Origin of the sequence: Pseudomonas sp. 21615526 (genome assembly GCF_013386245.1) — a bacterium.
GTDB lineage: Bacteria > Pseudomonadota > Gammaproteobacteria > Pseudomonadales > Pseudomonadaceae > Aquipseudomonas.
Window position 1 is genome coordinate 69,542 of sequence record NZ_JACAOM010000020.1, and the last position, 40,374, is coordinate 109,915.

38 protein-coding genes are annotated in these 40,374 nt (G+C 62.0%); 21 read left to right on the plus strand and 17 right to left on the minus strand.

The genetic code is table 11. From position 1 onward, the window contains the following. From hutU to HX786_RS08225, 4 genes are all read left to right on the plus strand, one after another. A partial coding sequence (gene hutU / locus HX786_RS31860; protein WP_256735214.1) for a urocanate hydratase occupies positions 1–690 on the plus strand: 690 nt, incomplete at its 5' end. Between the two features lie 100 nt (positions 691–790). Beyond that, the gene (locus tag HX786_RS08215) at positions 791–1,513 is read left to right on the plus strand and encodes an ABC transporter permease (RefSeq protein ID WP_003220032.1); all 723 of its coding nucleotides are present in this window, start codon (positions 791–793) and stop codon (positions 1,511–1,513) included. 16 nt (positions 1,514–1,529) lie between these two features. Further along, the gene (locus tag HX786_RS08220) at positions 1,530–2,267 is read left to right on the plus strand and encodes an ABC transporter permease (protein WP_003220033.1); all 738 of its coding nucleotides are present in this window, start codon (positions 1,530–1,532) and stop codon (positions 2,265–2,267) included. Positions 2,268–2,284: 17 nt separating this feature from the next. Beyond that, positions 2,285–3,076 (plus strand): ABC transporter ATP-binding protein, encoded by a 792-nt coding sequence (locus tag HX786_RS08225; protein ID WP_003220035.1) that lies wholly within the window; start codon positions 2,285–2,287, stop codon positions 3,074–3,076. Positions 3,077–3,349: 273 nt separating this feature from the next. Here the strand turns inward: HX786_RS08225 and HX786_RS08230 are convergent, their stop codons facing one another. The 3 genes from HX786_RS08230 to hutH form a co-directional block, all read right to left on the minus strand. Beyond that, positions 3,350–4,114 carry a transporter substrate-binding domain-containing protein gene (locus tag HX786_RS08230; protein WP_003212408.1) on the minus strand — a complete coding sequence of 255 codons (765 nt, stop codon included), beginning with the start codon at positions 4,112–4,114 and terminating at the stop codon, positions 3,350–3,352. 354 nt (positions 4,115–4,468) lie between these two features. Beyond that, positions 4,469–4,978, minus strand: coding sequence for a prolyl-tRNA synthetase associated domain-containing protein (locus tag HX786_RS08235; protein WP_178911926.1), 510 nt, complete (start codon positions 4,976–4,978; stop codon positions 4,469–4,471). 92 nt (positions 4,979–5,070) lie between these two features. Beyond that, complete coding sequence (gene hutH, locus HX786_RS08240; protein ID WP_023658981.1) at positions 5,071–6,612, minus strand: histidine ammonia-lyase; 1,542 nt, start codon at positions 6,610–6,612, stop codon at positions 5,071–5,073. A 136-nt stretch (positions 6,613–6,748) separates the two neighbouring features. Here hutH and HX786_RS08245 point away from each other — a divergent pair, with 136 nt between their 5' ends. The 3 genes from HX786_RS08245 to HX786_RS08255 all read left to right on the plus strand — a co-directional run bounded on the left by HX786_RS08245 (position 6,749) and on the right by HX786_RS08255 (position 10,801). Further along, positions 6,749–7,687 (plus strand): LysR substrate-binding domain-containing protein, encoded by a 939-nt coding sequence (locus HX786_RS08245; RefSeq protein ID WP_003212414.1) that lies wholly within the window; start codon positions 6,749–6,751, stop codon positions 7,685–7,687. 117 nt (positions 7,688–7,804) lie between these two features. Then, positions 7,805–9,844, plus strand: a complete 2,040-nt coding sequence (locus tag HX786_RS08250) for an NADPH-dependent 2,4-dienoyl-CoA reductase (RefSeq protein ID WP_003212416.1) — start codon at positions 7,805–7,807, stop codon at positions 9,842–9,844. 57 nt (positions 9,845–9,901) lie between these two features. Continuing rightward, complete coding sequence (locus HX786_RS08255; protein ID WP_087694657.1) at positions 9,902–10,801, plus strand: 1-aminocyclopropane-1-carboxylate deaminase/D-cysteine desulfhydrase; 900 nt, start codon at positions 9,902–9,904, stop codon at positions 10,799–10,801. A gap of 117 nt (positions 10,802–10,918) precedes the next feature. On the opposite strand, the gene HX786_RS08260 is transcribed toward HX786_RS08255, so the two are convergent. From HX786_RS08260 to HX786_RS08270, 3 genes are all read right to left on the minus strand, one after another. Continuing rightward, positions 10,919–11,479, minus strand: coding sequence for a cytochrome b (locus HX786_RS08260; RefSeq protein ID WP_087694658.1), 561 nt, complete (start codon positions 11,477–11,479; stop codon positions 10,919–10,921). Positions 11,480–11,602: 123 nt separating this feature from the next. Further along, positions 11,603–12,430 (minus strand): phosphonoacetaldehyde hydrolase, encoded by an 828-nt coding sequence (gene phnX / locus HX786_RS08265; protein WP_003212423.1) that lies wholly within the window; start codon positions 12,428–12,430, stop codon positions 11,603–11,605. A 27-nt stretch (positions 12,431–12,457) separates the two neighbouring features. Beyond that, positions 12,458–13,567 carry a 2-aminoethylphosphonate--pyruvate transaminase gene (locus HX786_RS08270; RefSeq protein ID WP_134327002.1) on the minus strand — a complete coding sequence of 370 codons (1,110 nt, stop codon included), beginning with the start codon at positions 13,565–13,567 and terminating at the stop codon, positions 12,458–12,460. Between the two features lie 112 nt (positions 13,568–13,679). On the opposite strand from HX786_RS08270, the gene HX786_RS08275 reads away from it, so the two are divergent. Continuing rightward, positions 13,680–14,537, plus strand: coding sequence for a LysR substrate-binding domain-containing protein (locus HX786_RS08275; RefSeq protein ID WP_178911927.1), 858 nt, complete (start codon positions 13,680–13,682; stop codon positions 14,535–14,537). A gap of 125 nt (positions 14,538–14,662) precedes the next feature. On the opposite strand, the gene HX786_RS08280 is transcribed toward HX786_RS08275, so the two are convergent. Next, positions 14,663–15,535, minus strand: a complete 873-nt coding sequence (locus HX786_RS08280; protein WP_003212428.1) for a LysR substrate-binding domain-containing protein — start codon at positions 15,533–15,535, stop codon at positions 14,663–14,665. A gap of 266 nt (positions 15,536–15,801) precedes the next feature. Here HX786_RS08280 and HX786_RS08285 point away from each other — a divergent pair, with 266 nt between their 5' ends. Together HX786_RS08285 and HX786_RS08290 are read left to right on the plus strand one after the other, a co-directional pair. Then, the gene (locus HX786_RS08285; RefSeq protein ID WP_008431477.1) at positions 15,802–17,115 is read left to right on the plus strand and encodes an MFS transporter; all 1,314 of its coding nucleotides are present in this window, start codon (positions 15,802–15,804) and stop codon (positions 17,113–17,115) included. A 109-nt stretch (positions 17,116–17,224) separates the two neighbouring features. Then, positions 17,225–17,932 carry a YebC/PmpR family DNA-binding transcriptional regulator gene (locus tag HX786_RS08290; RefSeq protein WP_102369528.1) on the plus strand — a complete coding sequence of 236 codons (708 nt, stop codon included), beginning with the start codon at positions 17,225–17,227 and terminating at the stop codon, positions 17,930–17,932. A gap of 123 nt (positions 17,933–18,055) precedes the next feature. Here the strand turns inward: HX786_RS08290 and HX786_RS08295 are convergent, their stop codons facing one another. Both HX786_RS08295 and zapE read right to left on the minus strand, forming a co-directional pair. Continuing rightward, entirely contained in the window at positions 18,056–19,378 is a 1,323-nt protein-coding gene (locus tag HX786_RS08295; RefSeq protein ID WP_178911928.1) for a leucine-rich repeat-containing protein kinase family protein, read from the minus strand. A gap of 10 nt (positions 19,379–19,388) precedes the next feature. Next, positions 19,389–20,504: a cell division protein ZapE gene (zapE, locus tag HX786_RS08300; protein WP_177037125.1), complete on the minus strand. Its 1,116-nt coding sequence runs from the start codon at positions 20,502–20,504 to the stop codon at positions 19,389–19,391. A gap of 229 nt (positions 20,505–20,733) precedes the next feature. Between zapE and HX786_RS08305 the strand changes: the two genes are divergently transcribed. From HX786_RS08305 to HX786_RS08335, 7 genes are read left to right on the plus strand one after another with little or no spacing between them, the layout of a single operon-like run. Next, complete coding sequence (locus tag HX786_RS08305; protein WP_177056027.1) at positions 20,734–21,225, plus strand: spore coat U domain-containing protein; 492 nt, start codon at positions 20,734–20,736, stop codon at positions 21,223–21,225. Then, entirely contained in the window at positions 21,219–21,761 is a 543-nt protein-coding gene (locus HX786_RS08310) for a spore coat protein U domain-containing protein (protein WP_003212440.1), read from the plus strand. Before HX786_RS08305 ends, HX786_RS08310 begins: the two co-directional genes overlap by 7 nt. An 18-nt stretch (positions 21,762–21,779) precedes the next feature. Continuing rightward, positions 21,780–22,316, plus strand: a complete 537-nt coding sequence (locus HX786_RS08315) for a spore coat protein U domain-containing protein (protein ID WP_032898768.1) — start codon at positions 21,780–21,782, stop codon at positions 22,314–22,316. A gap of 4 nt (positions 22,317–22,320) precedes the next feature. Beyond that, positions 22,321–22,821, plus strand: coding sequence for a spore coat U domain-containing protein (locus HX786_RS08320; protein WP_008431486.1), 501 nt, complete (start codon positions 22,321–22,323; stop codon positions 22,819–22,821). A 26-nt stretch (positions 22,822–22,847) separates the two neighbouring features. Then, on the plus strand, positions 22,848–23,633 hold the full coding sequence (locus HX786_RS08325; RefSeq protein ID WP_003212447.1) for a molecular chaperone: 786 nt from the start codon (positions 22,848–22,850) through the stop codon (positions 23,631–23,633). 41 nt (positions 23,634–23,674) lie between these two features. Beyond that, complete coding sequence (locus tag HX786_RS08330) at positions 23,675–26,068, plus strand: fimbria/pilus outer membrane usher protein (protein ID WP_178911930.1); 2,394 nt, start codon at positions 23,675–23,677, stop codon at positions 26,066–26,068. Positions 26,069–26,105: 37 nt separating this feature from the next. After that, entirely contained in the window at positions 26,106–27,068 is a 963-nt protein-coding gene (locus HX786_RS08335) for a spore coat U domain-containing protein (protein WP_008431490.1), read from the plus strand. Here HX786_RS08335 and HX786_RS08340 read toward each other — a convergent pair. Next, positions 27,065–27,817, minus strand: a complete 753-nt coding sequence (locus HX786_RS08340) for an anti-sigma factor (RefSeq protein WP_177021352.1) — start codon at positions 27,815–27,817, stop codon at positions 27,065–27,067. The two genes, HX786_RS08335 and HX786_RS08340, sit on opposite strands and share 4 nt — an antisense overlap. Further along, positions 27,814–28,320, minus strand: a complete 507-nt coding sequence (locus HX786_RS08345; RefSeq protein ID WP_178911931.1) for an RNA polymerase sigma factor — start codon at positions 28,318–28,320, stop codon at positions 27,814–27,816. The genes HX786_RS08340 and HX786_RS08345 overlap by 4 nt, the downstream gene beginning before the upstream one ends. 171 nt (positions 28,321–28,491) lie before the next feature. Between HX786_RS08345 and HX786_RS08350 the strand changes: the two genes are divergently transcribed. Together HX786_RS08350 and HX786_RS08355 are read left to right on the plus strand one after the other, a co-directional pair. Continuing rightward, positions 28,492–29,574 (plus strand): catalase family peroxidase, encoded by a 1,083-nt coding sequence (locus HX786_RS08350; protein ID WP_008431493.1) that lies wholly within the window; start codon positions 28,492–28,494, stop codon positions 29,572–29,574. Further along, positions 29,571–30,110, plus strand: coding sequence for a cytochrome b (locus HX786_RS08355; RefSeq protein WP_003212459.1), 540 nt, complete (start codon positions 29,571–29,573; stop codon positions 30,108–30,110). The genes HX786_RS08350 and HX786_RS08355 overlap by 4 nt, the downstream gene beginning before the upstream one ends. Positions 30,111–30,165: 55 nt before the next feature. Here the strand turns inward: HX786_RS08355 and HX786_RS08360 are convergent, their stop codons facing one another. Further along, positions 30,166–31,317, minus strand: coding sequence for a M14-type cytosolic carboxypeptidase (locus HX786_RS08360; protein ID WP_008431496.1), 1,152 nt, complete (start codon positions 31,315–31,317; stop codon positions 30,166–30,168). 467 nt (positions 31,318–31,784) lie between these two features. Beyond that, complete coding sequence (locus HX786_RS08365; RefSeq protein WP_102369523.1) at positions 31,785–32,147, minus strand: DUF6124 family protein; 363 nt, start codon at positions 32,145–32,147, stop codon at positions 31,785–31,787. A 129-nt stretch (positions 32,148–32,276) separates the two neighbouring features. On the opposite strand from HX786_RS08365, the gene HX786_RS08370 reads away from it, so the two are divergent. Next, positions 32,277–32,924: a LexA family transcriptional regulator gene (locus HX786_RS08370; protein ID WP_177021354.1), complete on the plus strand. Its 648-nt coding sequence runs from the start codon at positions 32,277–32,279 to the stop codon at positions 32,922–32,924. On the opposite strand, the gene HX786_RS08375 is transcribed toward HX786_RS08370, so the two are convergent. Genes HX786_RS08375 through HX786_RS08390 form a run of 4 tightly spaced genes read right to left on the minus strand, consistent with a single transcriptional unit; the run spans position 32,921 to position 38,462 of the window. Next, positions 32,921–34,858, minus strand: a complete 1,938-nt coding sequence (locus tag HX786_RS08375; protein ID WP_177067991.1) for an acetyl/propionyl/methylcrotonyl-CoA carboxylase subunit alpha — start codon at positions 34,856–34,858, stop codon at positions 32,921–32,923. The two genes, HX786_RS08370 and HX786_RS08375, sit on opposite strands and share 4 nt — an antisense overlap. Continuing rightward, positions 34,855–35,661 (minus strand): gamma-carboxygeranoyl-CoA hydratase, encoded by an 807-nt coding sequence (locus tag HX786_RS08380; RefSeq protein ID WP_177069077.1) that lies wholly within the window; start codon positions 35,659–35,661, stop codon positions 34,855–34,857. Before HX786_RS08380 ends, HX786_RS08375 begins: the two co-directional genes overlap by 4 nt. Positions 35,662–35,676: 15 nt before the next feature. After that, the gene (locus tag HX786_RS08385; protein WP_177069076.1) at positions 35,677–37,284 is read right to left on the minus strand and encodes a carboxyl transferase domain-containing protein; all 1,608 of its coding nucleotides are present in this window, start codon (positions 37,282–37,284) and stop codon (positions 35,677–35,679) included. 14 nt (positions 37,285–37,298) lie between these two features. After that, complete coding sequence (locus HX786_RS08390) at positions 37,299–38,462, minus strand: isovaleryl-CoA dehydrogenase (protein WP_003212472.1); 1,164 nt, start codon at positions 38,460–38,462, stop codon at positions 37,299–37,301. Positions 38,463–38,607: 145 nt separating this feature from the next. On the opposite strand from HX786_RS08390, the gene HX786_RS08395 reads away from it, so the two are divergent. Beyond that, complete coding sequence (locus HX786_RS08395; protein ID WP_178911932.1) at positions 38,608–40,239, plus strand: AMP-binding protein; 1,632 nt, start codon at positions 38,608–38,610, stop codon at positions 40,237–40,239. Positions 40,240–40,374: the final 135 nt, after the last annotated feature.

A 40,374-nucleotide genomic window follows, 5' to 3' on the forward strand; every position in this document is an offset into this window, starting at 1 on the left:
CGTCAGATGGCGCAAGAAGTGGGCGTGGAAAACGCCTTCGACTTCCCGGGTTTCGTCCCGGCCTACATCCGTCCGCTGTTCTGCCGTGGCATCGGCCCGTTCCGTTGGGCTGCGCTGTCGGGCGACCCGCAAGACATCTACAAGACCGACGCCAAAGTCAAAGAGCTGATCCCGGACGACGCGCACCTGCACAACTGGCTGGACATGGCCCGCGAGCGCATCAGCTTCCAGGGCCTGCCGGCGCGTATCTGCTGGGTTGGCCTGGGCCAGCGCGCCAAGCTCGGCCTGGCATTCAACGAAATGGTGCGCAGCGGCGAGCTGTCGGCACCCATCGTGATCGGCCGCGACCACCTGGACTCCGGCTCGGTGGCCAGCCCCAACCGTGAAACCGAATCGATGCAGGACGGTTCCGACGCCGTGTCCGACTGGCCACTGCTCAACGCCTTGCTCAACACCGCCAGCGGCGCGACCTGGGTTTCGTTGCACCACGGCGGCGGCGTCGGCATGGGCTTCTCCCAGCACTCGGGCATGGTGATTGTCTGCGACGGTACCGACGAAGCCGCCGAGCGTATCGCGCGCGTGCTGCACAACGACCCGGCGACCGGCGTGATGCGTCATGCGGATGCGGGCTACCAGATCGCGATTGATTGCGCCAAGGAGCAGGGTTTGAACCTGCCGATGGTCAAGTAAACCAGGCAGGCAGTTGCACCCTTTGCTTCATGGACGTCGGGCAGGTTGAGACGGATTTCAAGGTTCCGGTGCTTTATGTGTTTTCGGTAGGAGTGACTTGATGAGTCTCATGCAGATGCTCAGTTTTGGCGACACGGGTTGGGGGATGGCCTTGCTCAAGGCCGCCCTCATGACCGTGTTGTTGACCCTTGCGGCGCTGGTGGTCGGTGCGCTGGTCGGCAGCCTGGTGGCCATGGCCAAGCTTTCCAAAAAGCGTGCCTTGCGATACCTGGGGGATGCCTATTCCATCCTGTTCCGGGGGATTCCGGAGCTGTTGGTGATCTACCTGTTCTATTTCGGCGGTGCCAGTGTGGTGACGGCCGTCAATCACTGGTTTGGCGGTGAAGGCTATGTCGATGTCCCGCCGTTCATGGTGGGGGCCATCGCCGTCGGATTGATCTCGGCGTCGTATCAGGCTGAGGTCTATCGCGGTGCCTTTATCGCGGTGGCCAAGGGTGAGCTTGAGGCAGCACTGGCGATCGGCATGAACCGCGCAACGCGGATTCGCCGGGTGCTGATCCCGCAGATCTGGCGGTACGCGCTGCCTGGCCTGGGCAACGTCTGGCAAATGAGCCTGAAAGACTCCGCGCTGATTTCGGTGATTGGCCTGGTGGAACTGATGCGCGCCAGCCAGGTGGCGGCGGGTTCCACGCGCCAGTACTTCACGTTCTACATCGTCGGCGGCGTGTGCTACCTGATTCTGACCGGGCTTTCGGGCCGTCTTTTCAATATTGCCGAAGCGCGCGTACAGCGTACGCAGCGGCGCAATCCTGCACAGTCGTGAGAAGGGACCGTTTGCCATGATCGATTTCGCCTTTCTTGCCGACACCATGCTCAAGTTGCTGGGTGCCTTGCCCATCACCCTGGCCTTGTTTTTTTCGTCCCTGACCCTGGGGTTGCTGCTGTCGCTGGGCGTGGTGTCCATGCGCGTCAGCCGTTGGCCATTCCTCAGCTACCCGGCGCGTTTCTACATCATGCTGTTTCGCGGCACGCCGCTGATGATCCAGATGTTCCTGATCTATTACGGCCTGGGGCAGTTCCCGGCGATTCGCGACAGCTTCCTGTGGGTGGTGTTGAGGTCGCCTTATGGCTGCGCCGTGGTCTCCCTGGCGCTGTGCACCGCCGGCTACACCGCTGAAATCATTCGCGGTGGCCTGCTGAGCGTGCCTCAAGGGCAGATCGAAGCGGGGCAGGCGGTAGGCATGGGGCGTTGGACCCTGCTGTGGCGAGTGATCGGCCCGGTCACCTTGCGCCAGGCGCTTCCGGCCTATTCCACCGAGGCCATCTTGCTGGTCAAGTCCACCGCGCTGGCCAGCCTGGTCACCGTGTGGGACGTCACCGGCGTGGCGCAACAAATCATCCAGCGTACCTACCGCACCATGGAAGTGTTCATTTGTGCGGCGTTGATCTATCTGATCCTGAACTTCCTGGTGGTGCGTGTGGTGGCCTGGATTGAACATCGTCTGTCGCCCCATCTGCGTGAGCGGCCGAAAGACGTGCCGGTCAAGCAAACCCCCGAACCTATTTCTCATTCCTGATTGCAGCGGAGCTTGTCATGAGTACTCAGATTCAGAGCGCCCTTACGGTTAACAACATTCACAAGGCTTTCGGTTCGGCACAGGTTCTCAAGGGGATTTCGCTGGAGGCTCACAAAGGTGACGTGATTTCCATCCTCGGTGCCAGCGGTTCGGGCAAGAGCACTTTCCTGCGTTGTATCAACCTGCTGGAAACCCCGGACGAGGGCAGTATTGTGCTCGACGGCGAAACCATCGAGCTCAAGCGCCAGCGCAACGGTCGGTTGTTGCCTGGCAGCACGCGGCAGGTGGAGACCATGCGCAGCAAGCTGGGCATGGTGTTCCAGAGTTTTAACCTGTGGTCGCATATGACGGTTTTGCAAAATGTCATCGAGGGGCCGATGCGGGTGCTCAAGCGTTCGAAGGCCGAGTGTGTGGAGGAAGCTGAGCAACTGCTGCACAAGGTGGGGCTTTATGATCGCCGTGATTATTACCCGGCGCATTTGTCGGGTGGGCAGCAGCAGCGGGTGGCGATTGCCCGGGCGTTGGCGATGAACCCGCAAGTAATGTTGTTTGATGAGCCGACGTCGGCGCTGGACCCGGAGTTGGTGGGGGAGGTGTTGCGGGTGATGCGGTCGCTGGCCGAGGAAGGGCGGACCATGTTGGTGGTGACCCATGAGATGGGGTTTGCGCGGCATGTGTCCAATCGGGTGGTGTTTATGGCCAATGGGTTGATTGATGCCCAGGGCACCCCGGCGGAGTTGTTTGAGGGGTTGCCGACTGAGCGGTTTCGGCAGTTTGTATCGAGTCATACGCAGCGTAGTGCGGAGTAGTGGAGTGTTAAAAGCAAAGGCAAGATCCAGAGCGAAGGCAGAGCTGCTTTTCTGTAGGAGCTGGCTTGCCGGCGATGCAGACACCTCGGTGTATCAGGTACACCCAGTTGATGCCATCGCCGGCAAGCCAGCTCCTACAGTGGACCGTGCCCGCTTTTGATTTTTGCTTGTGCCTTTGCTTCACAACACTCAAGCCGGCCGGNNTGTAAGAGCGGAACCAATACAAGCCATCACCCAAATAACGGATATGCCCCCACCCCAACCAGGAACGCCTCAGGACTTAGGCGTCAAATCCACCTTGAACCATTTTTCGCTGAGTTTCTTAACAGTCCCATCAGCAATCGCTTCTTTCAAAGCCGCATCAAACTTGGCCTTCAACTCCGGATCGCTCTTGCGAAAACCCAGGCCCTCGCCATCACCCCAGATAGGGCCCTTGATCTGCGGCCCGGTATACGCCAGCCCCTTGTTCTCAGGCTTGGACATGATCGAATCAAGGAACGTAACGTCATCAAAAATCGCGTCAATACGGCCCGATTGCAGATCAAGAATCGCATCGGCCGACGTGTTGTACTCACGAATCGTTGCCACGTCCTTGAAGTTCTCATCAATGAACTTGGTGTAAATGATGCCTGAAGCGATCCCGATGGTTTTACCCTTCAGCGCCTGACGCAACGGCTCGATCGCATCGTGAATCGCCTTCGGATCAGCACTCAGCGTAATCGCATTCGCCGCCCCGGTTTTACCCGGCAGCAACGCCGCATCCTGCGCGACAAAGTTGGCCGGCGTCTGCGCGTAGGGAATCGAAAAATCCATGACCTGCTTACGGTCGTCAGTGATAACGATCGCATCCATCAACACATCAAACTTCCCTGCGTTGAGACTGGCAATCATGCCATCCCAGTTCTGCACGGTGATCTTGCACTGCAGCTTCATCTTGGCGCACAGGTAGTCCATCAGCTCAGGCTCGAAACCACTGATCTTCCCGCCTGGCAATGTCAGGTTCCAGGGCTCGTACGCGCCCTCGGTCGCGATGTTCACGGACGTCCAGTCCTTTGCCTGCAGTCCGGAAGCACTTGCCATCACTAGGGTCGCTACAGCAACAGAGCCTAACCAATTCGATTTTTTAGCGGTCATTTCTATTTCCTACCAATGTTTTGATGTGGGCTTAGGACTTTTTTCTCGAACGCATACAGGTTTGGGGACTGGCCGATTCGCTCTCCAGTCTGCACATGACTCCACATGTACATACATGTCATTGCAAAATATTTGCCAGCTTTTAAAAATAAATAACCTGTTGATTTTCAAGGAAATTAAACATGGTTAGAAAATGTGCGCGGTTTTTTCGCCCTGTTTTGGGTCGATAGGTAGCGTTTTGCACCCACCCGTGCGCTGTCAGGTGTCAGGCGTGGGGGCAGGGTTCGCGGTGAGTATTGGCGTGAATCCCAGGTGCTCAAGCAGTCGCGCCATATCGCGGACTGCGATCGACAGGGTCGCGGTATTCACCAGCGGATGGCAGAGAATCCTGTCGCCGTTCCACACCTCTTCGGCGATCACAACCTGGGTGGCGCGCTGCACGTCATTGCACAACCCCAGCAATGACACCGCTCCCGGCTCCACGCCCAGGGTTTCCATCAGGCGGCGCGGCGAGGCGAATCTCACGCCCTTGAGGCCGAGGGTTTGCGAGAGTGTACGCAGGTCCAGGCGCTGCTCGCTCTTGAGCACCACCAGGGTGGGATTCAAGCCTTTGGCATCGCACAGGAAGATGTTCTTGACCGCCTGCCCGCTGATTCCGATGTCCAGTTTGTCGGCTTCTTCGCAGGTGCGCACGGCGCTGTGTTCCACGTATTCATAGGCAATGGAGCAGGTGTCGAGCAGGTGTAGAACGTCTTTGGGTTGAAGCATTGGCAAGGTCCCCGGGTATCGCTTTGTCTGCGCCAAAAATGGCAAAGGCCCGCCGTCCGAAAAGGAGGGCAGGCCGTTTGACGGCGTGGTTGTCAGTTCAGGTGATGGGCCACCAGGTCGTTGATTTTCCCGCTGCGCACCTGGTCAATCACACTGGCCATGTCAGCGTAAAACGCGCGGTCGTTATCCGCCACCGGCACTTCACTGCGCACCAGGTCATAGACCGCCTTGGTCGCGGTCGATGCCTTGTTCACATCGTGGAAATCCAGGGCCTGGCACGCGACCAGCACTTCGATGGCCACCACCGACTGGAGTTTTTGCGAGACTTTGTAGGCCTTGATCACCGCGTTGTAGGCCAGGCTGACCGGGTCTTCCTGGTTGCCGCAGGTCGAGACGCTGTCGATCGACGACGGCATCGACAGGGTTTTCATCTCGGCGTACAGCCCGGCGGCGGTGTACTGGACGATCATGTAACCGCTGTTCAGGCCCGGGTTGCGCACCAGGAAGGCCGGCATTTCGCTGAAGTGCGAGTTGATCATGCGGTCGGTCCGGCGCTCGGAAATTTTCGCCAGGTTGGTCAGCGCCACACACAGTGTGTCGGCTGCAATCCCGATGTAGGTGCCGTCGAAGTTGGCGCCGGAAATCGCGATACCGTCACCGTCGTCCAGCGGGAAAATCACCGGGTTGTCGCCCGAAGAATTGATTTCGCGCTCGATGGTTTCCCGCGCGTAGTTGATGAACTGCCGGGAAGCACCATGCACTTGGGGGATGGCACGCAGGCTGTAGACGTCCTGCAGGCGGTAATCGATGTTGTCTGCGATGAGCTGGCTGTCGTGCAGGATAGCCTTGATGTTGGCGGCGGTTGCGGCCTGTGCGGGGTGAGCCTTGATCGAGTGGTAGCGCGGGTCGAACGCGCGGATGGTGCCCTTGAGCGCCTCCAGCGACATGGCCGCCGCCACGTCCGCCAGGTCCGCAGCCTGCATGGCGTTGTACAGCGCCAGTGTGGCGATGGCGGTCACCGACGTGGTGCCGTTCAACATCGCCAGGCCTTCCTTGCACTGCAGGTCGGTCGGTTGCAGGCCGACCTGTTGCAGGGCGGTTGCGCCATCCACCAGTGCACCGCCCTTGACGCTGGCGCGGCCTTCGCCGAGCAGCACCAGGGCCAGGTGGCCTTCTACCGCGAGGTAACCCACCGAGCCTTCGCCCGGCGCAAAGGGCACCACGTCGTGGTTGAGCAGGCCGGCGATCAGTTCCAGCAGTTCCAGGCGCACCCCGGAGTAGCCTTTGCCCAGGCTGATCAACACCATCAACTGGATCGCCCGCACCTGTTCACGCACCAGCGGTTCGCCGACGGAAACAGCGTGGGAACGCACGATGTTGACTTGCAGTTCCTTGGCGTTTTCCGGCGAGATCACATGCCGCACGTTGTCGCCAAAACCGGTGGTCACGCCGTACACCAAACGGTTTTCATCGAGGAATCGCTCGATCAACCCACGGGACTTTTTAACCCGGTTCTTGTAACTGTCGGCAAACGAAACAGTGGCCGAATAGCGGGCGATCGCCACGAACTCTTCGATGCTGGGTTCTCTGTCGCCTAACACGACATGGGTAATTTGTTCAGGCAGGGTTTTCATCAGCGACTCCAGCAGGGCGTAACGCAATGGGGTGGGAAGTGGTTTCACTCTACGGGTTGCACTAGCTGAAGAAAATATGAGGTTTTCTGTTATTTTTAGTAGAAAATCTAAACTGCTGAAGTCGCGAGATTCCCCCATGAGCCGTTTACCGCCGTTGCGCGCGTTGCAAGTGTTTGAAGTGGTGGGCCACTGCGCCGGTATGTCCCAGGCGGCGATTCGCCTGGGGATCTCGGTGGGCGCTGTCAGCCAGCAAATGAAACTGCTCGAAGATGCCCTGGGCATGAAGCTGACGCTCAAGGACGGCCAGCGCCTGCGCTTGAACAGCGTCGGCGAACGCCTGCACGCCCGCTGCACCGCGGCGTTCGAAGAACTCAGGCTGGCGGTGGCCGAGGCCGAGCGGGCGAAGAATCCCAACAACCTGTATATCAGTTGCCTGCCTTCGCTGATGACCAAATGGCTGTCGCCGCTGATCGACGAGTGGGGGCAGGACGAAACCGACCTGGACATCTACCTCGACAGCACCCTCGATGATGCATCGGGGGAGGAAAGTGCCGACTTTCGCATCGGTTATGGCGAGCACCCCGAGCATGCCGGGCATAGCGTGCCGCTGTTCCGCGATTGTGTGGTGCCCACTTGTTCACCGCAGTTGCTGGAACGGGTTGCGTGCGCGCGGGACTTGCTCGATTACCGCCTGATCGGCATCGACTCGCGGCCCAAATTCGATTCGCCGCCTTCGTGGACCCAATGGTTCAGCGAGCTGGAAGGGCAAACCGGCCAGCCCATCGTGATCCGCCGCAATTACTCATCATCGATTACCGCGATCCAGGCGGCCATCGACCGGCAAGGCATCGTGCTGGCGCAGTTCTCAATGATCGCCGGGGACCTGCGCGCCGGTCGGCTGGTGATTCCCTGGCGGTTCGCCGTGCCGCTGGCGGCGCCGTACTACCTGAGTTGGCACCCCAATACCCTGCACAAACAGCAGTGCCGTGGGTTTCAACGCTGGATGATTGGGCAGGGGCAGAAACAGGAGAAAATTACCGCTGCCATGCTTTCTGCTGCGCACTTTGATCATTAAGTTGTCACTTACGGTCATTGAGCGCCAGCCGGCGGACTCTTAGTCTGTGGGACATAAACCGATGGAGTGCCATTCGAGCGCTCCACGTCCCGTGATGATCCGTTGTGGAGCTGTACCATGACCGCTGCTGCCTACCCGCACTTGCTGGCCCCGTTGGACCTGGGTTTTACCACCCTGCGCAACCGTACCCTGATGGGCTCGATGCACACCGGCCTTGAAGAGAAACCCGGTGGCTTCGAGCGCATGGCGGCCTATTTTGCCGAACGTGCCCGTGGCGGCGTGGGCCTGATGGTCACCGGCGGCATTGGCCCCAACGATGAAGGCGGGGTGTATGGCGGTGCGGCCAAGCTGACCACCGACGAAGAAGCGCAGAAGCACAAGATCGTCACCCGGGCGGTGCACGAGGCGGGCGGCAAGATCTGCATGCAGATCCTCCACGCCGGGCGTTATGCCTACAGCCCGAAGCAGGTGGCACCGAGCGCAATCCAGGCGCCGATCAACCCGTTCAAGCCCAAAGAGCTGGACGAAGAAGGCATCGAAAAACAGATCAATGATTTCGTCACCTGCTCGGTGCTGGCCCAGGTCGCCGAGTACGACGGCGTGGAAATCATGGGTTCGGAAGGCTACTTCATCAACCAGTTCCTCGCCGCCCACACCAACCACCGCACCGACCGTTGGGGTGGCAGCTACGAAAACCGCATGCGCCTGCCGGTGGAAATCGTGCGCCGGGTGCGCGAAGCCGTAGGCCCGAATTTCATCATCATCTTCCGCCTGTCGATGCTCGACCTGGTGGAAGGCGGCAGCACCTGGGAAGAGATCGTGCAGTTGGCCAAGGCCATCGAGCAGGCCGGTGCAACCATCATCAACACCGGCATCGGCTGGCACGAAGCGCGGATCCCGACCATCGCCACCAAGGTGCCGCGTGGCGCGTTCAGCAAGGTCACCGCGAAGTTGCGCGGTGCGGTGCAGATTCCATTGATCACCACCAACCGGATCAACACCCCGGAAATCGCCGAGCAGATTTTGGCCGAAGGCGATGCCGACATGGTCTCGATGGCTCGCCCATTCCTCGCCGACCCGGACTTCGTCAACAAGGCTGCCGAAGGCCGCGCCGATGAGATCAACACCTGCATCGGCTGCAACCAGGCCTGCCTGGACCACACCTTCGGCGGCAAGCTGACCACCTGCCTGGTCAACCCGCGTGCGTGCTACGAGACCGAGCTCAACTACCTGCCGGTCAAGCAGATCAAGAAAATCGCCGTGGTCGGTGCCGGTCCTGCGGGCCTGGCGGCCGCCACCGTCGCCGCCGAGCGTGGGCATCAGGTGACGCTGTTCGATTCGGCCAGCGAGATCGGCGGCCAGTTCAACATCGCCAAGCGTGTGCCGGGCAAGGAAGAGTTCTTCGAGACCCTGCGCTACTTCAAGCGCAAGTTGCAGACCACTCACGTCGAACTGTGCCTGAACACCCGGGTCGACGTTGAGCAGCTTGTTGCGGGCGGTTATGACGAGATCATCCTCGCGACCGGCATCGCGCCGCGTATTCCGGCGATTCCCGGTGTGGAAAACGCCAAGGTATTAAGCTACCTCGACGTGATCCTGGAGCGTAAGCCGGTGGGCCATCGCGTGGCGGTGATCGGTGCCGGCGGTATCGGTTTTGACGTCTCGGAATTCCTCGTGCACCAGGGCGTGTCCACCAGCCTGGACCGCGAGGCGTTCTGGAAAGAGTGGGGCATCGACACCCACCTGGAAGCCCGCGGCGGTGTGGCCGGGATCAAGCCCGAGCGCCATGCGCCGGCGCGTGAAGTGTTCCTGTTGCAGCGCAAGACCTCCAAGGTCGGTGACGGCCTGGGCAAGACCACCGGCTGGATCCACCGCACCGGCTTGAAGAACAAGCAGGTGCAGATGCTCAACAGCGTCGAGTACCTGAAGATCGACGATGAGGGCCTGCACATCCGCATCGGCGCCGAGGGTGAACCGAAGGTGCTGGCGGTGGACAACATCGTGATCTGCGCCGGGCAGGACCCGCTGCGGGAATTGCAGGATGGCCTGGTGGCGGCCGGGCAGAACGTGCACCTGATCGGCGGCGCGGACGTGGCGGCCGAGCTGGATGCCAAGCGCGCCATCAACCAGGGTTCGCGCCTGGCGGCCGAGCTGTAAGCACGTAAAAGGGGCGGTGGTAGACTACCGCCCCTTTTCTTGTGCAGAACCGCCCTCATGGGTCCTTTCGACTGGCTTCCCCACGCGCCCCTTGAACCCCTGAAGCTGGACTGGATGGGGCCGGTGGAAGTCGCCGTACTGCGCCTGGATCGCATCGACCCGCTGATCAGCGGCAACAAGTGGTTCAAGCTCACCGAGCACCTGGCGCAAGGCCGGGCGGCGGGCGCCAGGGGGATCATCAGCCTGGGCGGCGCTTACTCCAATCACCTGCATGCACTGGCGGCGGCCGGGAAACGCTTCGGCTTTCCTACCGTTGGCTTGCTGCGTGGCCATCCACAAGACACGCCCACGGTGCTCGACCTCAAGGCCTTCGGCATGCAACTGCATTGGCTGGGGTATGGCGGCTATCGCGCGCGCAACGAGCCGGACTTCTGGCTGCCCTGGCGCGAGCAGTATCCGCACCTGCACCCGGTACCTGAAGGCGGCGGGGGCCTGGCGGGCGCGTTGGGTTGCGGGGTTTTGGTGAATCAGGCGCAGGCGCAATTAAACGGCCTGGGCTGGACGGACTATCACGGTTGGTGGCTGGCGGCAGGCACCGGTACTACATTGGCGGGATTGGTGCTGGCGGAGGCGGGCGCGCATCCGGTATATGGCGCCCTGGCGGTGCCCGACGACCACGGGGTGGCGCAACAGGTGCAGGCGCTTGTGCAGCAGGGTTATGAATTGCTGGAGGCCAGCCGGGGCGGCTTTGCCAAGGTTGATCCGGAGTTGCTGGCCTTTATCGACGCTACCGAGCAAGCCTGTGGCCTGGCGCTGGAGCCGCTGTATACCGGCAAAGCGTTATTGGCGTTGAAACAACAGATTGAAGCCGGGAGATTTTCCCCCGGCACCCGCCTGATCTTCGTCCACACCGGTGGCCTGCAGGGCCGCCGGGGTTTCCCTGTTGCACCCGGTTAATGTAGGAGCTGGCTTGCCTGCGATGCAGACACCGCGGTGTATCAGTGGCACCGAGGTGATGCTACCGCAGGCAAGCCAGCTCCCCCACAAGCCAGCTGCCACATTCAATCCGTGGGCTTACTGAAGGTTCCCTCTCTTGCCGGGCATCATTCTCAATGCAGTGTTGTCTCGCAGCACATAGTGATGGGCCAATCCGGCCAACGCATGCAGCCCGATCAGCCAGTAGCCGATCTTGCCGAACAGCACGTGCCAGTTTTCAATTTCCTTGGCCAACGCTTTGTTCTCGGCAATCAGCGGCGGCAACTCGATGCCGTAGAACATCACCGAATGCCCCTCGGCGCTGACGATCAGCCAGCCGGCGATGGGCATGCCGATCATCAAGGCGTACAGCGCCATGTGCATCAGGGTGGCGAGGAGGGTTTGCCATTGCGGCGGGGCAGGGACGATCTTCGGTGCAACGCCCAGGCTGCGGGCGAACAACCGTAGCCACACCAGCACAAACACCGTCAGGCCGAACATGAAGTGCATTTCCACGATCAACGTACGTGCGCCGCTGCCTTTGGGAAACTGCCCGCGTAACTCAATGCAGGCGTAGACCACCGCCAGCAGCACCACCATCAGCCAGTGCAACGCAATCGACATGGTGCTGTAACGCGTATCGGAATTTTTCCAGGGCATCGCTTTCTTCCTCACTCATCAGGGCAAACCTCCGTTCTTTCGCGACGGAGTCCTTTCAATGTAAGCCTGTTTTACGAGGTTTGCCCGTGAGAGGAGGGTGTATAGGCGATCTTTTGATCTCGATCAGTTGCCCTGCGGCATTTCACCCCGTGCCAGGCGCTGGTTGATGTCGGCGATCACCGCAGGCAGGTCGGTGATGGTGTCGATCATGTAGTGTGGGCGCGAGCCTTCGAACATGGCCTGGATACGCGTGCGTTCGCTGGCGAGTGTGCCGGCGTCGAGGGCGCGGAACTGCTCGTAGGTCAGGCCCAGGGCGTTGCCCGAGCAGGTCAGCGCCACGGTCCACATCCCGGCGCGACGGCCTTCGAGGATGCCCGGCACGGTGTCGTCGATCTTCACGCAGGCCGCTACGTCATCGATCCCGAGGGCGATCACGTTGGCCAGGGCCTGGGCCGGCCATGGTCGGCCGTTGGGTACTTCGTCGGTGGCGACCACGTGGTCGGCGATATAGCCATTGGTGGCAGCCAGTTCGACCACCTTGTCCATCACCTGCTTGGGGTAGCCGGAGCACGAACCGATCTTGATCCCTTGCTGGCGCAGGTTGGCGATAGTGTCCAGGGCACCGGGGATCAATGCCGAGTGCTCGGCGATCTTCTCGATCTGCAGCGGCATGAAGCGCTGGTAGATGGCGGTCACATCATCGTCAGTCGGTGTGCGGCCGAAGGCTTTGCGGTAACGCTCGGCCACCTGCGGCTGGTCGCACAGGGTGCGGATGTGGTCCCACTTGCCCATGCCCATCGGGCCACGGGCTTCCTCGATGGAGACCTGCACGTCGAACTCGGCGAAGGCTTCGACAAAAATCTGCGTGGGCGCGAACGAGCCGAAATCGACCACGGTGCCGGCCCAGTCGAGGATCGCGGCCTGAAGCTGGGTTGGGTTTGCGTAGTTCATGGTTCAGATCCTGTGAGTAGTGGGCAGTCAGATGTCGAGCACGTTCATTTCTTGCAGCACCTCGGCTACCGCCGCGACCGCGGCTTGCATCTCGGCCTGGTTCACATGGCCGATGCAGCCTACGCGGAAGGTTTCCACCTGGGTCAATTTGCCGGGATAAAGGATGAAGCCCTTGGCCTTGACCCGTTCGTAGAACTCCTTGAACTGGTAGCGCGGATCTTTCGGCGCGTGGAAGGTAACGATGATCGGCGCCTGGATCGCGGCGGGCAGGAAGCTGCGCAGGCCCAGTTCGGCCATGCCGTCCAGCAATGCCTGGCAGTTGTCGGCGTAGCGCTGGTGCCGGGCGGGCAGGCCGCCTTCTTCGTTGTATTGCAGCAGCGCTTCGTGCAGCGCCGCCACCACGTGGGTCGGCGGTGTGAAGCGCCATTGGCCGGTCTTGGCCATGTAGCTGTGCTGGTCGAAAAGGTCCATCGCCAGGGAGTGGCAGTTGCCTTGGGCTGCAGCCAGCGCCTGCTTTTCAGCGAACACAAAACCCATCCCCGGTACGCCTTCCAGGCACTTGCCGGAGGCGGCGATCAGCGCGTCGAACGGCACCTCGCGGGCGTCGATCGGCAGCGCGCCGAAGGAGCTCATGGCGTCGATAATCAGGCGCTTGCCGTGGCGGGCGATGACCTGGGCGATCTCGGGCAACGGGTTGAGAATCCCGGTGCTGGTTTCGCAATGGATCAGTGCGACGTGGGTGATGCCCCTGTCGGCGTGCAACAGGCGGTCGACGTCGGCGGCGGTGGTGGGTTCGTCCTCGGCAGTTTCAAAGGTACTGAACTCGCGGCCGAGCACTTCGCAAATCTTCGCCAGGCGCTTGCCGTAGGCGCCGTTGATCAGCACCAGCACCTTGCCGTCCCGTGGCACGAGGGTGCCGATGGCCGCTTCCACGGCAAAGGTGCCGCTGCCTTGCAATGGCACGCAATGGTGGCTGGCGGTGCCGTTGACGATCACCAGCAGTTGCTCGCAAAGACTGGCGGTCAGTTGATTGAAGCGGTCATCCCATGAACCCCAGTCGACCATCATGGCCTGGCGGGTGCGGGCCGAGGTGGTCAAGGGCCCCGGGGTCAGCAGGATCGGCGCGGCAGTGCTCATTCGTGTGTCCTCGCAAAACATTGGGATGAAGTTACGGCGCCTAAATTGCAGTTTGGCTTGTCATCAATCAAATTGTTTGTTGTTATGCGAGCTATCAGTGAGGCCGATAGCTATGAACCTGTTTCAACTGCGTGCGTTTGATTCGGTGGCCCGCGAGGGCAGTTTTACCCGGGCGGCCGAGCGCCTGTTTATCAGCCAGCCGGCGGTGACCGGGCATATCAAGGCGCTGGAGGAGCACTACCAGATCGCGCTGCTGCGGCGTACCGCGCGGCGGGTGGAGTTGACCGAGGAGGGCACCAAACTCGCGGCGATCACCCGTGCGATCTTCGGCCTGGTGGAAGAGGCGCAGACGTTGCTGGAGGCCAACCGGCAATTACTTACCGGGCGCCTGGAAGTGGCGGCGGATGGGCCGCACATGGTCATGCCGATGCTGGCCAGCCTACGGCAGCGGTATCCGGGGATTACTGTCAATTTGCGCCTGGGCAATGCGCAGGAAACCCTCGCGGCGCTGTTGTCGGAGCGCGCCGATGTGGCGGTGTTGACCGAGGTGGAGCCGCGCAAGGGCCTGCACTTGCAGCCGTTAATCGAGTCACGGATTTGCGCGTTGGTGCCGGCCGGCCATCCGTGGCTGGCGGAGCCTGCGGGGATTCGGCTGGAGCAATTGGATCAGGTGATCATGGTGTTGCGTGAACCCAGCTCGATTACGCGGCGGACCTTTGACGATGCCTGCGCCCAGGCCGGCGTGCAGCCCCGGGTGTTGCTGGAACTGGACAGCCGTGAGGCGGTGACGGAAGCGGTGGCGGCCGAGTTGGGGGTTGGGGTGGTGTCGTCGATGGAAGTCAGCCGGGATCCGCGGGTGCACGCGATTCCGATCCAGGGCGAGGGGCTGGTGAACCGGCATGTGATCGGGTGCATGGAGCGGCGCCGGGAGTTGCGGTTGATTCAGGCGTTTTTCGAGTTGGCGCCTTAGAGGGTGTTGGCTTGAGATCTAGTTGGCCCCTTCGCGAGCAAGCCCGCTCCCACATTCGACCGCGTTCCATCGGTAGAACTCGGTCAACTGTGGGAGCGGGCTTGCTCGCGAAGGGGCCCTCAACTTCACCGCAAACTTTCCCGCACAATCTCCAGAAACGTCGCCACCACCCGCCGCGAACTCTGCTCCTTCAAGCACACCAGTGTTTCCTTCATCCGCTGCGTACAGTCACGGATCGGCATCGCATACACCCGCGAATCTGCGCCAAACTCCGCAGCCGACACCACGCCCACGCCAATCCCCACCACCACCGCCTCCCGCGCGGCTTCGCGGCCTTCCACCTGGATCGCCGGGCGAATGCGCAGCCCGGCCTGGTGCATTTCCTGCTCCAGGGTCTGGCGGGTCACCGAGCCGATTTCCCGCAACACCAGCGGCGTATCGTCCAGGTCCGCCAGGCAGATCGACTCGCGGCCCGCCCACGGGTGGTTGCGGGCGACAAACGCGAGCAATTGGTCATCGGGCAGCGGCAGTGACAGCAGCCGCTCGTCGTCCACATCGCGCCCCAGCAGCGCGAGGTCGGCCTGGTAGTTGTACAGGCGAAACAGTGATTCATCGGTGTTGCCGGTTTCGATCTTCACGCTGATGCCCGGGTACAACTGGCAGAAGCGCGCAATCTGCGGCAGCACATGCACCGGGGCGTCCACCGCGAGTGTCAGGGTGCCGGTTTGCAAGGCGCGGGAATCCTGCAACAGCTCTTCGGCTTCCGCCGCGACGGCAAACAGACGCTGGGTGATGCTCAACAGGCGCTCGCCGAGGTCGGTCAAGCGCACCGAACGTTTGTTGCGATGAAACAGCAGCACGCCGAAACGTTCCTCAAGCTTGCGCACCTGATCGGAAATGGCCGGCTGGCTGAGGAACAAGCGTTCGGCGGCGTGGGTAAAACTGCCGTGTACGGCCACCGCATGGAAGGCTTTGAGTTGCGCGTGAGACACCGACATCGCGAATCCTCTTACAAGCTCAGCTTATATTTGAAATACGATAAATCGATTTTACCTATTAGTCAGCCATTGCTTTGATAGCCCCAGTCGCCGTAGGTCGAGTCCTACACCTTCGGCGGCCATGGGTCTTCTGCGTGCTCACCAGCGGGACTCATCTGACCAATACCGCGCCCCTCCAAGCGCCGGTACTGCAGTGCTCAACAATAAAAATACAGGCGTTTGCTTTTCATTCTGCCGGCACACTCACACCTGAGGTCAGAACCACCATGAATACTCCCTTGAGTCACATCAAGCGTTGGCGCGTGCAGATTTTCGCCATCACCTGGCTGGCGTACGCGGCCTTCTATTTCACCCGCAAGGCTTTTTCGGTGGCCAAGCTGGGGATCGTCGACGACCCGAGTTTCCCGCTGGACAAGATGATGATGGCCAACCTGGATGGCATCTACCTGGCGGCCTACGCCGTTGGCCAATTCACCTGGGGCATGCTCGCCGACCGTTTCGGGCCGCGTGTGGTGGTACTCGGCGGGTTGCTGATTTCAGCCGCCGCCGCCCTGGTGATGGGCACGTTTGCCACGTTACCGATCTTTGTCACGTGCATGTTGATCCAGGGCCTGGCCCAGTCCACCGGCTGGTCCGGGCTGTGCAAGAACCTTGGCAGTTTCTTCCCGGCGCAGCAGCGTGGCCGGGTGCTGGGTTTATGGAGCTCGTGCTACGCCTTTGGTGGCCTGGTGGCGTCGCCGTTTGCCGGATGGTGGGCGTATACGCTGATCGGCACCTGGCATGCGGCATTTATCTCCAGTGCGGCTGTGGTCTTCGTGGTCGCGGTGCTGTTTTTCATTTTCCAGCGCAACACGCCACAGGATGTGGGGTTACCGGCAGTGGAGCCGGAACCGGAACAGACTGCCGCCGAGAAGAACGCCAGTGTGCTGGAGCCGCTGCGGGCCATCTTGCGCAACCGTACTGTGTTGACCCTGGGGCTGGCGTACTTCCTGTTGAAACCGGCGCGTTACGCGATCCTGTTGTGGGGGCCGGTGATTGTGTATGAGCAGATGCCGTCGGTGGGCAAGGTCGGCGCGGCGATTGTGCCGACGGCGTTCGAGCTGGCGGGGTTGCTGGGGCCGATCATGATCGGCATGGCGTCCGACAAACTGTTCGGCGCCCGGCGCATGCCGGCCTGTGTCCTCAGCCTGCTGGCACTGACCGTGGCCCTGGCGTTGTTCATGGGCGCCTTGCACACCGGCAGTGTGGCGCTGGTGATGGCGCTGCTGTTTGTGATGGGCCTGACCCTGTACGGGCCGGACTCGATGATCAGCAGCACCGCCGCCATCGACTTCGGCACCGCCAAGGCCGGCGCGACGGCGGCGGGGTTCGTCAACGGCTGCGGTTCGGTGGGTGCAGTCCTGGGCGGCTTGTTGCCGGGCTACTTCGACACCGTCACGGTGTTTATCGTGTTTGCCGGCGCCGCGTTGTTTTCCTCGCTGGTGTTGATGCCCTACTGGAACGCCAGGCCGGCGGTGCTGGCGCAGGTGGGCGACTTCGTGCCCGACCGTGAGCGCGCCATCAATCCCTTGCGGACCTGAGGGGCATGGCCGGTTTTTTGGTGGATTAGAGTGTTTCAGCGCTATAAACTCTGCCCCCAAAGCGCCGGCCAGTAGACGTTTCGGCGCGATGGACAGAAGAGAGTGAGTCATGGGCGCACAGTGGAAAGTCAAACATAAAGAAGCGGCATCCAATGCCAAGGGCAAGATCTTCGGCAAGCTGGTGAAAGAGATCACCATTGCCGCCCGCAACGGTGCCGACACTGCTACCAACGCACATTTGCGCCTGGTGGTGGAGCAGGCCAAAAAGGCCTCGATGCCCAAGGAAACCCTGGAACGCGCGATCAAGAAAGGCGCCGGTCTGCTCGGTGAGACCGTGCAATACCACCGCGTAACCTACGAAGGTTTTGCCCCGCACCAGGTGCCGCTGATCGTTGAATGCGTGACCGACAACATCAACCGCACCGTGGCGGAAATCCGCGTGGCGTTCCGCAAGGGCCAACTTGGCGCTTCCGGCTCCGTGGCCTGGGACTTCAACCATGTGGGCCTGATCGAAGCCTCGCCGGACAGCCCGGAAGCCGATCCGGAAATGGCCGCGATTGAGGCCGGTGCCCAGGATTTCGAGGCAGGCGAAGAAGAGGGCACGACCTTGTTCATCACCGAGACCACTGACCTGGACGCCGTGCAGAAAGCCTTGCCGGAGCAGGGTTTCACCGTGCTGTCGGCCAAGCTCGGCTACATCGCGAAGAACCCGGTGAGCGGTTTGAGCGATGAGCAGATGGCTGAAGTCGAAGCCTTCCTGGAAGGCCTGGACAACCATGATGACGTGCAGGACATGTTCGTCGGGTTGGCGGGTTAATTCTGATTTGATGTGAACCCGGTCCAAATGTGGGAGCGGGCTTGCTCGCGAATACGATGTACCAGCCAAGTATCTATTGACTGACACACCGCATTCGCGAGCAAGCCCGCTCCCACATTGGGTTTAGTGGAGTTTGGAAGACTGCAACAAGCTTGTGATTTCCTCGAACCCAGGCCGGGCCAACACATCCGGCTGGCAGCAGTTGTCCCGCAAGGTTTCCAGCGCCACGCGCTTTTCCTCGCTCAACCCCGCATCAATCCTTTCCAGCAATTCTCCCAGCAACACCCCGAACGCCCTGACTTCGATGCGCTGCAACGCGCGGGTTTCCTGGCTGTCGACCGTGGCGTGAAACGACGCTGCACCAAAGTCCCCAAGCAGACATTCACCGGCTTCATTCCACAGAATGTTGTGGCCGTACAGATCACCGTGGGTGATGCCTTGCGCGTGCAGGTGCGCCGCCACCGAGGCGATGCCCCGGGCCATGCGCAGCGCAACGTCTGCGCTGAAACGGGTGCCGGGCTCGTAGATATCCCGGGTGCACGACGCCAGGCTCGGCAGCGCCGCAAGGTTGCGGTAGCTCGGTTCGATCAGTTGCATCACCAGCGCCGCCTGGCCTTCCGGGTGGTCGACGACACGGCCTTCTACCTTGATCAGGTTGGCATGCAGTCCGGCGGCGATGCAGGCGTGCATTTCGTGCAGGGGCGAGCCGTCACTGGTAATGCTGCCTTTATAGAGTTTGACCGCGACCGCCTTGACCGGCCCGTTTGACGGGGCCCAGTACGCTTTGCGGATGATTCCGGAAGCGCCTTCACCCAGCACTTCGCTCAATTCCAGCTCGGACCAGGGAATATTCGGCGTCGCGTCATGGCGGGCCTCTTCCACGGCCATCTCTACCGGATTACCGGCGTAGGCCAGCCAGGTCAGGCTCGGCAAGGCCAGCAACCAGTCCGGCAGGCGGGTCATGCGGTTGGAGGCGATGCGGATCAGTTCGAGGTTTTTGCACTGGGCGAGGCTTTGCGGCAACTGCTCCAGGTGGTTACCGGCCAGCATCAGTTTTTGCAGCAAAGGCCGTTCACCCAGTTCGTCCGGCAATTGGCTGATGTGGTTATCGGTGAGGATCAGCCAGCGCAGCAAGGGTGGCAGCGACGTCGCCGGGACACTGCTGATCTGGTTCGACTTGAAGCCGATCATGCTCAACTGCGCGCACTGGCCCAGGCATTGCGGCAGTTCGGTAAAGGCGTTTTCCGAACAGAACAGCACGCGCAAATGGGGCAGGCGGTGCAGGTCATCCGGCAGGCTGCTCAGGGCATTGCCGGTCAGGTTGAGGATTTCCAGGGAGTCGGCCAGGTCGAAGATTTCCCGGGGGAACTCGGTCAGCCCACAGCGCAGGTCCAGGCGTTTGATACCGGCCAGTTGGCCGGCCTTGAGTTGGGCAAGGGTATCCATGAACGGCGCGTCACTCGGCAATAGGGGCGTGAATGGCGCTCATGATAGCGGGTTGCGGCCCGATCTTCTGCAACTGCCCCAGGCGGCTGGCGGTGCGCGCCAAATCGATGGCCTGGCCGCTCAGGGATTGCTCCAGCGGCTGCTCGCCGATCAGCACCAATTGCTTGTCCTGGTCGTAGAGCACGTCCACCAGGTTGATGAACCGTTGCTGGGCGGCAATCGGACAGTCCGCCAGGTGCGGCAGGCCGTCGATGATCCAGCGTTCATAGTCGCGGCACAGCTGCAGGTAGTCCATGACGGCGGTCGGTTGTTCGCACAGGTCGCTGAAGGTGAAGGCAATGCTGCGGTCCTGGTGCCAGCGGGCAGTCAATTGCCGGGCTCCGACGGTCAGGCTGACCGGGGCCTGATCCGCTGACGGCAGGCCCAGGGCTTGGCGTTGCGCGGCAGTCCCCGGCCACACGAACTGGCCAGCGCTGAACCGCTGATCGCCATGGGCCTGGGCCAGGCTGCGAAAATCCTGGGGGGCGCTGACTTCCATGACGTCCATGCGCGCGCTGATCAGCTCGATCACCGGCTTGAACCGCTGATGGTACAAGGGGTTCGGCAGCAACCCGGCGGGCGGATAATTGGAGGTTACCAGCACCCAGACTCCGCGCCGGAACAGGGCCTTGAACAGGCGGCTGATCAGCATCGCATCGCCGATATCATGTACGTGAAACTCGTCGAAGCACAGCACGCGGCAGCCATCGAGCAACTCATCCAGGGTCACGGCCAATGCATCGCGCTGCTGGCGATGGGCAAACATTCCCTGGTGCAGACGGGCGAAAAAGTCGTGGAAGTGCACGCGCTGTTTCTCGGCAATCGGCAACGCCTGGAAAAAGCCGTCCAGCAACCAGCTCTTGCCCCGGCCGACGGCGCCGTGCAGGTACAGGCTGCGGGTAGGGCGCCCGGCCAGCAGATGGTCGGTTTGCCGGGACATGGTCTCGATCACCTGTTGCTGGCTTGGACTGAGGGTATAGCCCTGTTGCCGGGCCTTGCCCTGGAAGAATGCGCTGATACCGGGGGCGGCGGTGGTCGCCGCGGTTTTACCCAGCAACCGTTTGAGCAGGGGCGGTAAAGCAGCCAATGTCAGTCACTCTGTGTTTCGGTGGTCGCTCACTTTAGAGCGCCGGTCGCGGTTTGACCAATAGAGAAGCACGGCGCGAGCTATCTGGAAAAGGCATGGGTCAATGGATCCAAAACACCGACCTGACTGGCGGATTCCCTTCAAGTGACTAACCTCATACACAGCAGTCACCCCTGTATAAGGATTTGGGGCAGTGAAGGGACACGCAGTCTTGGCAATCATGAGCGCGATGCTCTGCAACACGGTTTATGGTGCACAGCTCCAGGTTGAGGTGCGTATCGACGTGCAGCGGGGGTGCCAGTTGGTCGGCACCACGCGTGAAGCAGGGATCGAGCAGCTCGGCGTACTGGACTTCGGCAGCGGCTCCCGGCTGGATGACCCGGCAGGCCCGTTGAGTGCAGCCTTGATCAGCCAGCGCCAGCCACGCCTGGAGTGCAACCCGGATACGCCTTATCAGATGCGTGTCGACGGCGGCCTGCATGGCGGCGTCGGCGAAGTACGTTACCTGGGCGCCGCCGCTCCTTCGATCAAACCCATCCCCTACCGAATTTATGCCGACGCCGCACGCCGCATCCCCTTGGCCGTGGACGTACCGTTGAGCGGCCGCGTGCCCGATTCCGGCACGGTGGACTTGCCACTTTATGGACGCATCGAGCCGCTCAAGGAAATACCGGCCGTGGGGCGTTATTCCGACCTGCTCAAAGTGACGGTGACATGGTAAGCCGCGCCCTGGCCTGCATCGCGCTGGGCGGCCTGTTGCTGCTGGCCGAGGACGCCCAGGCGGCGGTGGCCGGGCAGATTCATGCACGGCTGGTGATTACCGCCAGTTGCCAGGTGAGCAAAGGCACCGACAGCGCGCCGGTGAGCCCGGATGGCGGCTCGGCCTTGCTGGATTTCGGCAGCCACGGACCCACTTGGGACAAGGGCCTGGGTGCCGGCATCAGTGATGGCGACAAGGCCGCGCTCGCTGTGTCCTGCAACCCGTCGGTGGTGAGCAGTTTCACCGTGACCATCGACGGCGGCGCCCATGGCGACGGCATCACCCGGCGCTTGAGCAATGGCCGGCAAACCATACCGTATCGGCTGTCGGCCGATCCTGCGGGCCGAAGCACCTACAGCATCGGCCAGCAACGCAATTTCGTCGTGACCAAGGGCGCACAGGTACCGATCCCGGTATTCGGCTCGGTGGTGGCGAATACCAGGGCCCTACCGGCCGGCATCTACACAGACACCCTGACGGTGACTCTGGATTGGTAATTCATGAGGATGGACATCATGCATGCACTTGTATCTAAAGCAGTTCTCCCATTGGTCGCACTGGCCTGGGTATCGGGTGCCCAGGCGGCCACGACGGTCACCGGGCAGATCAGCTCCACGCTGATCCTGACCAACAGTTGCCTGGTCAACGGCGTGGGCGGCACCACCGGTTTGAACTTCGGTACGATCAATTTCGGTACCACCAACAGCCAGTTCACCACGCAGTCCGGCCAGGTGCTGGGTGGCGGTGGAGGCGCGTTGTCGATCCAGTGTTCCTCGGGCACCTCGCCGGTGATCACCGTGGGCGCGGGCTCCCATGACGGCCAGTCCACGGGCGGCACCCGGGCGCTGTACGACGGCGTGGCCAACTATGTGCCGTATGACTTCTACACCGACACCGGGCATTCGACGCTCCTGGCGATCAACGGAACCATCAACGTAGGCGCGAGCACGGGCGTTGCGCAAACCGTGAACATCTACGGCCAGGCCGTGGGCAAGGCAGGTTTGCCGGCGGGTACCTACACCGACACGGTGTCGGTGCAACTGACGTTCTAGTGCCATGAAGCGGGCCTGCTGGGCGACGCTGGCGGTCATCACGGGTTGGGGGATGCCGTTGTCGTTGCTGGCGGTGACCAGCCAGACGATCCAGGTCAGCGCGACGATTGCCGCAGGCTGCCTGGTGGTGGGCGGCGGCACGAACTACGGCAGCCTGGCGTTCGGCAGCTATTCGTCGTTGTCCACCAGCACGGTGTCGGTGGCGCTGAGCAGCGGGGTAACGCTGCAATGCACTCCGGGAGTCACCTTGAACATGAGCGTCAACGGCGGCTTGTACAACGCCAGTGGCCGGCACATGCAACTCAATAGCGGCAGTGCCCAAGTGGCGTACCAGCTGTTTCAGGACGCGGCCCTGAGCCAGAGCCTGGGGATCAGTCAAAGCGTCAGCGTGGCCTACAGCAACGCGAACAATATAACCCTGCCGATTTACGGCCGGGTGGTGTTACCGGGTAATCAGCCTGGGGGGACGTACAGCGACGTGCTGCAGGTGCAGCTGTCCTGGTAAGGCGATTGGCATGAGGAGTGGAATCTATGTTTGCAGCTTCCCGGCGGTATTGGGTTGCGGGTTTTATCGGTCTGGTGGCGTTGGGCGCCGGGCAGGTCCAGGCTGCCAGTTCGGTGCTGATCTGGCCCATTGACCCGGTGCTGGAGGCCGATCAACAGGCCAGCGCCTTGTGGTTGGAGAACCGCGGTACAGAGACTGCCAACCTGCAGATCCGGGTATTTGCCTGGAGCCAGGGCGGGTTTGACGAGCAGTACCAGAACCAGCGCGACGTGATCGGCAGCCCGCCGGTGGCGAAGATCGAACCGGGGCAGAAGCAATTGGTGCGCCTGACCCGGACCCGGGAAGTGCCGCCGGGCCAGGAGTTGGCCTATCGGATCATCATCGACGAAATCCCCGCCGCCACCCCTGAAACCCCCGCAGCCGATGGCAAGACGGCCGCAGCCATCCGCTTTCAGATGCGTTATTCGGTGCCGTTGTTCGCCTACGGCGCAGGCCTGTGGAGCAAGGAAGACGCGACGCGCCAGCGCGACCCCAAGGGCGCGGGCAAGCCTGACCTGAGCTGGAAAAAAGTCACCGTCGGCGGGCGCAACTATGTGGAGATGCGCAACCAGGGCGCGGTGCACGCGCGGCTCACCGATGTGGCGTTCAAACAGGGCGGGCAGACCCGGCCGCTGGTAGACGGCCTGCTCGGCTATGTACTGCCGGGCGCAACCATGCGCTGGCCGGTGCCACAAGGTGTCGCGGGCGATCAGCCGCTGCAGGTGCGAGTCAATGGCGCAGCGCAACTGGAGAACCTTGCGCCGGGACGGTAACGCAATGGAATAGGGCATGGAGCAGCCCTTGGTCTTAACGGATGGAGATGTCCATTGATGGACACAATGCCTTGGTGAGCCATGGTTGGGCTCGTAGTCGATGGCGATCGGTGTGGGTGGTGGGCGGCCTGGCGGGCCTGGTGCTTGCGCCGCTTGGCGTGGCCGCGCCGTTGCCGCCGCCGCCCAGCAACATGGAGGCTGTTGCCGATGCACAGTTGTTCCTCGAACTGGTGGTCAACCAGATGGACACTGGCCGGGTGGTGGCCGTGGATCAGCGCACCGGCGGCCTGTTTGTGCCGGCGGCCACCTTGCGGGACGTGGGCATGAAGCTGCCGGCCGAGATCACCACCGAGGTCGCGCTGGACCACCTGCCGGGCCTGCACACCGATTACGACAGCCAGGGCCAGCGCCTGGTGCTGACGGTACCGCCGGCGTGGTTGCCGGCGCAGTTCATCGGCAGCCGCAACAACTACCCGCGCGCCCAGGCACTCACCAGTTTTGGTGCGTTGCTCAACTATGACGCTTACCTGAACGACACCGATGACGCCGGCACATACCTGGGCATTTTCAACGAAGTGCGGCTGTTCGATACCTGGGGCACCTTGTCCAATACCGGCCAATACCGCACCACCTTTGGCGGCCAGGCCAGCGGCAGCACTTTGAACAATGGCTACCGGCGCTATGACACCACCTGGCGCTTTTCCGACGATGAGCGCCTGCTGACCTACGAGGCGGGCGACGTGATCAGCAGCGCATTGCCGTGGAGCAGTTCGGTACGCCTGGGCGGGGTGCAAGTGTCGCGGGATTTCGGCGTACGCCCGGACCTGGTGACTTACCCCTTGCCACAATTTGCCGGGGAGGCGGCGGTGCCGTCGTCGGTGGACCTGTTCATCAATGGCTACAAATCCAGCAGCGCAGATCTGCAGCCGGGCCCGTACACCTTGACCAACGTGCCGTTTATCAACGGCGCCGGCGAAGCGGTGGTGGTCACCACCGATGCCCTGGGCCGGCAGGTGTCGACCACCGTGCCGTTCTACGTCACCAGTACGTTGTTGCAAAAAGGCCTGTCGGATTTTTCCGTGGCGGCCGGTAATTTGCGCCGCGACTACACCATTCGGGATTTTGGCTACGGGCCGGGTGTGGCCAGCGGCACGTTTCGTTACGGGGTGTCGGACTACTTCACCCTGGAAAGCCATGCCGAAGCCTCAGGCGACCTGACCCTGGGCGGGCTCGGCGGCAACGTGCGGCTGGGCAACTTCGGGGTGCTCAATACCGCCCTCAGCCAAAGCCAGTTTGATGGCGAGACCGGCCAGCAACTGAGCTTCGGTTATCAATACAGCAACCAGCGCTACAGCCTGTCATACCAGCGAGTAGAACGCCGCGACCAGTACGCCGACCTGACCCTGGTCGACACGCCTTATGCGAGCCTCAGCAAGCGCAGCGAGCAGGTGACCCTGAGCCTGAACCTCAACGATTTCGGCAGCATCGGTGCCGGCTATTTCGATGTACAGGCGGCCGATGACTCCCGCACCCGGCTGATGAACCTCACCTGGAGCAAACAGCTGTGGCGCAACACCAGTTTCTATCTGTCGGCCAACCGTGAGGTCGGTGACAGCAACTGGGCCATGCAGGCGCAACTGGTGATCCCGTTCGACGTCTACGGGAGCCTGGCTTTGAGCAACGAGCGCAGCCAGGCCGGCGAAAGTCGCCAGCGGGTCAACTACAGCCGGGCGGTGCCGTCCGAGGGCGGCGTGGGCTACAACCTGGGGTATGCCAGTGGCGACGGCCCGGCCTATCGCCAGGCCGACCTGACCTGGCGCATGCAGTCGGTGCAATTGCAGGCGGGCGTGTACGGCAGCAGTGACGCCGAGACCCGTTGGGCGGATGCCAGTGGCTCGCTGGTGTGGATGGACAATCAGGTGTTCACGGCCAACCAGGTCAATGACGCGTTTGTGGTGGTGAGCACCGACGGCTATTCCGGTGTGCCGGTGCTCTATGAAAACCAGTTGGTGGGGGAAACCGACCGTAATGGGCACCTGCTGGTGCCGTGGAGCAGCGCTTATTACCGCGGCAAGTATGAAATCGACCCGCTGAACCTGCCGGTCAACGTGCAGACCCCTAATGTCGAGCAGCGCGTGGCGGTGCGGCGCGGCAGCGGCTACCTGCTGGAGTTCCCGGTGCGCCGGGTGATCGCGGCCAGTATCACCCTGGTGGATGCCCGGCATCAGGACCTGCCCCTGGGCAGCCAGGTGCGTCATGAGCAAACCGGGGCGCGCGCGGTGGTGGGGTGGGATGGCCTGGTGTACCTGGAGAACCTGGCGGCCCACAACACCTTGCAAGTCACTGTGGGTGAGGGCCGTACCTGCCAGGCAACGTTCGATCTGGATATCAACGAAGCACAGGTGCCGCTGATCGGGCCACTGGTTTGCCAATGAGATAAGGAGTGTGGGTGTGCGGGGCAAGGAATGCATAGTGGGGCTGCTGGTGCTGGCGGGGCTGGGCTTTTCGACACAGGTGATGGCCGCGTGCTCGGTGCCGGGAACCACCTCGCCGGCCGGCTTTGGCTCGATCAGTTCGATGACGGTGCGCACCGCTCCCCAGACCAGTTCCACCACCAATGCCGGCTTGAATTGTGGGGCCACGCTGATCTCGTTGCTGGCAGCCAATGATCACTTCTATGCAACCATCACGTCGGCCACCAGCGGCATGGTCGGCCCCACTGGGGATATCATCAGCTATACGATCTACGGCAGTAACAGCACCAGTTATCCGATCACCCGTGGAACCCAATTCGATTTCGGTGCCACCGGCATCGCCCAAAGCCTGGGGCTGGTATCCGGGCCGGGCACGAAAACCGTGCCGCTTTATCTGAGTTCCATCATCGGCAGCAATGTGGCGGCCGGCCTTTATACTGAGACACTAAGCATTGCCTGGACCTGGAATTATTGCTCGGTCCTCGGTGTGGGTTCTCTCTGTGTCATACGGGACACCGGCAGTGGCACGGCTTCCCTGACCGTCAGCATGACCGTGGCTAACGACTGCACAATCTCTGCACCCAACATCGCCTTCGGCAGTGCGCCGGTAGTCAGTGGTTTTTCCAGCGTGAACGGGCAGGCCACCATTGCCTGCACCAAGGGCAGCGCCTACACCGTGGGCATCAGCGATGGCCAGAACCCGGTGAGTGTGGGTGGGCAGCGGCGGATGGTTTCTGGCAGCAATTTCCTGAATTACGACATTTTCAAAAGCGCCACCACCACCCGCTGGGGCAGCGTGAGCACCGCCCGGCGCGCCAGCTCAACGGCTGAGGTGAATCCCGGGAATGGCTTGGGTACCGGTAGCCAGGTGTTCAACTACAACGCCGCGATCTATACCAACCAGACAACACCGCCGGCCGGCACCTACGTCGATAACGTGGTGCTGGATGTGGCCTTCTAGAACCGCATCGTCTGCTTGAGCATCTGCGTGGTCGAGGCGTCCTGCGGGCTGACCATCGCATAGTTGTAGCCCGCGCCCGACCAGTATTCGGCCTGCAGCCCGTCGGCACTGCGGCTGCCACGGGGCAGGAATTTGTTTTCCGGGCCTGGCGGACGGATATAGAAACTGATGCGTCGCCCTTGGGGGTCTTCATACAGCACCATGGCCGCCGCGCCTTGTTCGGTACTGAGCAGGCGCCCGCTGACCGCCTTGAACCCGGCCTGGCTCAGGTCCGGCAGGCGGTAGGCCTGGTTGAAATAACGGTCGAGCCAGCCTTGCATGTCGCCACCGCTTTGTACGTGGTAGTCGGCGGGCAGGATGCCGTCCTGGGCAAACAGGCGGTAGGCCTGCATCGCGTCGCTCATGGGCGCCATGCTCTCGAGCAGCGTGGCCTGGCGGGCCTGCCAGCCGCCGAGGCCGCCGACACTGACGGCAATCAACAGCATGGCGGCGGTTGCGAGATGGCGGCGTGACTGGCGCTTGACCCGCTGGCGAATCAGGGCGGGGTCCAACTCGGGGTTGGCGGGTTGTTGCAGTGCGCCGCTCAACGATGCCCGCAGGTGCTGCGCGTCCTGTTGCCAGGCGTGCACCTGGGCGGCGACGTCCGGGTGGGCCGCCAGCCAGGTTTCGAGCTGGCGGCGGTCGGCGTCCAGGAGTTGGTGATCGACGTAGGCATGCAAATCGCGTTCGCTGGGAGGCAGGCTGATCATTTGAGTATCCGCAGGGCAGGGCTGGTGATTTCGCCGTCGCTGAGCTGGCGCAGGGCCTGGCGCGCGCGCGACAGGCGAGACATCACGGTGCCCACGGGCACCTCGAGGATGTCGGCGACTTCTTTGTAGCTCAAGCCTTCCACCGAGACCCACAGCAGCAAAGCGCGCTGTTCGGTGTTCAATTTGTCGAAGGCTTGCAGGGTCGATTGCGCGATGACGGTGCGCTCGACCGACGGCTGCGAATCATCGCGGCCGGTGAAAAATTCCAGCATGCGTGTGTACCGCCGGGAGCGCCGATGGGCGTCGAGGAACTGCCGGTAGAGGATCGAGAACAGCCAGGCGCGCAAGTCGCCTTCGAGGCGTTTGTCGGCCCAACTGATGAGCGCGCGCTCAAGGCTCGCCTGCACCAGGTCGTCGGCGCTGCTGGTGTTACGCGTCAGGGACACGGCAAAACGCCGCAACCTGGGGATGAGTTCACGTAACTGTTCGTCGAGTTCGTGCATGGGATTCTGGCTAGTCACTACGCTGGGACTAGGAAGACGTCCGGCGTTGAAGGTTATTCCAGGCCAATAAAAATAAACAGCAGGCCAGGGAATAGAGTGCGCTGGCGTTCGTCCCAAGTGTTCCGACCTTATGTTTCACCCACTCAAGGCCTTGGGCCCTGGAGTTATTTCATGGTAGATCACTCATCACCGCCCCGTCCGCCGCTGAGCACCGCAAGCCTGATAATTCGGTTGGCCAGCATCGGCGTGGTGGTTGCCGTCGTGGCCGGGGCGTTTGCCTACGTTAACGGTAGCCTCGACCCACAGCGGTTGCGCCCCAAAACCCTGGTCAATGCCTTGGAAACCAACAACGGCTTGCACCCTGGCTACCGGCGTAACCATGCCAAGGGCGTGTGCGTGGCCGGTTATTTCGAGAGCAGCCCCGAGGCGCGCCAGTACTCCAGTGCCCAGGTATTCAGCGAGGCGCGTACCCCGGTTATCGGGCGTTTTGCGCTGCCCAGCGGCAACCCGTATGCGCCGGACAGCAGCGTGCCGATCCGCAGTTTTGCCTTGCAGTTCAACTTGGCCAACGGCCAGCAATGGCGCACCGGGATGAACAGCATGCCGGTGTTCCCGGTGGGCACGCCCGAGGCCTTCTTCGAGATGCTCAAGGCCGGCGCACCTGACCCGGCCACCGGCAAGCCGAACCCGGCAGGCATGCCGGCGTTCTTCGCGGCGCACCCCGAGACCGCGCCGTTCCTGGCCTGGGTCAAGACCGCCAAGCCGTCTGCCAGCTATGCCACTGAAACCTATAACGGCATCAACGCGTTTTACCTGGTAAACGCCAGCGGCCAACGCCAGGCCGTGCGCTGGGGCGTCGTACCGCAAAGCCAGGATGCTGCGGGGGCCACGGCGCCCGCCGGCAGCGACTTCCTCGAAAAAGACCTGGCCCAGCGCCTGGTGGCCGGGCCGTTGCGCTGGCAGTTGAACCTCACCCTGGCCAACCCGGGCGACCCGGTGGATGACGCCAGCAAGACCTGGACCGGTGAGCACAAGGTGCTGAATGCCGGGACCCTGGTGCTGGAAAGCAGCCAGCCGCAAATGGACGGTGATTGCCGTGACATCAACTTTGATCCACTGGTGCTGCCGAGCGGTATCGAAGCCTCGAATGACCCATTGCTGGCCGCCCGTTCGGCGGCGTACGCCAGTTCCTACCTGCGTCGCACCAGCGAAGTCAGCCAGCTGCACAGCGCCCCTCAGGAGTCGAAGCCATGAATGCCCAACCCCGGTTTTTCGCCCCGCTGGCGCGGCTGCTGCATTGGCTGATGGCGTTGATGATCATCGCCATGCTGTTTATCGGCGCGGGCATGGTGGCCTCGGTTTCCGAACGCCATGAGTGGCTGATCCACCTGCACAAGCCGCTGGGCATTGCGATCCTGGCGCTGGTGATCGTGCGCCTGGTGGTGCGTTTTTCCACGCGCCAGCCGCCGCTGCCTGCCGACTTGCCGCTGTGGCAAGTGCTGGCGGCCAAGGCCTCCCACGTGGTGCTGTATGCGTTGATGCTGGTGTTGCCGCTGCTGGGCTGGGCGATGATTTCAGCGGCCGGCGACCCGGTGATGCTCAGCAGTTCGGTACAGTTGCCGGCGCTGGTGGGGGCGAATGCGCCGTTGTTTGCCGTGTTGCGCAAGGCTCACGGTTACCTGGCGTATTTGCTGTTTCTGACGGTGTTGTTGCACCTGGCGGCGGCGCTGTTCCACGGTTTGATCCGGCGTGATGGTGTGTTGCAAAGCATGACCGGCAGCAAGGACTGAAGCCTTCCCCGGCGACGGTTGCTGTGATGCAGCCGTCGCCGGGATCGTGGATGTATTAGCGCAATACGCCGACGATATCCGCCACGCTGCTCAACACGTCCTTGCCCAACTGCATCGAGCGTTTGCCCGACCAGCCAGTGTGCGGGTTGGGCGCGTCGTCGTTGTCCTTGAAGGGCATTTCCAGGGTCAGGGACAGGCAATCGAACTTCTCGCCGACGCTGTTGCACGCCAGGGTCATATTGGCTTCGCCCGGCAGGTCGCGGGTGTAGCCATGCGCGGTCTGAAAATCCCGGGTGAGGTTGCTCAGGTGGCTGCGGAAGTGTTTTTCCAACTGCTCGATACGTGGCGTGTAGCCCGGGTTGCCTTCACAACCGGCGGTGAACACATAGGGGATTTCCTCGTCGCCGTGGATATCCAGGAACAGGTCAACGCCGTACTTTTCCATTTGTTGCTGGACGAACAGTACTTCGGGGCTGATCTCCTGGCTCGCACTCTGCCAGGCGCGGTTGAGGTCCTGGCCCATGGCGTTGGTGCGCAGATGCCCATGGAACGCGCCATCGGGGTTCATGTTCGGTACCAGGTACAGGTCGGCGGCGGCCAGGAGCTTTTTCAGCTCGGCGTCACCGTCCTGTTGCAGGCGCTCGATGATGCCTTCCATAAACCATTCGGCCATGTGCTCGCCGGGATGCTGCTGGGCGATGATCCAGACCTTGCGCTTGTTGGCCTCGCCCTTGCCACGGCGCAGCAGTTGGATATCACGGCCTTCGACACTTTTGCCGGTGGCCAGCAATTGCGTGCCGGCGCGGTTCAGCGCCTGGTCGATCAGCCAGTCGTGGCGTTCGCGGCTGTAGGGTTCGAAGTAAGCGAACCAGGCCTGTTTTTCACGGGTTTCGAGGGTGATGTGCAGCGTTTCGCCATCAAAGCGGGTGGGCACCCGGAACCAGTTGATATGGTCGTAGGACGCCACGGCGTTGTAGCCGCTCCAGGCGTGCTTGTAAGACGAGTGGCCGGCATTGCTCAGGCGGAAGGTGTGGGTGTGACCCACGTGCATGCCTTCGGCCTTGAAGTGGAACCACTGGAAGTGCTGGCTGCGCGTATCGGGCTTTATCGCCAGCAGCAACTGGTGAGCATCACTGGCGTCGAGCACCTGGATATTGCCACTGTCGAAGTCGGTGCTGATCTTGATGGAGGTCAAGGCCACGGTCATAGTCTGGTTGCCTGAATATGAGTGTTGTGGCGGGCATTTTACACCGGAGCGGGGCAAAGCCTGGATGCAATTTTTGCGGGTGAAGAGGGGGGCGTCGTCCATGACGCCGCCGCAGCTTAGAATCTATGAGATTGATTCTCAAGTGCTATTTTTGAAAGAACCGGCCTAGAGCGCTCGATCGACTTTCTTTTGGCGATGGTCTTTTGCTACCATGCGCGCCATCAAGCAACACACAGTCTTCATTAGCCTGAAGTCACGCCAGGGAAAAACTGGCAAAAAAAAGACCCGGCCAAAGAGCCGGGTCAAAAACCGTGATTAGCCTGATGAGGAGATATTCCAAGAGTCCGACCTAAGGTCTCTTGGTCTATCGACTGATCTCGCGATCAGCTAGGTCCAATAATAATCATTATCATTTGCAAGTCAAATGTTTTTATCCCTCGGATAGAAATATTTTTCCCGCGTGCCTGTTACAGACTGGCCGGCTGTTCGGCACCCCTCGCCGAAAGCCGCAGTGACCGCTCCACCATCACCTTCGCCATATCAATCAAATAGACCACTGAAAACGCCAGGTCCCGGCTATTGCCGTGGGCGCTGTTTGCCGATTCGTACGCAGTGGCCGCGGCGCTGCGCAGCAGGTCGGAGGCGTGGACCAGGGCCTCCTCGTCGCTGATGCCGGGCTTGACCTCGAACAACGTATCGTCAACGGAGGGCGGTGCGGCATCCTCTTTCAGGTAATAGTCCAGCGCGCGTTGGGCGGCGCCACTGCTGCGCAGGAACAGCCGCTCGTCTTCATCGCAGGTGTCGGGCAGGGTATACGGGGTGGTCGTCATAAGGGCAGTGCTCTGTGTGGGTGTCGAAAGCCTGCAATCGATATTAGTACTAATCGTATTTATGGCGTTTTATTGATTACTACAAACTGTTTATTGTCGTGGTGAGTACACAACGTATTGTCAGGGCCCATGGATAAATGGATAGCGTTGGTCAAGGCCAACATGAAAGACCGCAAGGTCACGCAGGACCAACTGGCGTCGCGCCTGGGCATGTCTCAGGGCGGGGTCGGCCACTGGCTGAACAAGCGTCGGGTGCCGAGCCTTGCCGATATGAACCGGGTGATGCAGGAGCTGGGCCTGGATGGGCTCGAGGTCGCGCTGGTGGTTCGCGAAAAAGCGCTCGCGGCGGTTGCCGAGGAACTGCAGCCGGCGCCGCACTACAACCCGAATTACCGTTACCCGGTGAGCGAAGGGAAGGGAGGCTACCCATTGCAGGAAGAACCTCGGCCGTACGGCGTTACTCGTTTTCAGATGAGCGACTATCAGGCCCGTGGCAAGGCGTTCTGGATGCGCGTGACTGGCGACGCCATGACCGCCCCCAGCGGCTTGAGTATCAATGAAGGCACGATGATTCTGGTGGACCCGGCCATCCAGCCCGAGCCCGGCAAACTGGTGGTGGCCCAATGGGCATTTGATTCCCAGGCGATCTTGCGCAAATGGGTCAGGCAGAGCGGCCAGCTTTACCTGGTGCCGCTCAACCCTACATACCCGAAGATGCTGTTCAGTGAAGAGTGCCGGATCATCGGCGTGGTGGCGCAGGCGGTCACGAGGTTTTAACTCGCGGCTTCCAGCTCCACCAGTGCGCTGCCTTCACCGACCATTTCGCCTTCCTGGCAGTACAGCGCCTTGACCACGCCGGCATGGGGCGCGCGAATGCTGTGTTCCATCTTCATGGCCTCCAGCACCACCAACTGCGTACCGGGTTCAACGGTTTGCCCGACTTCCACCAGCACTCGCACGATGCTGCCGTTCATCGGTGCGGTCAGGCCGCCCTGATGGGACTGGCTGGCGTCGACGGCGGCAATCGGGTCGAACAGGCTGACACTGTGAACCTCGCCGTCCCAGCGCAAAAACACACTGCCGCCCTCGCGTACCGCCAGATGGGAGCGGCGCACGCCGTGCTGGTCGATCAGCAATTGTTCGCCGTGCAACTGGGGCGGGTTGACGCCGGCTTGCAGCATTACCAGGCGATCCTGGCCGTTGCAGCTCAGGTGCAGGGAAACCTCGCCCGGCAAGCCTGCGCGAAAACCTCGGGTGTCGGCCCAGGGCGAACGGGTGTCAGTGCTCGGTTGGGTCTGCATGAACGCCTGGCCGGCGGCCTGCCAGAATGCCTCACTCAATTCGCCAGGCGCCGGCAGCAGCTCATCCTGATAACGCGGGATAAACCCGGTATCGAGCTCGGCAGCGGCAAACGCCGGATGGCCGATAATGCGCCGCAAGAAGCCCAGGTTGGTCTTCAGTCCACCCACGGCAAATTCATCGAGCATGCCCAGCAGCCGCAGGCGCGCCTGTTCGCGGTCCTCGCCCCAGGCAATCAACTTGCCCAGCATCGGGTCGTAGAACGGTGACACGTTGTCGCCTTGTTCGACGCCGCTGTCTACCCGGCGCCCGGGCCCTGGCGTGGATTCGCGGTACAGCGCCAGGTGCCCGGTGGCCGGCAGAAAATCGTTGGCCGGGTCCTCGGCGTACAGGCGCACTTCAATCGCATGCCCCAGCAGCGGCACTTGCTCCTGAGTCATCGGCAGCGGCTCGCCCTGGGCCACGCGAATCTGCCAGGCCACCAGGTCCAGGCCGGTGATGGCCTCGGTCACCGGGTGTTCCACCTGCAGCCGGGTGTTCATCTCCATGAAGAAAAACTCGCCCCGGGCGTCCAGCAGAAACTCCACGGTGCCCGCGCCCACGTAGCCGATGGCCTGGGCCGCACGCACGGCCGCTTCGCCCATGGCCTTGCGCTGCTCGGCACTCAGGCCCGGCGCCGGGGCTTCTTCGACGACTTTTTGATGGCGGCGCTGGATCGAGCAATCGCGCTCATTGAGGTACAGGCAGTGACCGTGCTGGTCGGCGAACACCTGGATCTCCACGTGACGCGGCTTGAGCAAATACTTTTCCACCAGCATCTGCGCATTGCCAAAGGAGGACAGTGCTTCACGCTGTGCCGAGGCCAACGCTTCGGCCAGTTGGCTGACGTCCTCGACCACCTTCATGCCCTTGCCGCCACCGCCTGCCGTTGCCTTGAGCAGCACCGGGTAACCGATACGCTCGGCTGCCTGGCGGAAGGTCTCCAGATCCTGGGCGTCGCCGTGGTAACCCGGCACCAACGGCACGCCGGCGGTTTCCATCAACGCCTTGGCGGCCGATTTGCTGCCCATGGCATCAATGGCCGAGGCGGGCGGGCCGAGGAAGATCAACCCGGCGGCTTCAATGGCGCGGGCAAATCCTGCGTTCTCCGAAAGAAACCCATAACCCGGGTGAATCGCCTGGGCGCCGCTGGCCTGGGCCGCGGCGATCAGTTTGTCGATTTGCAGGTAACTGTCGGCGGCCTTGCTGCCGCCCAGGTCCACACGAATATCAGCCTCGCGGGCGTGCCGCGCGTCACGGTCGGTGGCGCTGTGCACGGCCACGGTGGTCAGGCCCATGGCCTTGGCGGTACGCATCACCCGGCAGGCGATTTCGCCACGGTTGGCTACCAATACGGTAGTAAGCGTCTTCATGAACGCGGCTCCTGAGGCTGCCAGTTGGGCGCGCGTTTTTGCAGAAAGGCACGCAGGCCTTCCTGGCCTTCGGTGCTGACGCGGATCCGGGCGATGGAGTTTTCGCAGTAGCGACGCAACGCTGGCGTCAGGGCACCGTGGCCGACTTCCCGTAGCAGGTCCTTGCTGGCGCGCATGGCCGCCGGGCTGTTGAGCAGCAGATTGGTAATCCACAATTGGACGTGTACGTCCAACTCATCAGCGGGATAACTCTCCGCCAACAACCCGATTTCCCGCGCCCGCTGGCCGCCGAAGCGCTCTGCCGTGAGGGCATAGCGTCGGGCAGCCCGCTCACCGATAGCCTGCACCACGAACGGGCTGATCACCGCCGGCGCCAGGCCAATGCGCACTTCCGACAGGCAGAACTGCGCATCGTCGGCGCCAATCGCCATGTCGCAGCAACTGATCAATCCCAGGGCACCGCCGTAGGCCGCGCCCTGGACTACCGCCAGCGTCGGGATCTTCAGCTTGGCGAGGTTGTACATCAGCTCCGCCAGTTCTCGGGCATCGTCCAGGTTGGTGTGGTAATCCAGTTCGGCCGACTGCTGCATCCAGGCCAGGTCGGCGCCGGCGCTGAAGTGTTTGCCGCGCCCGCGCAGTACCAGAAAGCGCAGGGCCGGATCGCCTTGCACCCGATCCAGGGCAATGATCAGTTCGCGGATCATTTCGGCATTGAACGCGTTGTTCTTGGCTTCACGACTGAGCCACAGCGTGGCAAAGCCACGGGGGTCGGTGATCAGTTCGAGGGTGTTGAAATCGCTCATGGGGTGCAGCTCCATTTACATGCGGAACACGCCGAAGCGGCTCGGCTCGATGGGGGCGTTCAGCGCGGCGGACAGGGCCAGGGCGAGCACGTCGCGGGTCTGCAACGGGTCGATGACGCCGTCATCCCACAGCCGTGCGCTGGAGTAGTAGGGGTGGCCCTGGGTTTCGTACTGGTCGAGGATCGGCTGCTTGATCGCCGCTTCCTCATCGCTGCTGAAACCCTGGCCCGCGCGCTCGGCCTGCTCACGCTTGACCTGCACCAGCACGCCGGCGGCCTGTTCGGCGCCCATCACGCCGATGCGTGCGTTGGGCCACATCCACAAGAAGCGCGGGTCGTAGGCGCGTCCACACATGCCGTAGTTACCGGCGCCGAAGCTGCCGCCGATGATCACGGTGAACTTCGGCACCTTGGCACAGGCTACCGCTGTCACCAGTTTGGCGCCGTGCTTGGCGATGCCGCCGGCTTCGTATTTCTGGCCGACCATGAAGCCGGTGATGTTTTGCAGGAACAACAGCGGAATCCCGCGCTGGCAGGCCAGTTCGATAAAGTGCGCGCCTTTTTGCGCGGCCTCGGCGAAGAGGATGCCGTTGTTGGCCAGGATTGCAATCGGATAGCCGTGCAGGTGCGCAAAGCCGCACACCAGTGTGGTGCCAAACAACGCCTTGAATTCATCGAACACCGAGCCGTCCACCAATCGCGCGATCACCTCGCGTACATCGAACGGTTGCTTGGCGTCGGCCGGAATCACGCCGTACAGCTCTTCGCTGCTATAAAGCGGCGCCAGCGGCGTGCGTTGTTGCAATTGCCCCAGCTTGCGCCAGTTGAGGTTGGCCACACTGCGCCGAGCCAGGGCCAGCGCATGTTCGTCGCTGTCGGCATAGTGGTCGGCCACCCCGGAAATCTTGCAGTGCACATCGGCACCGCCCAGGTCTTCGGCGCTGACCACTTCTCCGGTCGCCGCCTTCACCAGCGGCGGGCCGGCGAGGAAGATGGTGGCTTGCTGGCGGACCATGATTGCTTCGTCCGCCATCGCCGGCACATAGGCACCACCGGCAGTGCAGGAGCCCATCACCACTGCGATCTGCGGGATGCCCTGGGCGCTCATGTTCGCCTGGTTGAAGAAGATTCGTCCGAAGTGCTCGCGGTCCGGGAATACTTCATCCTGACGCGGCAGGTTGGCGCCGCCGGAGTCCACCAGGTAGATGCACGGCAGGCGGTTCTGCTCGGCGATGGTCTGGGCGCGCAGGTGTTTCTTGACGGTCAGCGGGTAGTACGAGCCGCCTTTCACCGTGGCGTCGTTGGCGACGATCATGCATTCGACGCCTTCCACCCGGCCAATCCCGGCAATCACCCCGGCAGCGGGCACGTCTTCGCCGTACACCTGATAAGCCGCCAGCTGGCTGAGTTCAAGGAACGGCGAGCCAGGGTCGAGCAAGCGATTGATCCGCTCGCGGGGCAACAGCTTGCCCCGCGACGTATGCCGCTCCTGGGCCTTGGCGCCGCCGCCTTGCTGCACCTGGGCGAGCAGGGTATGCAGGGCGTCGGCCTGTTGGAGCATCGCCGCGCTGTTGGCGGCGAATTCCGCCGAGCGCGGGTTGAGCTGGGTGTGCAGGGTAGCCATGGTGCGCGCTCCGTTCAGCGGGTTTCGTTAAACAGTTCGCGACCGATCAACATGCGCCGGATCTCACTGGTGCCGGCACCGATTTCATACAGCTTGGCGTCACGCAATAGACGACCAGCCGGGAATTCATTGATATAGCCATTGCCGCCGAGAATCTGGATCGCGTCGAGGGCCATCTGGGTAGCGCGTTCGGCGCTGTAGAGGATCACGCCGGCGGCGTCCTTGCGCGTGGTTTCGCCGCGCTCGCAGGCCTGGGCCACGGCGTACAGGTAGGCGCGGCTGGCGTTGAGCTGGGTGTACATGTCGGCGACCTTGCCCTGGATCAGCTGGAACTCGCCGATGCTCTGGCCGAACTGCTTGCGGTCATGGATGTAGGGCACGATCAGGTCCATGCAGGCCTGCATGATCCCGGTCGGGCCGCCGGACAGCACAACGCGTTCGTAATCGAGGCCGCTCATCAGCACTTTCACGCCGCCATTGAGTGCGCCGAGGATGTTTTCTTCCGGCACTTCGACGTCATCGAAAAACAACTCGCAGGTGTTGGAGCCGCGCATGCCGAGCTTGTCGAACTTGTTGCTGCGGCTGAAGCCCTTCGAGTCGCGCTCGACGATAAACGCGGTGATGCCGTGGGCACCCTTTTCCAGGTCGGTCTTGGCGTAGATCACGTAGGTATTGGCATCAGGGCCGTTGGTGATCCAGGTCTTGCTGCCGTTGAGCACATACACACTGCCGCGTTTATCGGCGCGCAGCTTCATGGAGACCACATCGGAGCCGGCGTTCGGCTCGCTCATGGCGAGTGCGCCGATGTGTTCGCCGCTGATCAGCTTGGGCAGGTATTTGAGTTTTTGCTCATGGGTGCCGTTGCGGTTGATCTGGTTGACGCAGAGGTTGGAGTGCGCGCCGTAGGACAACGCCACCGAAGCCGAACCCCGGCTGATTTCTTCCATGGCCACCACGTGGGCCAGGTAGCCCAGGCCGGCGCCGCCGTATTCTTCCGGCACGGTGATGCCCAGCAGGCCCATATCGCCGAACTTGCGCCACATATCGGCGGGGAACAGGTTGTCGATATCGATCTGCGCAGCGCGCGGCGCCAGTTCCTTGGCCACGAAGGACTGCACCTGGTCGCGCAGCATGTCGATGGTTTCACCGAGGGCGAAGTTCAGGGAGGGGTAACTCATGGACGGGCACCTTCTAGCGTTGTTTTTGTATGGCCAATACGCCGGGGAGGGCGATCACCTTTACGTTAACGTAAACTTGCGTTGCGGGCCTGTCAATCGTAGTTTACGTTTACGTCAACCTACAAAAAAGACAACAGGGGTCGTTATGGATCAATCGAATCAGAGCTACAGCCGCGGCTGTCAGGATAAGGCCTTGCTGGCCATGACTATCGGCCAGGCCTTTGATCAAACGGTTTCGCGCTACTCCGACGGCGAAGCCTTGGTCGTGGGCCATCAACAGCGTCGCTACACCTGGCGGCAACTGGCAGAGACGGTTGACTTGCATGCACGTGCGTTCCTGGCCTTGGGGATGCAGGCCGGCGACCGCTTGGGCATCTGGGCCCCCAACTGCGCCGAGTGGTGCATCAGCCAGGTCGCCAGCGCCAAAATCGGCGTGATTCTGGTCAATATCAACCCGGCGTATCGCAGCAGTGAATTGGAGTACGTACTCAAGCAATCCGGTTGCCAGTGGTTGGTGTGCGCCGGGTCGTTCAAGACCTCCGATTACCACGGCATGTTGCAGGAGCTTCAACCTGACCTGCGCGGCATCATCAGCCTTGATCCCAGCCCGCCCCCGGGGTTTACGCCCTGGTCGCAATTGGCGGCCCTCGGGGCAGGCGTCCCGCCCGAGCAATTGCAGATCCGCCAGGCCGGCCTGCACTTCGATCAACCCGTCAATATCCAGTACACCTCCGGCACCACCGGCTTCCCCAAGGGCGCCACCCTCAGTCACCACAACATCCTCAATAACGGCTACATGGTTGGCGAAAGCCTGGGCCTGACGGCGCAAGATCGCCTGGTGATCCCGGTGCCGCTGTATCACTGCTTTGGCATGGTGATGGGTAACCTGGGCTGCATCACCCATGGCACCACGATGATCTACCCGAGTGACGGTTTCGACCCATTGCTGACCCTGGCTGCCGTCGCCGAAGAACAGGCCACCGGGCTATACGGGGTGCCTACCATGTTTATCGCCATGCTTGATCACCCGCGCCGCGCCGAGTTCGACCTGTCGCGCCTGCGCACCGGGATCATGGCGGGCGCCACTTGTCCGATCGAGGTGATGCGCCGGGTTATCGGCGAGATGCACATGAGTGAGGTGCAGATTGCCTATGGCATGACGGAAACCAGCCCGGTGTCGTTGCAGACCGGGCCGGATGATGACCTTGAGCGGCGTGTTACGACGGTTGGCCGGACCCAGCCACAGCTGGAAAGCAAGATTATCGATGACGCCGGTAACACGGTTGCTCGGGGCCAGGTAGGGGAGCTGTGTACCCGGGGCTACAGCGTGATGCTCGGTTACTGGAATAATCCTGACAGCACTCGTGAGGCTATCGACGAGGCGGGCTGGATGCACACCGGCGACCTGGCGACCATGGATGAACATGGGTATGTGTGCATCGCCGGGCGTAACAAGGACATGATCATTCGTGGTGGCGAGAACGTTTACCCGCGCGAGTTGGAGGAGTTTTTCTTTACTCATCCGGCGGTGGCGGATGTGCAGGTGATCGGGATTCCGGATGAGCGCTATGGTGAGGCGATTGTGGCGTGGATCAAGTTTCATCCGGGGCATTTGGCTAATGAGCTTGAGCTGCAGACGTGGTGCAAGGGGCGGATTGCGCACTTCAAGATGCCCAAGCATTTCAAATTTGTGGATGAGTTTCCGATGACGGTGACGGGGAAGATCCAGAAGTTTCGGATGCGGGAAATTATGATTGAAGAGTTGAAGGGGGGGTGAGGGGTGTTTATCCGTTATTTAGGTAACGGCGGCTTATGGTTTCGCTCTTACAGCGAGTCACTTTGCAAAAGCGGCAAAGTAACCAAAGCGCTCTGCCCCGCCTGTCGGCACCTCGCCTAGGCTCGGCGTTCCCTC

Coding starts and splice junctions, on each gene's coding strand:
- HX786_RS08215 (WP_003220032.1), top strand. CDS start 791: ATGAGTCTCATGCAGATGCTCAGTTTTGGCGACACGGGTTGGGGGATG.
- HX786_RS08220 (WP_003220033.1), top strand. CDS start 1,530: ATGATCGATTTCGCCTTTCTTGCCGACACCATGCTCAAGTTGCTGGGT.
- HX786_RS08225 (WP_003220035.1), top strand. CDS start 2,285: ATGAGTACTCAGATTCAGAGCGCCCTTACGGTTAACAACATTCACAAG.
- HX786_RS08235 (WP_178911926.1), bottom strand. CDS start 4,978: ATGCTTCAACCCAAAGACGTTCTACACCTGCTCGACACCTGCTCCATT.
- hutH (WP_023658981.1), bottom strand. CDS start 6,612: ATGAAAACCCTGCCTGAACAAATTACCCATGTCGTGTTAGGCGACAGA.
- HX786_RS08245 (WP_003212414.1), top strand. CDS start 6,749: ATGAGCCGTTTACCGCCGTTGCGCGCGTTGCAAGTGTTTGAAGTGGTG.
- HX786_RS08250 (WP_003212416.1), top strand. CDS start 7,805: ATGACCGCTGCTGCCTACCCGCACTTGCTGGCCCCGTTGGACCTGGGT.
- HX786_RS08255 (WP_087694657.1), top strand. CDS start 9,902: ATGGGTCCTTTCGACTGGCTTCCCCACGCGCCCCTTGAACCCCTGAAG.
- HX786_RS08260 (WP_087694658.1), bottom strand. CDS start 11,479: ATGCCCTGGAAAAATTCCGATACGCGTTACAGCACCATGTCGATTGCG.
- phnX (WP_003212423.1), bottom strand. CDS start 12,430: ATGAACTACGCAAACCCAACCCAGCTTCAGGCCGCGATCCTCGACTGG.
- HX786_RS08270 (WP_134327002.1), bottom strand. CDS start 13,567: ATGAGCACTGCCGCGCCGATCCTGCTGACCCCGGGGCCCTTGACCACC.
- HX786_RS08275 (WP_178911927.1), top strand. CDS start 13,680: ATGAACCTGTTTCAACTGCGTGCGTTTGATTCGGTGGCCCGCGAGGGC.
- HX786_RS08280 (WP_003212428.1), bottom strand. CDS start 15,535: ATGTCGGTGTCTCACGCGCAACTCAAAGCCTTCCATGCGGTGGCCGTA.
- HX786_RS08285 (WP_008431477.1), top strand. CDS start 15,802: ATGAATACTCCCTTGAGTCACATCAAGCGTTGGCGCGTGCAGATTTTC.
- HX786_RS08290 (WP_102369528.1), top strand. CDS start 17,225: ATGGGCGCACAGTGGAAAGTCAAACATAAAGAAGCGGCATCCAATGCC.
- HX786_RS08295 (WP_178911928.1), bottom strand. CDS start 19,378: ATGGATACCCTTGCCCAACTCAAGGCCGGCCAACTGGCCGGTATCAAA.
- HX786_RS08305 (WP_177056027.1), top strand. CDS start 20,734: ATGCTCTGCAACACGGTTTATGGTGCACAGCTCCAGGTTGAGGTGCGT.
- HX786_RS08310 (WP_003212440.1), top strand. CDS start 21,219: ATGGTAAGCCGCGCCCTGGCCTGCATCGCGCTGGGCGGCCTGTTGCTG.
- HX786_RS08315 (WP_032898768.1), top strand. CDS start 21,780: ATGCATGCACTTGTATCTAAAGCAGTTCTCCCATTGGTCGCACTGGCC.
- HX786_RS08320 (WP_008431486.1), top strand. CDS start 22,321: ATGAAGCGGGCCTGCTGGGCGACGCTGGCGGTCATCACGGGTTGGGGG.
- HX786_RS08325 (WP_003212447.1), top strand. CDS start 22,848: ATGTTTGCAGCTTCCCGGCGGTATTGGGTTGCGGGTTTTATCGGTCTG.
- HX786_RS08330 (WP_178911930.1), top strand. CDS start 23,675: ATGGAGATGTCCATTGATGGACACAATGCCTTGGTGAGCCATGGTTGG.
- HX786_RS08340 (WP_177021352.1), bottom strand. CDS start 27,817: ATGATCAGCCTGCCTCCCAGCGAACGCGATTTGCATGCCTACGTCGAT.
- HX786_RS08345 (WP_178911931.1), bottom strand. CDS start 28,320: ATGCACGAACTCGACGAACAGTTACGTGAACTCATCCCCAGGTTGCGG.
- HX786_RS08350 (WP_008431493.1), top strand. CDS start 28,492: ATGGTAGATCACTCATCACCGCCCCGTCCGCCGCTGAGCACCGCAAGC.
- HX786_RS08355 (WP_003212459.1), top strand. CDS start 29,571: ATGAATGCCCAACCCCGGTTTTTCGCCCCGCTGGCGCGGCTGCTGCAT.
- HX786_RS08360 (WP_008431496.1), bottom strand. CDS start 31,317: ATGACCGTGGCCTTGACCTCCATCAAGATCAGCACCGACTTCGACAGT.
- HX786_RS08365 (WP_102369523.1), bottom strand. CDS start 32,147: ATGACGACCACCCCGTATACCCTGCCCGACACCTGCGATGAAGACGAG.
- HX786_RS08370 (WP_177021354.1), top strand. CDS start 32,277: ATGGATAAATGGATAGCGTTGGTCAAGGCCAACATGAAAGACCGCAAG.
- HX786_RS08375 (WP_177067991.1), bottom strand. CDS start 34,858: ATGAAGACGCTTACTACCGTATTGGTAGCCAACCGTGGCGAAATCGCC.
- HX786_RS08380 (WP_177069077.1), bottom strand. CDS start 35,661: ATGAGCGATTTCAACACCCTCGAACTGATCACCGACCCCCGTGGCTTT.
- HX786_RS08385 (WP_177069076.1), bottom strand. CDS start 37,284: ATGGCTACCCTGCACACCCAGCTCAACCCGCGCTCGGCGGAATTCGCC.
- HX786_RS08390 (WP_003212472.1), bottom strand. CDS start 38,462: ATGAGTTACCCCTCCCTGAACTTCGCCCTCGGTGAAACCATCGACATG.
- HX786_RS08395 (WP_178911932.1), top strand. CDS start 38,608: ATGGATCAATCGAATCAGAGCTACAGCCGCGGCTGTCAGGATAAGGCC.